Raw genomic sequence first — 57,671 nt, 5'->3', positions numbered from 1 at the left:
TACCTTGCTCATAATAAGAGGACATTGCTAATTTAGACCACACTCTAATAGGAACCCTCGCAAACATAGCGGCTATGATTGGGCTGGTATGATCGTTATAGCAATGAAATACATGACATTTTATTCCCCAAAGGAGCTTAAAATTACAATAAATACTCGCGGGATCAAAATTACCTTTAGATCTTGGTTGATAAATAATTTCACAACCAGTTTGTAGGATAGGATCAATCAATTCAGAGTTCTCAGGGTATTTTGATAACACTAACCAATTATTCCAGCCATGTTCAGCGCATTTTTTAATTAACATCAAAAAACTAAGCTCTTTCGACGTTGCAACATTCGGACACCCACCCCAATAGTGGACAATATTTATTTTTTTTTGCAAGTGCGACCACCTTTAAATTAATTATTTGATGCTATGGATCTTTAAGCAAAACATAGTTCTTATTATGTTAGCACTGATATTTTATTACATATACTTGCACATCATTTAAAAATCATATTCTTACAAGTACGAATGAAACCCATGGCAATATAATTCAATATATTCTTGCAGATTGTAACGAGCTGAATAACTAGGCAAGATAATTATAAATTTAGATCTAAATTTAACTTTCGCAAAGTAAGGATTAGATCAGCACATAATTTAATTTTAGGTACTTGACATGTTCACTGCTTTCTTAGAGCACTAAAAGGCTATTACTGTAGATAAAATATAATGTCAGGGGTCCTATAATTTTTTATTAGCACATTGGTTTATGACTAATGATGTGATCTAAAACACTTCATAATCTTGCCGTTACTAGAAAACTGCAAGATCTGTTGCTACGCTATTTATTCATATAAAATTAATGTAGGTCAACAGCATGGACGTTAACAACGCACTCATTGGGTATTCTGGTTTTGTCGGTTCCATACTCTTGAAGCAGAGTGATTTTAAAAGCTTATATCGCTCTACAAACATCTCTGAGATAAAAAACAAGACTTTCGATACTGTTGTTTGTGCTGCTGCCCCCGCCGTAAAATGGCTTGCAAATAAAGAACCAGAACAAGATAAACAGTCTATCAACTCTTTAATTGCTCACTTATCTACTATTAAATGTAAAACATTCATTTTAATCAGTACTGTTGATGTATTTAAAGATTCCTCGGAGGTTGTAGAGTCAACACCGGTAAATATCGCTGGATTACATCCGTATGGATTACATCGATATCAACTCGAAGAGTTTGTTAAAAAAAATTTTCCTCATCATCTCATTGTGAGGCTTCCAGGCTTGGTTGGACCAGGATTAAAGAAAAATGTTATTTATGATTTTTTAAATAACAATAACCTCGAAGCTATCGATAGTCGTGGAGTGTTTCAATTCTATCCAATGGTCAACTTATGGTCAGATATTCAAGTTGCAATAAGCAATAACTGCTCATTAATTCATTTAACATCAGAGCCTATTTCTGTACAAGAAATTGCTGAACAGTGCTTCAACTTCCACTTCAAAAATCAATTGGCGAACGAACCTGCCATATATGATTTTAGAACGGAGTTTGCTTATTTATATAGCCGTACTGGCGAATATCAGTACGCTAAAAAAGAAGCATTCTTAGCTATTCGTAGTTATGCACAATCCGAAAATAAAAAGGAATGTAGCTAATGCTCTCTATTTCAAATATAGCTTGGGATGTCTCTCTTGATCAGGACGTCTCTGAAATACTTGTTCATCATGGAATGTCTCATATTGATATTGCACCTCCAAAATATTTCCCCTCCCCCAGCCAAGCAACCAACGATGATATTTTGAAGGTTAGAAATTATTGGCTTGAAAAAGGAATTGAACCACTTGGAATGCAATCATTGCTATTTGGAACAAAGGATTTAAATGTTTTTGGTTCAATAGATATACGGGATAAACTTTTAGCTCATCTTTCTGATATCTGTCATATAGGTAATATATTAGGAGCAAAAAAACTCGTTTTTGGCTCACCTAAAAATCGGGATAGAGCGCATTTAAATGATAAAGAAACGCTTGAAACTGCAGTTGATTTTTTTAATCGTTTAGGAGATATCGCTAAAAGTGAGAATGTTGTTGTTTGTTTAGAGCCAAATCCCGTCTGTTATCAAGCTAACTTTATGACTAACAGCCCAGAAACTGCTGAGGTCGTAGAGGCCGTTAATCATGAACATATTCGAATGCAACTTGATATCGGTGCTATGCATATTAATCAGGAATCAGCGAATGAAATTATTGAGCGATTTGCCCATTTGATAGGTCATATTCATATTAGTGAACCACAATTAGCCCCTCTGAATATTAAGAATTTATTTCATAGACAAGCGGCAGAAAGTATCCATCATTATTTACCTGAAATGCCGATGACTATTGAAATGCTCACCACTAACCGCTCGATGACATTGACTGAAATTGAGCAATCCATTCATGTCATCAAAGAAGTATATCAAGATGATTAGCATGAAATGGTTAATCCTAATCTTAGGCATCTTATCGAACGCTTCAGCCAGCGTATTAATCAAAGTAGCGATGTCATCAAAAGAGGCTCCTATACAGTTAAGTAATCCATTATCAATTATTGGTAATCTACCTTTGGTTTCTGGAATAGCTCTCTATGGAATGGCTTTTATTCTTTATGCATTAGCACTAACTTACTTACCCTTAAATATAGCTCACCCTATATTAACGAGCGGTTCAATTGCTCTGGTCAGTAGTGCCTCTGTTTTATTGTTTGGAGAAAACCTCTCAATAATTAATGTAGCTGGGATATTTTTTATTATTATTGGTGTTTGGGCATTAACGGTGAATTAATATATGGATATAAATGTAGATATAAATGTAGATATCACCATTATTGGTGGTGGTTTTTTTGGATTATACCTTGCTGAGTATTTCTCTCGTCTGAATAAAAAAGTGCTTGTTATTGAAAAAGAGAACGATGCGATGCAAAGAGCCTCATATAACAATCAAGCTCGAGTGCATAACGGCTATCATTATCCACGAAGTGTGCTGACAGCTTTACGGTCACGTATTTCATTTCCACGTTTTGTAGATGAATTTAAACCCTGTATTGATAACGATTTCGATAAATATTATATGATTTCAAATCGATTAGGTAAAATCACACCAAATCAGTTCCAAAAATTTTGCGATCGCATCGGTGCAACACATGAATCTGCACCACCTGAAATTCAACGTTTAATTCAACCTAATATGATTGATGGCATATTCAAAGTTAAGGAATTTGCTTTTGATTCTGTTTTATTAAAAAAAACAATGCTTGATCGTATTCAAAATAGTGGTGTCGATATACTATTTAACCACAACGTGAAGACTATCAAGCAGCATCAATCAACTTCACGACTTGAATTAAAAATTGATTCTGACACTGAAACTATCAACATATCAAGCAAACAGGTTTACAACTGCACCTATTCATTACTTAATTCAGTACTCAATGGTTCAAACATTGAGCTTATCCCTCTTCGACATGAAATGACTGAAATGTGTGTCGTTGATGTGCCCGATGAGTTAAAAAAAGTCGGGATCACCGTTATGTGTGGTCCCTTTTTTTCAGTTATGCCATTCCCTTCCAAACAAGCTCATTCTTTTAGCCATGTACGCTATACCCCGCATTATGAATGGGATGATAATAATCAATCTCCCTACGTAGATGCTCATAAGCTTTATAGTGAAAGCTTTAAACGCAGTGCATGGAAGAAAATGAAATTAGATGCGCAACGATATATCCCTATTTTGGCAGACGTAAAATACAAAGAGTCTCTCTGGGAAGTCAAAACAATATTACCAAGAAGTGAAACGGATGATTCTAGACCTATCTTATTTAAAGCTAACTATGGCTTACCAGGCTTACACTGTGTAATGGGTGGAAAAATCGATAATATTTACGATGTCATACAAACCATTAATAATTTAGGGTTGGATGTATAATGAAAAGTGAAATATTTGTATCTGTCGTTTTGATTGTAAAAAACCAGACAGATAAACTAATAAACTATTTAGATAAACTTTCCCCCTATTTGAATGAGCAATATAATGACTATGAAGTTGTCATTATCGACGAAAAATCTACTGATGATATTGAACATAAATTAAGAAAATCACTCGAGACTCATCAATCTATACGCCATATTCGCCTATCACAAGAAGTGAGCACTGATGTGGCGTTAGCGGCTGGAATAGAGAATGCGATCGGTGATTTTGTTGTGAATCTGAATATCCTAACAGACCATCCTGAACTGGTGAATGCTCTGCTAGAAAGCGGACTTGCCGGGAATGATGTTGTGGTTGGTGTTTCTCAAAAAATAAACTCTTTCATATATCGGCATTTAAGAAAACTTTCGACATGGTTACTAAAGTCTATTGGTTATAGCCTACCAAGTAATTCAACGGGTACTTTTTGCTTTAGTCGCCGGGCTGTAAATGCCATTACAGAATCAGGTCGATTTTACTGTAAGTTACATTTAAAAATAGCGAATACTGGTTATACATTATCTCCTTTTCTTTGTGATGACTTCATCAGTAATACACATAAAAAAAGTCTCACTCACGGTATAAAAGAAACGCTCCATCACATGGTCTTTAATTCAACAAAACCGCTTCGCTGGATGAGTGCTCTTGGTATATTTGGCAGCCTTATGGCAATGTTATTCTCGTTCTATAGTCTGATCGTTCATTTTATTAATGATCAAGTTGCACCCGGTTGGACAACAACAATTTTATTCATGTCCTTCTTGTTTGCGATGATGTTTACCATGCTTTCATTCTTTGGTGAATATTTAGCCAGATTGTTAAATGATCGAAGTGAACATAAAGAATACAATATCGTTTATGAGCGAAATAGCTCTGTGATGTTAGATGAAGATCGCAGTAATGTGTTATTTACTTCTTTGGGTGAAAGTGTAAACAACAGCCAAACAGGTAGAAATCGATGAAATTAAAAATAACTATAATATTACTTGGCTTTTATTGTATTTTTATCAATGCACTAACGGGGTCAATTCTTGTACCAACGTTTCACTTGGATGGTGCTTTTCAGACTGCCAGTGGTTTATTTCGCCTAGACTCAGGACAACTACCGGGGAAAGATTTTTTCCCCTATTTAGGTATCGGCCCCATTTTAATAATTTTCCCTGTTTTTAAACTGGCAGGAAGTGATCTCATTGCAAGTTCATTTTCAACACTATTTGTCACAAGAGTTTTAGCCTGGGTTTCTGTGTCACTAGTTGTGCATTTAATTTTAAGAAGTAAATCGTTTATATCATCACTCTGCATAGGAATAATTCTGTTGATAATCCTTATAGGAATTGACAAGAGTGGATTTTTCATCAATAAACCATTTTCTTTTTTAATCGACCCAGGCACCTCATTAAGACCAGTGAGGGCTTCTGCACCCTATTTGCTTGGAATACTCAGCTATTTTATAGTAACCACTTCCATCCCCTATTCTTTAAAAAAGTATTTGGCTGGAGTATCAGCGGGTATATTTCTGCTTTGGTCAAATGACTATGCATTACCAACAGTTGCAACGTTTTCTCTATTTTTTTGTATTTACTTTTATAAAAATTCTGCAACTAACTGGCTCAAAGATGCGCTAGTATTTTCCTTAATTTTAATATCAACATGGCTAGTGCTTTTGTTGTTGATAACCGCGGGACATCCATTAGAGTTATTAAAATATAATTTCAGAGATGTTGCGACTGATCAATGGTGGTATTTCAGCCCTTATTACGATCGTATATTCCATTTATCAGACCTTGGAAAATTGATAAATGCAGATCTACTCATACTACTAGTATTTTCCATTTATGCTTACAAGACAAAATACATTGAATCAATAATTTTATGTATAATTGGTTTTGCCCTATTCTTTGGCGGAGTCCTTGCATCTATAGGCGGCCACTTTACCAAAATTTATTTTAACGCTTATCATGCTTGGGCAATAATAATAGCTATTATTTTCACAATAAACTTAATTGTTAAATTAATTAGTAAAAATATCCAATCAAATCAAATTTTATTCCTAAGAAACTTAGTCAGCCCTAGCATTATAATTTGCCTACTTATGGTAGCTTCGGCTGGCTCCTATAAGTATTATCGTAATTTAAATAGTGTTCAAAACAATAAGTATTTTTATTATATTGATGAGTTTGGAGGGTACTTAAATGTTAAGTGGAAAGACTATATAGAGTTCATTAAGCTTAATAAACACAAACCTATCATTGAGGAATATTGGGGCTTAGCCAGTGCATTAAATAGAACATTCTCACCCTGGCCCGTTGATTCGGTTATTCATGCTTTAGGTGACGTGAGAAAAAAAGCCCAAGATAGCTTGGTTAAGGCAGATTATATAATCACTTCAAAAAATGGTAATTTTTCCATTTGGCAACCTTGGAGCGTAAGCCAAAATTTTTGGTTTTATAAAACGTTATTTTCAGAATGGGAACCCATTTTTCACTCACCTGCAACCACCATTTGGAAAAAGCTCCCACATAAGCGAACAGAGCAAAATGTGGAATGTGAAATTACTAAAAATAGAGATGCATTTACCATAAAAACAGATAAAACCGGTTTAATTAATGTGAAGCTGAATTATTCAATAACCGCTAAAGGCCGTTACTTATCTATGGTAAAAAACAATTTATCCTATGCTTCTGATGCTGCCGGCTATGTTTCTATAAATCCAAAATCAGATAATGCCTTTTTTCCAGTCCTTAGCAAAGGAGATGAGAATGAAATTTATGATGCGAAAATTGTTGGTAGCGATAATGGTGAAATAATTATCGAGTCATGTGAAGCGTCTCGATTTATCATTGACCTTGACGATGAGGATGAAATTTACCCTTCAGTCTTTAAATAATAAGCACTCATTTCCAAAATAAATAATGTGTATTATCAATACAAAATTAAGCGACAGAAAACAGGTGGAAATATATGGTGAATAAACCTAAGTACTACGAAATCCCAAAGTATGAGCAATTATTTACATCTGAAAAGCAGCATGACTATTGTGTTGCTATCTTTGTCATAAATGAAGGCGAAAAGCTCCATAAGCAGTTACAACGTATGAAAAATTCAAACTTGAATGTAGATGTTATTATTTCTGATGGTGGCAGTACCGATGGTTCGACAGATAATCAAACCTTGAAAGACTTAGGCGTTAATACATTACTGGTCAAAAAAGAAAATGGAAAGCTAGGAAGTCAAATGCGCATTGCTTTTGCATGGGCAATTGAGAAAGGTTATCAAGGTATTATTACTATTGACGGAAATAATAAAGACAGTGTAGAAAGTATTAATAATTTTGTTGGAAAACTTAAACTTGGTTATGATCATATACAAGGCTCTCGATTTATACCGGGTGGTAAAGCTATCAATACGCCAAGATCACGCTTATTAGGCCTAAAACTATTACATGTCCCAATGATGAGATTAGCTTCTGGGTTTAAGTACACAGATACAACTAATGGATTTAGGGCATACAGTAAAAAATTACTCTTAGCGAATAGTATGGCTGTATTTAGAGATGTATTTACTAGCTACGAATTTCATTATTATTTGGCAATTGAAGCTGTAAAACAGGGATATAAATGTATAGAAATCCCTGTAACAAGAACATACCCGAAAGGGAAAGTACCTACAAAAATATCGCCTATCAAAGGTAATTTAAATATAATTAAAACGCTAATATTTACTAGTATGGGCGGTTATAATGTTAAATAGAGCAAACCTAGAACATAAGACATTTCAATTAATGATAATACCTTGTTTGCTCCTCCTTTTTTCTTTTCTCTCTTATCAAGAAAATTTATTTAGAGTGATATCTGACCCTTCTTTTAATCGGTTTCAATATGCTTCTGAAATTTTGGTTATTGATGGTCTTAATTACACGAAAAATACGGGGAAAGATTTATCATTAGGTCATTATGAGCGACTAAAAAAAACTATTTATCCTGATTCATATTTACTTGCAAAAAAATCATTTAATGGAAAATTGAATGAAAAAGAAACTAAGTTTGATCCCTATACTTCACAGATAGGATTACAATTATATTTTTATTCATTTTTATCAAATAATATCAATATGAGTATACAAAATTTAAAACAAATCACTTCATTACTAATGAGTTTTGTTGTTTTACTTTTTTATTTTCCTATTAAAAAAGAATTTGGATTTTTATCTGCAATTGGCTTTTCCGTCATTTTCATTTTTAGCCCATGGGTTGTTACCTTTTCAAACAACCTGTACTGGGCGATGTTTACTTGGTTTATCCCTATATTAATTACATTTTATCTATCTCATTCGGCATTTAAATCCAGTAAAAGGTTGTTGATAATGTCCTGCCTGTTGATAATTTCATTTTTAATTAAATTTTTATGTGGATATGAATATATAACAACAATTGCAATAACATCATGCCTCCCCATATTTTATTGGGGTTTTAAGACAAAGGTTACAAATGTAAAAATAATATATGTACTATCCTCAGTTATATTTTCCTTTTTGGCTGCCTTTATCATTTCACTTGTTTTGTATTCCTCAGTATACGGTAGTAGCAACTTAGAAAAAATAGTTACCAAAAGGGTTTTATATTCAGATATTCAAAAACAAATAAATGATTATTGCAAAGACAATAAGACACAAGATTGTAAGGATGAATTCATTAAAGACTATGCGCCATCCTTAAATGCAAACCCAATCAAAGTCGTTGCTACCTACTTTAAGTTTAGGTCATTTCTCCCTTGGTCCGGCCCACAAGATGGGGAGGTAATAAGCGCTGACAAAATAAAAATCAAAAAATGGATCAAGCAACCTTATTTGTATGAAAATATTATTAATTTAGAAAAACAGAGTTATAAGTACATGCTAGAAACCGTTTTAAATATGATTTTATTCTTAATTTTTAATATATTGATTTGTAGAAAGGCAATGAAATCACAAGATAAAAAAGATATTATTTTAATTGCAACTGCTTTTTTAGCCCCCATATCTTGGTATGCTTTAGCCAAAGGGCACTCATATCTCCATACACATATAAATTACATATTGTGGTATATATTGTACGTGCCGTTAGGAATGGCTTATTTACTAAAGAACGATAGCCCATGTGTTAATCGCACAGTAAACCAAGCTTAAGGCATGCTTTGGAATTTATTTTGAAGCTAAGTCATATCCTCGTTAAGCACAATCGGTGTCCTGACTTTATAATTGTTTATAACTGGGCTTAACCAGAATACCAAGTATAAAAAGTCTATTTAAGAATCTTATATTTTGCAACAAGCTCCCTCCTGAAATCCCAATGTCAAAATGGCATACAGATAAAAAGAAACTATACTCAGAGTAACGTCTTGTACTTGTAAGTATCTTTTTCACATGGAGCTAAAAAATGAACAGATTAATAACACATATAAAATATTTACTCCTAATCTTACTAATTTCGACGTCTAACTACGTTTCAGCATATACAATGCCAGTAGGTATTCCAGAGGCAAGTATAGACTTTACACAAGATGCACCTGATAGACCTGTCGATTGGTCTTCTGAAGTCGCAGGTTACTATTACATAAATACACAAACTGGTAGTACCGCACAAACATATGGCACTCCTACCGCACCACGTAAATACTGGCCGGCTAATATTAAACCAGGCTCTTATATTGAAATAGCGGGTGCATTTTCTAATGGCTTCTCAAGCGGTGGTAGAATGTTTACTATCAATGGTACAGATGATACATGGGTTGCGAATACATCGGGCCCCGTTTGGATTACAGGCGCTAAAAATGCCGAAGGTTATATTGAAAAAATTGGTTTTCAGATAACAGGTTCAAATGTTTATATCTCTGATCTAAACTTCAAAAATGGCGGGGCATTACAAATAAGTTCCGCTACAGTCGGCTATCCAGCTAAAAACATAGTCGTAAGGAATGTTGATATCGTGGGTGGTATGGCTATTGAGGGTAACTCACCTACATCAGGTAGTGATAACATAATAGTTTATAATAGTACCTTCCATGACGCAGGTGATATAAATGCGGTAGGTGATGAAGATGCTCATCTTATGACCGTAGGCGCAGGCTGTTCAAATATATGGCTGTTAAATAATACTGCCCACACTGCTTCTGGAGCGGGGCTTCAAGTACTTGGTGGCCCAACTAGAGGAAATACTCATAATGTTTATGCGGCTGGCAATGAAATTTACAATGTTAGACAGGCAGGCATGTGGGTTAAATACGGTTCAAATGTAGTTTTTTCAAGTAATTATATTCACGATATAATTAGTACACCGTGGTCAGTGTCTAAAGGTATGGGCGCACAGTATGAGCCAGATGAGTTATGGATGATTAACAACCATGTTCATGGAGCGGAATACGGAGTACGTGTACCATCAACTAACGGCACAGCGTGGAGACAAAAAGTATATGTTATTGGTAATGTAATCCATGATATAAGACCAGTGCAATCCGATACGTTCCCAGGACCGATTGAAAGCACTTCATCTTGGCAAAGTGCCGCAATTCATGTAAATGGAGCGCATGACCATTACATATATAACAATCTAGTCTTTGACGCACCTAACGGTATTGATTCATCAAGTGCGGGCATTACGAGAATCAGAAATAACATTGTTTTAGATGTTACAAAAGCACATGTTAATGAGCCAACGGGTTACCATATCTTAGCTGAAATACAAGACCTTAATGAAGAAGTTTTTATTGACAACAACTACATAGGGTCTGGTATGTATGCGCAAGTTCGGCATGGCATTTACCAAACATCCGCTGCTTTAAATGCGGTATCTGGAGCAAGTGACAATATAGAGGGAACTAATATTATTACAGTGGCTAATATTGATGCGATAATGAATGCACAAACTATTGATAGTCAAGGGTTCACTGCACTAGAGGATGCCGGTATCAATGTTGATAATATTCTAGTAACAGCTTTTAGGTCTAATTTTACTGATACAGTTGGAATAGATAGAGATATTTTTGGTGTCCAACGTAAGCTAGGCTCAATGGATATAGGACCATTTGTAATTAATGGGCTTCCTCCAACAGCAGCAGAATTGGCAGCAGCAGAGTTGGCAGCGGCTGAAGCGGCAGCAGCAGAGTTGGCAGCGGCTGAAGCGGCAGCAGCAGAGTTGGCAGCGGCTGAAGCGGCAGCAGCAGAGTTGGCAGCGGCTGAAGCGGCAGCAGCAGAGTTGGCAGCGGCTGAAGCGGCAGCGGCTGAAGCGGCAGCGGCTGAAGCGGCAGCAGCAGAGTTGGCAGCGGCTGAAGCGGCAGCAGCAGAGTTGGCAGCGGCTGAAGCGGCAGCGGCTGAAGCGGCAGCGGCTGAAGCGGCAGCGGCTGAAGCGGCAGCGGCTGAAGCGGCAGCAGCTGAATTGGCAGCGGCTGAAGCGGCAGCAGCTGAATTGGCAGCGGCAGCAGCTGAATTGGCAGCGGCAGAAGCGGCAGCAGCTGAATTGGCAGCGGCAGAAGCGGCAGCAGCTGAATTGGCAGCGGCAGAAGCGGCAGCAGCAGAATTGGCAGCAGCAGAAGCGGCAGCAGCTGAATTGGCAGCAGCTGAATTGGCAGCAGCTGAATTGGCAGCGGCAGAAGCGGCAGCAGCTGAATTGGCAGCGGCAGAAGCGGCAGCAGCTGAATTGGCGGCAGCTGAATTGGCAGCGGCAGAAGCCGCAGCAGCAGAATTGGCAGCGGCAGAATTGGCAGCAGCTGAATTGGCAGCAGCTGAATTGGCAGCAGCTGAATTGGCAGCAGCTGAATTGGCAGCAGCTGAATTGGCAGCGGCAGAAGCCGCAGCAGCAGAATTGGCAGCGGCTGAAGCGGCAGCAGCAGAGTTGGCAGCAGCAGAAGCGGCAGCAGCAGAATTGGCAGCGGCTGAAGCGGCAGCAGCTGAATTGGCAGCGGCTGAAGCGGCAGCAGCTGAATTGGCGGCAGCTGAATTGGCGGCAGCTGAATTGGCAGCGGCAGAAGCGGCAGCAGCTGAATTGGCAGTGGCTGAAGCAGCAGAAGCCGCAGCAGCAGAAGCCGCAGCGGCTGAAGCTGCTGCAATCATTCCTGAAAAACCGGCAAATATAACATTGACTCTCACGTCAGATTCATATTTCCCTACAAAACCGGGGAATGTGAACGTGATTCAAACACCGTAAGTCCTACTAAAAACAATAAACTACCTACCCTTGGAGTGGTCAAGTAATTTTGGCCACTCCTTCGTATTCAGCGCTTGTCGACGCTCAGATTGATTTGATGTTAACATTCTTGGCGTGCTAACTGGGGTGATTTAGACAACGAATGCGATTGAATCATTAAATGGTGTCATTAAAAATCTGTTAAAACGAGACAAGTATTTTCGAGTGATGATGCTATATTTAAAGTTATCTATTTAGCAATTCAAGCGGTTTCTAAAAAGTGGACGATGCCAATAAGGGATTAGAAACCTGCTTTAAATCGTTTTATAATCGAATTTGAGGAGCAATTAGCTCACCATCTCTAACGGGCATTTACACAGTCTTTTACAGCCTCAAAACTTTCGCTCTACATTTACCATTCTGCCCTTATTTTTTTAATGATTGATGAGCACTTTGCAGTTATTTCACTTGCTTTTAAAGCTATTGAATTGATATTTTCTCTGGTTTTAGGTGATATACCCTGTTATTCAGTTTTATATTAAATAGTCCAACACTCATTGTGCAGTTTTGATTCTTATAACCATGCACGAAACTAGTTCTGCTCATTCCCATTTAAGTTCTGTTGAAAATGCTTTCCTTGGCATTAATGACCTCATTATGTTTTGATAACACCTATAACAAAGTATTCAATTAAATCATACCATTACAATTCTCATCAATTTACATTTAATAACATTTTCTGTTTGCAGTTCAACTGCAGACCTCATATATATTCTGTTATCCGTTATTGAATATTTGATCTAGATAACCTAATGATTTTTTTGCATACCAAGGGCGCATGTGTTCCGAATCTTTATAGTAATATTTAAAATGTTCATTACGCACCATACAAATGTCACTGCACAAGTACTCAATAGGATCTATGATCAGTAGATTGTCCATTTTAGTTATGCTTTGCATTGCTCCATAATGAGTTGCATAGGCTTTTCTAGCCTCTTCAATAGCAATATAACCTTTTAGGTTATGCCTTACCGATAAAGTAGGGTTAAATTCATCTCCTTTAGGCTCACCTAAAATTACAAATACTTTTTTAGACTTATTCTTTACAAAATATAAGAACTCATTGAATTCAGATATTCTTAGATCAAGCTGTTCTTTTTTTTCAGCCTCTGCCTTAGGTAAATTTACATCCAAAACAAATAAAGAGGTAACGATCCTTTCAAAATCAACTTCAGCTATGACATCTTTATAATTTTTTATATTTGAGCAATCCAAATTTACCTTAGAAGTATAAGAAGGGGTTAAAAAGCACCCTCCTTCTGTTAAATAATATATGTTATATTCAGTATTTATCCCTGAAACATAGGGAAATGTCTGCTCAATATGGCTAGCCCCAATAAATAATATATTCTTATCTGAGCTGCCCTTAATAAATCGAATATTGTGACTTCCTATTTGTAAATTTGGTTCAGGATAGTTCCAGTCAGATATAGCACTAAGAGCATTACTATTTAATAACTGCTTTTCTTCTATGGATCTAAAGTTGAGGCCGTTAGTTAAGAAAATAACACTTCCAATAACACCAATACCCCATACCATATATAAAGGTTTACAATTAACATAATTTATCAATGAGTTGAAGTTATTCTTAAAGTTAATTTTTTCAATGTATTTATTGCTAATAAACCCAAGAAAAACTGAAAGTAATATGCCCACATAGATAAATACATCATTCAGAGAATAAAAATAAATCGCGACAACTATCGGCCAATGCCATAAATAAATTGAATATGACCATGTTCCCAATTTTTGGAAAACAATATTGCAAGTGATAAAGCTATCACTACGCTGAGCCTGAATCATCAAAAATGAACCTAAAACGGGGAAAACAGCTAAATATCCAGGCCATGCAACTTCTTTATTGATAAAGATATAAGAAGCAATAATGAGTGATAACCCGAACCATTCAAGCAGTACCTTTTGTTTCTTTTGGATGTTGGAAAAGCTAAAAGGATAAAGGTAACAAACACCACCAACCATCATCTCCCAAGCTCTTGTTGTTAGAAAATAATATGAAGAGGAAGGCCATTTATAAGTTGCTATTACGCAAAAAATAAAGCCTAAAATCGTGCCACCCAGTATCATTGACTTTATCACGGCTACAGGTAAAAACTTTCGGGCAGTAACAAGCACCAATGGATATATTATGTAAAATTGCCATTCAACAGATAACGACCAAGTATGAAGTAACCACTTTTCATGTGACGCAACATCAAAATATCCATCCTCTGACCAATATACAATATTAGACAAAAAGCCAATACTACTACCAACATGTTTTCCTAATACTCTGAAATCAAGTGGCTCTAGGTAGATCAATCCCCAAATAAGTAAGACCAAGCAAAGAAAGGCTAAAGCTGGGATAATTCTATTCGCCCTAGCAATATAAAATTTTAATACTGAAAAGCTTTCTTGCTCTATCCCTCTAAATATTATCCCCGTCATTAAAAAGCCAGAAATAACAAAGAACACATCAACGCCTGCAAAACCACCCGGCAACCAAGACTCATTAAAATGAAACAATACAACAGCGATGACCGCAATACCCCTTAGGCCATTAATATCTTTTTTAAATTTCAAAAAAACACCCACCATCTAGTAGATCATAATGAAAAATTATACAAAAAACAGCGTATAACAATACGGTTACAAATAAAAATGATGACACAAAGCATTAAAATATTAATGGGAATAACAGTCAATATTTTAAAGTAATGTTAACCATCAATAAGAGGGCTATTTTTTCCTGAGCGTTTTTTGCTACGCTCAATATAAACTCGAAGTAAGAGCCCTATCCCCACCCACATTGCAACTGCACCTTCTCTCGGATAAAAAGTTTGACTTCCTGATGATGCGATCAAAAAAGCCAACAACAAGGCTAAGGAGACCCCACCCGTGACGACATATATTTTTTCAGAATTATCACGAAAAAGGCTTAATGAATACTTTAATAATAGAAGATATAATAAAAATACTGGAGCAGCTCCCACAAATCCATTATCTTGAAGCCATTGTAAATAAGCATTATGAGGGTGAGGAAAGTTTTCGGCCTCCCCATAATCTCGCTTTATTTTCAAAGTAATCCCTAAATTCTGCATAGCCTCTCGCCCAGAACCAAAGAATGGAGCGTCTTTAATTGACTTCCAAACAAGTGGCCACATCAAATTACGCCCAGAAGTAATCTCATAAAGATTTACTTCCTCATTTTCAAATTCTATGTCTTGTGTTCCGGCAGACTGCTCAGATGAAAAACCAAAGCCAAGACGCTCAATCGCAGAAGGGACAAACATTGTTATGGCTAAAAACATTAATGGCGCCAATAAAATATATTTTCGCCATTTAAATAAGCAATAAAAAATCCCGAGAATAGCCCAAGTAACATAACCAGTTCGCCCTCCAGTTAAAGCCATAGCCAGGAATACAATAAAACAACTAGGCAAAATCAGTAACCAATAATGCTTAGTGCTAACTAACTCTTTTAGACAAAAAATAACCCAAAAAGCCCCACTCATCATCATTGATATATTTACACGATGATAGCCTACGCTATTTGAGATGATTTTAGCCGCTTTATGCTGCAGGGCATCTCCCCCTATTGTGAGCGATCCCAATTTCATCGCTTTTATCACTTGCAGTGCCAATAATATTAACATTAAAGCTAAAGTGCCGATGGCAAAATCATATTGCTTACGATTGCGGCAACCATCAAAAATAATCATTCCTGGTAGCACCCATTTAAAACAGTTGATCAGATATTCATTGATGTCATTTATAGCCCCAGGAGGAGGGGCGCCAATGGTTGCAAACAATTCAATTACACCACTATGGTCATATAAGTATCTAATCAAACTAATGAAAATAAAAAATGCATATAAAAAAAACAAGGTGTTAACAATTTGAGGCATCTCCCAAGTTAGCTTTTCTTTTTTTCTATTGGAATACCAAGATAAAACTGTATTTATAAATAAAAAATTCCAGTGATTTAGCCCAGGGACTCCACCTATCGATTTAGGCATATCAGGATGCTCAAAGATCGCCATTAACAATACCAACCAGCAAGCTGCGCGAAACCAATCTTTCCAGGCGTAAGCACTTAAATAAGCAACCAATAAAGTAAGAAGTGTTATACGAATCATAAAAAATCAACTAATTTGAAATATTAATGCGTTGATCAACAAAAACAGATTTACCGCGTTCTGTTAACCGAATATCATCGACTTGTGTTACAGAAACCGCTATACGATGATCTAATTTCCTACTAATATTACTAATAATTCGCTGTTTTTTTTCAGCTGTAAAACCCTCTGCCGTTTTTATTTTTATTACTGCAACACCAGCCGTGTCTTGATAGAATTGATACTGCAATACATCATCAAAAGTATCATCATGCATATTAATTGCCGACCATGGAATTAAACTGTGATCAAAAGCCACTAAATGCTCCTGAATATTATGCCCCCTAATATTTTTAATTATCAAATGGTGCCGTTGACATGCCTCACAAAGATCACCGACATACTCCGCATAATCCCCCGTTTTATAACGGATAAATGGCATCACAGTATTAATAAAACCGGTACCGACTATTTCACCTATTTGTCCTCTTTCTGTGATTACCCTTCCCCTTTCATCGAGTAACTCTAAAAAACCATAAGTAGGCCATACATGATAATCAGTTGAGTGCTCACATTCTCCGGCAGCAACAAGCTTTTCGCTATGACCATAAGAAGAGTAATATCTGCAGTTAAACACTGACTCAACAAAAGCGCGCTGCTCCGGATATACATTTTCAGACTCTGCTAAAATAGCTTTAATATTATCAACCTTAATATTTTCTTTTTTGATAAATCGAGCCAGCTGATATATTGAGGATGGGTAAACATGTAAAAAGCAATTTTTTAATGTTTTAATGTGAGTGATATATGACCTCATATCATCATTACTCATATGGAAATTACTATAATAGTACTCTTTAAAGATTGGATCGTAGCTTTGGTGCACCCCTTTTTTTAAACCCGTCACCCGCCCTCTTAAAACAGCTTTGGTATTTCCAAGTTTAAACCCGGCTTTACGCCAGCCATCGACTAAATAAGCATATTCAATTTGCGAACGGCTTGCATTAATATAAAAGGCAAGAGGCACTCCACTTGTACCTCCTGTTGTAACATAGTCAACTCCCGGACTATCTTTATCAACCAGTAAAAGGTCATGTCTATTTTCATTAATAAATGCTTTATCTACTAACGGTAATTTTCTAAAGTCATCCAGTGTATTTATAGAATTAATATCTATTTTAGCTTGATCGTATAATTTCCTATATGCAGGACAATTTTCATAGCCGCTTTTCAACTGTTTTTTCAGTTGCTGTAACTGATATGCATCAACTTGTTTTTTAGTCCAATGATCTGCGTTAAGAATCTCTTTCCTCATTTCTCTGAATTTACGACCAATTAAATATTCTAAAGGAATATATGAAAGCACCATTCCTGATATGTTTTTTAGTACAGCTGGCATCGCTTCCCATACATTTTTCTTTGAAAATGATTTTTTCATATTAACGGTCCTCCACCATAAATACTGCCTCCCATTGTCTTCTTACACATTCAAGATCAAAGCGATGAGTCGAAGCAATTGCATTTTGAGAGTACTCATCAAGTTTTTGAGGGTTCGAGAGCAAGCTGGTTATTTGGTGAGCAAAATCATCAATAGAGTGATTTTCAATTAACGCTCCATTATACCCATGAATCAACACATCAGATAAATCACCGACATTCGGTACAATTGCAGGTAACCCTGATTTCAACCCCTCCAGCATTGAAAGGGACAATCCTTCTGAACGTGATGTTAATATGTATATTTTTGCTTGATGCAGCCAGCTGACAATATCATTTTGGTGACCAACAAAATCAACTTGCTCACTAATTGTAAGCTCTTCTGCCTGTTTTTTTAGGCTTTCCAATAAAGGCCCGTCTCCAATAATTAAAGCATTGCAAAGAAAATTCTGCTGTTGTAAATAGGCTAATATTTTTAACAACAACTCCACTTGCTTTACTTTAGATAATCTCGCCGTAAGCACCAAATCATATTTTTTATCACCGGCTTGTACAGATGGATAAAAAATATTTTTATTTATAGCTCCGGAAATAACATGAACAATATGATTATTAACACCATTTTCAACGAAAAATAGTTTGGCACCATTCCCCATGGTTATAATTTGCGTTGCATTTGCTGCTATTTTACAAATATACGCAGTTAAAAAATCATCTTTACCGTTTAAAAATTTAAAAAAATTATTCTCGGTTTTCCCCACTACGAGAGTTTCTGTAATGCCTCCTACACTGAAATAGATTGAGCGACACCTGAGTATATTCGCGAATAAAATAGATAACGTCCCATTAAATAAAATATGAAACCCACCGATATAATCAGGATTTTTTTTTACCACACAAACAGCAAAGGCAATTAAACGCGCGAGTGTTGAACCAATAAGTTTAGTTGAAATTTTAGAAGGGGCAACAACACTCAATCCCTGCAAATCATAATCAAGTTCATTACAAACAATATAAACATGTTTAACACTTTTACATGTCACTAAAGGTCGCAAATGAGCATCAATCCAGTTTTTTGAATAGAAGGTTCCAGTTAACACAATGATATTGCCTGATTTTTTTTTCTTTTTCTTAGGGAGCAAAGAAAACAATCTGATTAAAAAATATAAAGAAAAAATAACAGTACGACCCAAAAATATTTTTACTCTATACATAATTATGCTGCCTTATAGGTAGTTGATTTTAAAATCAGGAAAAATTAAAGCAGACCATTTTATCGATACACTTGCCTTACCACTCTTATCTGGCGGGTTAATTTGTAAATCTGAATATTTTTTTTTGTTGATATACAAACTAATTTTTTCTGGTTCCTCTACATACCAAGTTAAGCCATTAAGGTCTTCTCCAGTATATTCTGTAGAAAGGTTAATGTTAGTTTCATCCTCAACCGATTCCACAGTGAAGCTTAGCGCTTCTAAAGTCCGAAAATATCCTAACAACCGCCGAGTCGTCGCAGTTAAAATATCCCCTCTCTTTTGATAACTAGCTAATAACTCAAAAGAATGACGAGTTTCATTATTAAAGGGCCGATCAACACTAAACACCTTTCCCAAATGGCTGTATAAGATACTACTACCCTGTTTAGCAACTAGCGTATCAAGTACATTTTTAGTGAGTACATTATGGATACCTCGCGCTTTATCATTACTTGAAACGCCACCCCAGGATGGATTACAACGCAAAAACTCTATCACGGGCGTACCATCGACTAACTGTGTTTTCCGTAACACCTTATTATCCTTATGCATCGCATATTTTTGATTACCCAAACGTGCTAACCAACCTTTAATAACTTCCAATAAAATGGTTTTACTCGATGCTTTAATCTGTTTTATATTAAATATACTAGCGTAACTACGATTGCTATTTTGCGCCACACAACTGGTTACTCGGCCCTTCCAAATAAATGGCAAACCACCTGATTTAACAGTTAAATCACTATGATAAGCAGGCTTCCCAATCTCCGCACCTTGTCCTTGCATAATATCATTATCTAAATTTGTGGGTGCTTGGGCATGATCAACCCATACTTCAATTTTTCGTTCACTTTGGCGAATTTCATCCCAGTATTGTTCAATTTTCCCTCTTGAATTAACAAAATCACCAAACGAATGTAAACAATCAATATGTCCTGACTGAATCAGTTTTTGCACTTTTTCACGGCCATCATCATCGGTATTAGTATAAGAAAAATTATGAGCTGGCATATCAAAATAAATTGTATTACCTACTTCTAAGCCGACCCCTTTCCCAAGCAGCGTTTCTTCTGTTGTATTCAAATAACGCGCGGTTTCAAAATAAATTTTTTTATTTGGTGTTTCATCTAAGTCACTACAAATAGCCAGCATTGCACTATAAGGGTACGGGTACTTTCGTAAACTAACATCCATATTTAGTTAACCTTAATAAATATATTTTAAAATAATTCATTATTGAAATTTACAACGAAGCAGAAGTTTTTGCTGCATTTTATTGGGAACTAAATAAACGAAATAGATAATGATGGTGACTATACCCGCAAAGAAAAAAGTTACTGATGCTGTAATAATATCTTTAGCCTCAAAAGCTTGACGAGACCAATAAAGTAAGGCCAAAAATGGAATAACATATATAACTGGCCTGATAAAGCTGCTTTGCACATAACTGAACCATGACAATTCTAATTCCCGACATGTATAAATTGGCACAATAAGGCCATAAACAATATTCATCGGCACAACAAATAATAGGGCAGCAGTGGTTAATTCCCAATCATTGACACCGGAAAAAAGAAGACCTACCGCGAAAAAAGCAAATACAGAGATGAAAGCAAAAAGAGAAATTCTTCCATGTTGGTTCATGCCCATCAAGATTCGAATAGAGGTATCTTGTCCCATTGGCAGTACCTGACCAAGAGCTAAAATCATTACTAACGAGGATAGTGCATATTCACTACCCATCCAGTAGTATAAAACGACATCACCATAAATAAATAAAAACCCTAAACTAGGTAACGTAAACGCAAAACTGAGTTTTGTTGTACTGATAAAAAGAGACTGGATAGCCTTAATATCGCCAGATCCCTGCATAGAACTAGTAGTAGGTGTGAGCATTAACGTAAACTTAGTCATAAAGGTTTTGACTTGCTTAGTTAATGCCATTGGTCTTGCAAAAACAGCTAATGCAGCAGGCCCGATAGCACTCACTAGCATAATGCTAATTGTTTGTAATAAGAGAATGGGTGGAACATTCGAAAGCATGCTTTTAATGCCAAACACCAGCATCTCTTTGCAACTTATAAAATTAGCCATACGTAAATCAAACTTAAATTCTTTACATAACTTATTAACAAAAACAAAGCGTAAAGTTTCAAATAAAATGGTTGAAAGCAAATAACCAATTGCCATCCCAGCAACATTTAGATCTGTAAAATACAGCGCAATAACCATCAAAATTAATGAAAAAAAGCTGTCTCCTGCATGTAAGGCATTGTGAATATCCCAACGGTGGTAACCTGTTAATAACCCGCTTGCTGAGCCTGCTATCATTTGTACCGATACACTCAACCCTAAAAACAACACCACCCACTGTGCAGTTGCGATATTTTCTTGTAGCACATCACTAAAATAAATTGGTAATAGCAAGTAGAAAGAGATGGTACATAGAGCAGTAACAGTAGAAAAAATTAATTGCACAAAAACAGCTGAGTTTGCCACTTTGTTAAGTGAAAAAAAGTCACCAGATGAACGATGCTTTGCAATATAGCGATTGAAACATGCCCCCATTCCCAAGCCAACTAAACTTAAATAACTAACAAAAGACCAACCAAAATCCCAAATTCCAAGTAAATCTTGCCCAACTTTATCATCCACTAAACGTGGCATAATAAAACCAGAAAAAACAAGGACAAGCTGACTAACCCAACTCACCATTAAATTCCAAGCAAAGCGATCTTGCCCTGTTAAATCTTCTTTGGTCTTCCCAAGTGAATCTGTCGTCATTATTTTCTATTCCGTGTAGCCGAGTGAATTATGGTACTCACCGACCACATCATAAAAACACTTAAGCTCCGTTTTACTCAACTGTTCTTTCCAGCGGTCATCAAGCTCGATCACTTCGGCGTCGTCCAAACGCATACCATTCCCGACCACATGGTGATCAACTGTTTTAAAATCCAAGCGTTTTTTTGTTGAATCAACACCAATAAATTCAAAAATACTGTCTAATGTTTGCTCGGTATTATTACAAATATCTTCGTAGTGAACCTGCATCCACTTTTCTTTGGGCATAGTGGCTAATACAGCTTCCGTCTCCTGATTGCAGCGCACCCATTCATGAGCCCCCTCTTTAATGGCACGCCCCTGCTCTTGAGTTATACCTACGTCGCTACCGCCACCGCGCAACCTAGCATCTTTGGCATCTGCATATTCAGAGGGATTTTTATAGGCTAACGACACACCACGACCATCTCTCACTAGCCAGATGACCTTAATGTCGAGATCTTTATTTTTAAGTAAATATTTAAGACGAATACCGACTTTAGAAGAGTCAACAACTATCTCAACACCCGCTTTCTCTGCAATTGCACTAATATAATCTGCATTACGTTTTTGTAATATCGGCAATTGCTTGCGCCATATGGGTGAAAGCGACAATAAACAATCTCGAATCAATTCCATAAAGGGCGTGCGCACTAAGGGCTTAAGCAGCTTTAATATATAGGGAGTTGCACCACTGCGGATATCCATACCTGCCGCAGAGATACAAAAATCCTGCCCTCTTTGGGCCATTTTCTCACTCACTCCCTGCCAGAAAGCACACTCACTGACTAATGTTTTACATGAACATAAATAACTCGCTTTATCACCTAAATGAACCGCTTTTAATTCTCCGACACTGCATAAATCAGGATGCGCGCCAAGTAGCATAGCTGTCATGGTTGAGCCCGAATGGCTGGCGGCGGCTAAATAAATTAACTGTTGTTTTTTACGACTCATAATTTAAAGGCTTAATTTTATTGACTAGAGGGGTTTGCTAGGAAGAAAAAGTTCTTTGGCTAACATACCTAAAAACAAAGTGTTGGTGACCAGATAGCGTTTCCATAAGCGCCCAGGCTCTTGTACTACGCGATAAAGCCATTCCATGCCATATTTTTGCCAGATTAGTGGGGCACGCTGTACTTTTCCTGCCAGCACATCGAATGAACCGCCGACACCATGCACAACCGGTACGCGCATAGCTGTATTCCAACGGGCCATAAATTGCTCTTTTTTGGGGGAAGTAATAGCAACAAATAAAACATCAGCATCAGAATCAGTGATTTTTTGTGCCACAGCAGCTTCTTCACTGTCACTAAAATAACCGTGTTGGGTGCCCGCAATAACGACACCAGGATATTGTTTACGAATTTCCGCCTCGGTTCTAGCCAATATTTCAGGAGTAGCACCAAGACAAAATACACGGTAGCCTTCTTTATTACCGCGGCTCAAGATGCCATGCATCAAATCAATTCCAGTAACACGTTCAGGTAAGGTTTTTCTTAAAATTTTACTTGCCATGACAACAGAACTGCCGTCAGCAAGGATCATATTCGAACTACGGACATCTTCGCCAAGTGTAGGGTTGCGCTTCATATTGACAATTTTAGCCGCATTTAACATGCCGATATGTAAGGATTGTTTGTTTTTTATCGCACTGTCAATATTATCAAGAGCTTGCGATGAGGTAAGAGCATGAACTGTAATACCGAATAGACAGACATCCCTTTGTGTTACTTCCAATGTAGAAAGCGAGGAGAGATCCCCAATATTTTGCGACGCTGACATAAACCACTCCACATAATTGAAAATGTCGTTAAATAAGAAAATAAACAATAGGAACATAATTAGAATATATCAAATTGTAATTTCTGCCACTGAGCTTTATCACTTATAAATACCCCTTCACATTAGTATCAAATAGTTGTCATAAAAATAGCTGCAGCTATACTTGCCAGGTGCTCAAGCAACAAATAAAAAAATATCACTCTTTAATATTCACAATCATTTAAATTATTCATTTAAGAAACTAATAAAGCTGATGCATTTTAATCTCCCATACTGTTTGTCAGCTTTTTTAGAATATATATTTTTCATCTGATTTTTTTGAATTACTGAATGCCCAAAAGAATAAATACCGACATCCATTGAGTGGTTGTAGAACGGCTTTTTGGTAGTTTAAAGAATAAATGGTTATTAAATATTGTTCATTTAATGCCTTAAACAATAAAAATGGATGCTGAAGAATATATCCATTATTACAACCATGGGCTACTTCATATAAAACGCGGTGATTTAAGGCCGGTTAATGATGATAATTTACAACCGCAGGTGTCCTGTTGGACAGAACCAGAATATATTTTAGGGATAATGAAATGTGGACACAAAACAGAAGAAACTTAACACTCTTTTTTCTCTTTAGTTTTTCTATTATTATAACGGCTAATTCATCTGTTGTTTTTGATCTTATTGATGAATGGTTAAGTACGGGCCCTTATAATCATGGTTTATTAGGTTTTGCGCTTGCTTTATATGTTTTTTGGATAAAAAAAGAAGAGCTTGCTTTCCCACACAGCCGTTTTCTGAATCTGCTGCCCTTATTTGCGGCTAGCCTGTTACTGCTGGTAGCAAACCTTGCTAGTATTGGGCAGTTGCAGATACTCGGCTTGTTTCTTGTCATAGTGGCTTTATTACTTTCTCTTTACGGTATTAAAATCATTAACACTTTATTCCTTCCCTTATTGATGATCTTTTTGATCCTGCCTGTCTGGAATGTATTACAAATACCTTTGCGGGACATCTCAACTTGGGTAAGTTTTAACAGCGTAGATTTACTTGGTTTTGAAATAATTAGAGATGGATATTATCTGCTTACACCGGAAGGCACTTTTATAGTTGAAGAGGCATGTTCTGGGCTGGGTTTTTTTCTGGCTTCAGCTTTGTATGCTGTTTTTGTTGCACAAATTAATCACCTTTCACGTAAATCAGCGGCCTTATTTTTCATTTTAGCGGTGCTTGTTGCTATCATCGCCAATTGGATTCGTATCACAGTGATAATTATTGTCGGTAGCCAAACTGCAATGCAGCACTTTATCGTGCAAGACCATTTAACCTTTGGCTGGTTAGTTTTTGCGGCTTGTTTTATTCCGCTTATATTTATCGGTAATATCTATTTTGGAGAGCAAATAGCCGCTAAAACCAACGAAAAAAACGCCCAAAAGAAAGAGCAACGTTTAAATATTAGCTATCTATCATCAGTAGTTGCAATTGTGATCTGTTTTTCTGCAGGCACATTCATTCTTTCTTCCCGTTATGATCCAGAATATAAATTTATGTTACCAAGCATTCCCAATTATACGAAAGTAGGCGCGAGCAGAACGACCAGTCATAATTGGAAAGTAGTGTCAAAAGGCGCAACAAACGAGGAATATGCCCATTTTTTACAGGAAAAAGAATTAATCCAAGTTTATTTAGCTAATTACGTTAGGCAATATCAAGGCGCTGAAATGATTTTTATTGAAAACAGCCTCTTTGATAAAAACCGCTGGTTTAAAGACGAACAACAGACAATTAAATTAGCCCCCACATCGACGCTAAAGCAGATAAATTTATTAACCCTCCACAGGAATAGTATCAACTCTCGCTTAATCGCATATTGGTATTTAATAGATGGGCATTATATCACCGATAAAAAAATGGCTAAATGGTATGAAGTTCAAGCGACACTAAAAGGCCAGCCCGGTGCCACGCTAATCGCTATCGAATTTTCTTACAATCATGGGAATAAGGAACAGGCCGTAAAAACATTAACAGACTTTGTGACTGCATTTAGCACACAACCTATTCATATTAAAAAATCAATATAAGAAGCCCTATGCAATCTTTATCTTGGTATGTAAAACGTATTAAAACTATGTCAACACAAGAAATAACTTGGCGTGTCAGATCATTATCTGCAGCACTGTTAGAGCATACCCGTGTAAAAATGAATATTATTGCATCCCCGGCATTTCAAGCCGGCTATCAAGAGCAAGCGCCCTTTTCTCCGCCATTCCGAGTTTTTGTTGGTGATATTAAACAATTTAATACTCAATGGCGCCCGGCATTGCTAACTAAAGCAGATCACATTTTACAACACAAGCTCAGTTATTTTAATTTACATGATCTGGATTTAGAAACGCCTATTAACTGGCATAAAGATCATGCGACAGGACAACAAACTAGCCGCGCTGCTATCATGACGGTCAATTATCGTGATATTAAAAAAAATGGCGACTGCAAGTTAGTTTGGGAACCTAACCGTCATCATCAGTTTGTTGTTTTGGCGCGCGCTTATCAGGTGACGGGTGACTTAAAATATGCACAGGGTGTCATCTCTCAAATAACCAGCTGGCTAGATGCCAACCCATACGGTTATGGCATGAACTGGAAAAACCCGCTTGAACTGGGGATAAGAATCATTAATTGGGTATGGGCAATTGACTTAATTCTAGACTCAGGATTATTTACCGGTGAATTTAAAGCTCGCTTATTGCATAGTGTCTATCTGCATTGTCGAGATGTTAGTGGTAAATTCTCACAGGGCTCATCTGCGAATAATCATTTAGTCGGAGAAGCCGCAGGTGTTTATATTGCTGCCAGCTATTTTTCAATCTTAAAAGATGCACCAACGTGGCAGAAAAAAAGTAAAGCCGTTTTAGAAAATGAAATACAAGCACAAACCTTTTCCGATGGCGGCTCCAAAGAGCACGGTTTTAGCTATCAATTTTTTGTTTTCCAGCTTTATCTGTTTTCATCACAAATTGCGCACTGGCAAAATAATAATTTTTCTTCTGGATACCAGCATACCTTAAATAAACTCGCTGAATTTATCGCCATCATTGCACAAGGAGGGCAGGACTACCCGATGCTGGGTGATCAAGATGATGGCTATGCACTGGATCTTGGTAATTATGTTCATGATATTAACGCACTTTGCGATTTGGCTTCTCATCTTTACGATAATGAAATATTCCGCATCAACGCCCAAGAAGCAAGTGAAGCAGCATTTTGGTTATTCAATCAACGGGGCAGAGATAAAAATCTTGCCTTCTCTTTACAACCGACGCCTTTAGCATCGCATAAATTTGTCGAATCTGGTTATTATTTGCTACAAGCCGGTAGTCTAAAGACTAATGATCAGGTGAGTGTTTTATTTGATTGTGCTGAACTCGGCTATACATCCATTGCCGCTCATGGTCATGCTGACGCATTAAGTCTTGTGATGCGCCTCAATGGTCAAGATTTATTAGCCGATAGTGGCACCTATGATTATTACAGTTTTCCTCATTGGCGAGATCACTTTAGAAAGACACAAGCACACAATACAATCGAGGTAGATGGGTTAGATCAATCAGTTATGACTGGACCATTTATGTGGGAAAAACATGCGCAAGCACAATGTACAGTTTGGGAGCCAAATAATACAGGAGGAATCGTCACAGGCACGCATAATGGCTATTTACGACTCACTTCTCCCGTCACTCATCAGCGAAGTTTAAATTTAAATACGCAACAAAAAAAACTGCAAATAACAGATCAAATACAATCACAAGGCGACCATAATATTGCGCTCTATTTCCATCTATCGGAATATTGTGCTGATATAAAGGTTGACGGTCAATTTTGTAGTCTCATCTTAGGCACTTCTAAGGTGATAATAACTTTACCTGATAACTTAATGTTAGAAGCAATACAGGGAGAGTGGCACCAAGATCCCAATCATGTATCACTTGGCTGGATTAGCCGTGGTTATCACCAAAGAACGCCGATCACCACTTTAATCGCCAGAGGAAAGACAACGACTAGCCAACAATTTACAACATCTATCCAGTGGCTCTAATTAGAGATTAAAGTGGTTTTAGATAGCGTCCAGTAGGCCAAATTTTTTTAATACTAAAAGGGATGTTTTTCATTTTTGTGCGCCAGATAAAAAGATTGGCACCAAGTTTTTTTTCAGCAAGCCAACGCCTTTTATGATCGGTATAAATACCCAAAAAATCATAACAGCTTAGCCCTTCTTGCTGACAATTAGTGAATGAATAATAACGTAATACCTGTCCAACTCCAGGTATAAAATCAGGATTAAAACCCTCTTGAATGGCTAAGAATTGGTTGTTATAAACATAACCAAGCTGCATTGCCTGTATTTCACCGTTACTTTCAAGTCGAAGCAACCTCAACCAGCCTTTTTTTAAAGCCAGAGGAACAAAAAGTCGGTAAAAATCCGCTAATTCAGGGCGCCTTTGAAAGGTACCTAATCCGGCATTTAACCAATGTTTATTATGTAAGCTAAATAGTTGCTCAAGAAGTTCATTGATATCATCATCACCTTTGCAAGTAAGCATTTGCCAAGATCCAAACTTATCCAGGCGACGACTAGGTCTGCGAATATCAGCACGTAAACTTTTGGATAATTCAGGTAATATATCAGTAGAGTATTTTCTTAAAGGGATCTGAGCAAACTCTACGGTACGTTGATTGCAGTTAAGCCCCTTTACACTAGCTAATGATTGTAGCAGCGTTTGCCCTCCCTCAGCCCAAGCTTTTACATTAGTGAACCAGATAAAATCCCAACACGGTTTAACCTCAGGGCTAAGCAGATGCTCCCAGAGCCTGCTTTTAAGCACAATACCGTCTTCTTTTTTAACAATGAAGTTTGAGTATTCCGAGCCGGAACCTTTATCACCAATAAATCGTAACGCCTGGTAAGTAACTAATTGAGCTAAGCGGTACTCTTGTATATAAAAAGGGGCAATAGCTAGAATGCCCTGGCTATCCTGAATGACTATAATAAAAGGTGTTATCAACTCACCTTGTGCTATTCGCCAACAATCCATCCATTCCCAAGTCAGAAACAGGTTATCAGCATCAGACTGTACAAGTAGGTTTTGCCAATCTTCTTTTAACGTTGCAAAATTATCCCAGTTTTTAATTACCCTAATTTCAAATGATTCAGTATTGCTTACTAACATATTAACCCTTATATAAGTCGAATATTTAGATTGGGCATTTAAAGAGTTAAATACCTTTAAAATCAATCTAATAATAATGCTTCATAATTAACGGATGGAGCGGGCTACAAAATTTATTGTGGGCAAATAGCCACGCAACTCGAGATGATATATATTAGTTAGCAAACACGAGTTAACCTCATACAATATCGATAATCTGTCCTCTGGCATGAGCTGTTTTTTCTGTATTACAGCCTTTAACAGTGCAGGATATAAAAGCGCAACAGTAAAACTTATTTTGCAGGTACCCTAATAATAAAAATGATAGTTCAAAAACTAACATTATTAGAGGGTATAGAGCCTGCGAGTCGATTATTTTTGTGCCTTTCAGGCTTTTCTTGATATTTTTCATATTTCAAATATGCATTTCAGCATCCACTCTGACGGAATCAACACAATATCCTTTTGCTAAAAAATATCGCCCAATAAAAGTGCTTTATTAGAAGGGAAATGCTTAAAGGATCTCTACTCTCATCTTTCAAGTAGCACTTTCACTAGTAGTGAAGATAATATGGTGGTGCATTTAGATCATCAAGTTCAGAGTCCAACCTTATACAATATATTTGTATACAACGATCAAACTCTCTCCCAACGGGGAAATTAAATGCCCTTTTTCTATTACGACTTTTTGTCGAAAATCCGTGACACACCTCCCCTAAGTATTTTCCAGTAGTCCCAATACATCTGGTATTTAGAATCCCAGCGGGTATGGGACATTTTCTTAATAGCCAATATTTGCTTAGTCTTTAATATCAATCTTTAGGGACTTAAACAGTCGAGTATTATCAATACCATAACCGCATGATCATTTTCTTTAAAATGCTTAATAGCATAAAAAGAGGCTTCAGGCATAACCTAATGACCGCGCTCACAGGTGGGAGGTTTAATTTTTAATAATATAAGATTTAAACTTCTAATTTTTTTTTTTGAACTAACATAATTTATGTAGTTTTAATTTAGGTTAAACAATTTATTACATTTTTAAAATTATTTTTTCCATCTTTAGATTTTACAGCTCATACGGAAATATGGTTATGTCTATTAAAATATTAACTGTCTTTGGTACTCGACCTGAAGCAATCAAAATGGCTCCACTTGTCGATGCGCTAAAAAAACAGCCGGGTATTGACGCTAAAGTTTGCGTTACAGCACAACATAGAGAGATGCTTGACCAGGTACTTAACCTGTTTGCAATCACCCCCGACTATGATCTTAATATAATGAAGCCAGGGCAGTCTTTATCCGATGTAACCACTAATATTTTATTAGGGCTTGAACCTATTCTAAAAGAATTTAAGCCCCACCTTATCTTAGTGCACGGTGATACCTCAACGACATTATCGACCAGTTTAGCCGCATTTTATCAGCAGATTCCAATTGGCCATGTTGAAGCAGGTTTACGTACTGGCGATCTGAACTCTCCTTGGCCAGAAGAAGGGAATCGCCGACTTACCAGCGCTATTACTAAACTTCATTTTGCCCCAACCGAAAGTGCGAAAGAAAATTTACTTAGAGAGTGGATCTCCGCTGATAGCATTGAAGTAACCGGCAATACCGTTATTGATGCTTTGATGCAGGTGATCTATAAATTAAAAAACAACACACAACTTTCAAATACATTAGCCAAGCAGTTCCCCCAATTAGATGCCAATAAAAAGCTCATCTTAGTAACAGGTCATCGCAGAGAAAATTTTGGTAGTGGATTTGAGCGAATTTGTGAGGCGCTGGCAGAAATTGCAAGAAGACATTCAAATGTCCAGATAATCTACCCTGTGCATCTAAACCCCAATGTCCGTGAACCGGTTAATCGGATTTTACGCAATCTTGACAATATCCATTTAATAGAGCCGCAAGATTACCTTCCTTTTGTTTATTTAATGGATAAAGCGCACATTATTTTAACTGATTCTGGTGGCATTCAAGAAGAAGCACCAAGTTTAGGCAAACCCGTACTGGTGATGCGAGATGTCACCGAGCGACCTGAAGCGCTTTCCGCAGGAACGGTTCAACTGGTTGGTACGGACAAAAATAATATTATCAATGCCGTTGAAAAATTACTTCAAGATGAAATAACTTATAACCGTATGAGTCGTGCACATAACCCCTATGGAGATGGGCAGTCTTGTCAGAAAATAATCAATAGAATCATGCATTATTTTGTTACACAAAAGGTGGAAGCAGTCACTGCGGCTTCAGAGCCTATTACAGTTTAGTTTAACAAAAACACTTAATAGATAAATACAAGGCTACAGGGAGTTATCATGGATTTTGAAAAAGTATCCGTCATCGGGCTTGGCTATATCGGCCTGCCTACAGCGGCAATTATTGCTTCGCGAGGCATGACTGTGATTGGTGTTGAAGTGAACCAAAATGCAGTAGATCTCATTAACGCGGGGAAAATTCATATCGTCGAGCCAGATCTCGATATTGTCGTTCGCAGTGTTGTTTCCACTGGAAATTTACGCGCAGTGACTATTGCAGAGCCTGCTAATGTATTTATGATTGCCGTGCCAACGCCTTTTATCCATCGCGATGATGATAGCCACCAACCTGACCTCAGTTATATTGAGTCTGCTGCTAACACTATCGCGCCAGTACTTGAAAAAGGTAATTTAGTCATTCTTGAATCGACATCCCCGGTGGGAACCACTGAAAAACTGGCAACTTGGTTAGCGAAAGCACGCCCTGATCTCTCATTTCCTCAAGATAAAGGGAATGCTGCAGATATCAATATCGCACATTGCCCTGAACGTGTATTGCCCGGTTATGTTCTACAAGAATTAGTGTCTAATGATCGCGTCATCGGCGGCATGAGCAAAACCTGTAGCGAGAAAGCCGTTGCTCTTTACCGCACATTTGTGCGCGGTGAATGTATCATCACCAATGCACGCACAGCAGAAATGGCAAAACTGACTGAAAATTCATTCCGTGACGTCAATATTGCATTTGCAAATGAATTATCTATTATTTGTGATAAATTAAAAATAAATGTATGGGAATTAATCAAACTGGCCAATCGCCACCCCCGCGTTGATATTTTAAATCCAGGACCGGGCGTCGGTGGTCACTGTATCGCCGTGGATCCTTGGTTTATTGTCGACAGCTGCCCCGAAGAAGCAAATCTGATTAGACAAGCACGCTTAACCAATGATCACAAACCACATTATGTGATCGAGCAAATAACGCATGCGGCAGATGAGTTTAAGCGTCCAGTTATTGCATGCTTAGGACTCGCTTTTAAAGCTGATATTGACGATCTGCGAGAAAGTCCGGCATTGCAGATAGTTAAGCAACTAGCCGATAAAAAGGTAGGTCAAATAATGGCAGTAGAGCCCAATATTAAATTCTTGCCAGAGCATTTACTTAAAGAAAACATACAACTTACAAGCTTAGAACATGCCCTCGAAGTTGCCAATATCATCGTCATACTAGTCGATCATCAAGAATTTAAATTAACAGATAAAACTCTTTTAGCAACCAAAGTGGTCATTGATACACGCGGAATATTATAGCCTTATATCAATCTATTTGGGAACAGTAGCTTGCCAGTTTTAATTTACTGACTGTATTGAGACAAGGAAAATAAAGTGTTTATGATGAGTGGTTACCCAACGCTAACTATATTTGATTATTTTACCGCAAGCGTTGAAATTGCATTAGCCTTGACCGCGCTGGTGAAGATAAAAAATTTAAAAATAAAGCTGAGTTTTTTCCTCTTCGCGATGTTAACTGCAATCTGGCATATAACCTTCGCTGACAACCCATTTGACCGGTTTCCATCAAGTTACCAATTTCAACTTATTGAAACACTCCGCTATATAGGTTGGTCTTTAATTCTTATTAATCTGTTAATGTACTCGCAAAAAAAAAGGCTCCCCGTAAATTGGCTTGCTTCAATATATATTACTATTGTGGTGATTTTAGCTCTCTTAATACAGAGTTTAAACAATCCATTAACATCATTTATGCAGATGACACTCTGGCTCTATATAAAAATAATTCTTTGTTTAGCCGGCATAGTCATCGCGGAACAACTGCTCAGGCATGACAATTCTAGTCGCGTTAGCAAGCTAGTAGCACTTGTTGCAATAACGCAACTTGCCTATGATATGCTCGTTTTTTTAAATTTATTACTTTTTATAAATGAAAACAACAACTTGTGGTATGCCAGAGGCATAATTAACAGCGCAACCTCATTAATATTAGCACTTGCAATTATCATCTATCCCTTTCAACAACAGCAAGATAGTCAGTTTCAATTATCTCGGTCAATTATTATATTCAATACCAGCTTTATATTAGCTGGGATATTCCTTGTCTTTATGGCGCTTCTTGGCTTAGCCGTTAATATTTTCAATGTTGAATGGGCGGAGGTTTCAAGAATACTGTTGTATGTTATGTCAATATTTGCCATAGCAGCACTGTCATGTCTTGAAAAATTCCGTTCACACACCACCGTTTGGATTAGCAAGAATTTCTTTATTAATAAATATGATTATCAAAAACAATGGATCGAACTAGATTCCCAACTTTCACAGAAAAGAGACGATAACAATGGTTATGAAATAGCACTAGCAACGATGACTTCGCTGTTTAACTGCAGTGGTGGAGGGATTTGGCTTAAAGGGCAACAGTTTTATTCTCCCGTTGCATTAAAAAACTTCGAACTCCCATCATCACGCGCAATTGAAGCAAATAATAGCCATTTTATACAACTGATGACTAAAGATGAATGGGTCTTTCAAACACCTAAAAATACAGGCGATCATGATAAAAAAAATAATAAGTACTTACCTAAATGGTTCATAAATACGAATGATGCATGGACAATTATTCCACTCAATACTCATCAAGGATTAATTGGTTTTGCGGTACTTTGTAAAAAGTCAGCTAACACCACCTTAACTTGGGAAGACTTAGACATATTAAAACTGACAGGTCGTCAAATAGGCAGCTATATTAATAGCCATCAGGCATCAGAAAAGTTAATTCAAAATCAACAGTTCGACCTATTTAATAAAATCACAGCTTTTGCAATCCACGATATAAAAAACCTCATAGCACAACAAGGCTTAATGCTTAATAATGCAGAAAAGTTCAGGCATCAACCTGAATTTATTGATGATGTCATATTAACGATTGGTAACTCAGTTGAAAAAATGAATCAATTATTAGTCAAATTACAAGGAGATTCACAGAGTAAAATTGAATCTATCAATATCATAAAACTGCTAGAAAATGCGATAGAAATGAATTCATCCAGTCTCCCAACACCAATATTGTCAGTCGTAAAAGGAAATAATGCGTTAGTGATGGCTGACAAAGATAAATTGCAAATGGCACTTTATCATTTAATTAAAAATGCACAGGATGCAACCGATGATAGTGGAACCATTGCAATAAAATTAACCACCGAGAATGATGATTTATGGTTAGAAGTAACGGATACAGGCTGCGGTATGGATGAGTCTTTTATTAAGGAGCAATTATTTAAACCCTTCTCCAGCACCAAAAAAAATCAGGGAATGGGAATCGGCGCATATCAGATAAGGGAGCTCATTCATTCTTTACAAGGAGAGATCTTTGTTGAGAGTACAGTAAAAAAAGGCACTCAATTTTCAATTTATTTACCTTTGAATGGCACTAAAAAAGAAATGAACTACGCTTAAAATCATTAACTTAGAGATAAACATTTGTTAATAGACTTTAGAGGATAAAATGATAAAAACTTTACTACTTACTTTCGCCATTTACATGCTGGCAAGTTGCTCTTCAACAGAACTCCTTCAGCAGATGGATTCTAAGGAGATCATAACGGCACCTGAATACAAAATAGGTGTAGGCGATCAGTTATCTATTAATGTTTGGAAAAATCCAGAATTATCATTAAGCGTTACCGTCCGCCCCGATGGAAAAATATCAGTTCCACTCGTTGGCGATGCTCAAGCGGTCGGTCTTTCTGCAGAGGCGCTAGCGGCAGAGCTTAACAATAACCTCAAAAAGTTTATCCGAAGTCCAGAAGTCACCGTTATTGTAAGCTCTGCGATGAGTGCCGAGTTCCTATCTCGAGTACGTATCACAGGCGCTGTGCAAACACCTCTATCTATTCCCTATAGAGAAGGAATGACAGTACTCGATTTAGTCCTACAGGCTGGTGGGTTAAACCCTTTTTCTAATGGTGATAACGCAATTTTATACCGAAAAACTGATAGCGGAATTAAACGTTATTCAATAAAACTTAAGCGCATAATAAAACAAGGCGATATATCGACTAATTACGAGTTAAGGCCATCAGATATCCTAATTGTCCCAGAGAGTATATTTTAATCATGGAAATTAATGAAATATTTAAATACATAGCAGCGGCATGGCAAGAAGTATGCCTAAGAAAATTCAAGGCAGCATTACTTGTTACTGTGATTAGTTTTTCTATTTTAGCAATAGGAATATATAAGCCATCAGTATTTCGCAGTGAGACGACTATTTTTGCTGATACTCAAAATATAATCAAACCACTGCTAAGTCAGCAAACATCAATTACCAACGTAAAACAAAGCAAAACTGCACAAGTTCGTGATGTCATATTCTCTCCTCGGCAATTAAATAAAGTGATTGATGCTGTATATGGAAAAAACGCCTTTCCAACACCGCAGCTTTTAGCAGACAAGTGGGCCTCTTTACGGCACAGCATCAACGTTGAAGGCATGTCAGACAACTATCTGAAAATATCTTATCAGGATGCTACCCCCGATATAACATTTCGCCTACTTAATGAAGTCGTATCGTTATTTGTGGAAGATAGTGCAAATACCAAAAAAAATGAAAGCCGTAGTGCATATAATTTTATTGAAAAACAAGTTGAAAGTTATAAAGACCAGTTGCTGTTAGCTGAAAAAAAATTGAAAATATTTAAGTCCAGCCATTTAGATGGAACAGAATCAGAGGTAGAGTCTCGGATATCAGAGTTACGTAATAACATTGAAGATATGAAGATTTATCAAATGGAGATTTTAACACAAATCTCCTCACTCAAAAATCAATTGAAATCCCAAGATAAGTTTTCATCTAATGATTATGAGGCAGCTATCTATCACCGTCGACTTAAAGAGTTACGACAATATCTTGATCACTTGTTACTAAGTTACAAGGACGATTATCCTGAAGTCCTTGAAGTCAGATATCAGATTAGTGATATGGAAAAAAACGTCACAAATTTGACCTTTAAAGAAAAGGACAAGTCTCAAGTAGGTGCTGAATTTAACCCCTTATACCAGGAAATTAGTAGTAAATTGTCGACGGCACAAGTTTCATACAATACCGAAGTAAATAGACTTAATGCCTTTAATGTACTGCTCGAAAAAGCCTCTGAGCGACGTAAACGTATAGCCAACAACCAGGCAGAGCTTTCCGAATTAAACAGAGATTACGGTGTAATCAAAGGGCTATATGAAGACATGCTTGCCAATAAAGAGAAAGCTCGATTATCAATGGTACTTGATATTGAGGGACAAGGGGTTAATTACAAAGTGCAGGAACCAGCAAGCTATCCAACACTACCATCGGGTCCACGCTTTTTACATTTTTTTATTGCGGGTCCTGTTCTAGGTTTCTTACTACTAGTTTCGCTGTTTTTAGTTAAAATACTGCTAGAGAATAAAATCCGTTTTGCATCTCAACTTGCACAATTTACCAATGTGCCACTGCTTGTCAGTATTGATCATAAGCTTAATAGCTCTGAAAGAAACAAAAAAAGGTCAGAAAATATAGCCTTTCTTTTTGCTTTGCTATTTGTTGTAACTGTTTATGTCGGCATTGCCATTAGTCATCGCTATGACTACCCAATATCAGAGCTATTTACGCCACTGTATTCTCTATTAATGGAGCGGATAAGATGACAGTTATGCCTTTAGAAAAACAGATCACTGAGAGAAATCATAACGCACTGAATATCTCCGATGATAGTCGAAAACAAATTCGAGAAATGAATGATGACTGGTTATTAACGTCCGATGAACTTGACGCATTAAAAATAATTTATCCCGGTTGCGGGGATGAAAAATCACTCAATAATTATCGTGAATTACGCACTAAAATATTAAAAAAGGCTAATAACAAAAATTTTGTCTGCATGCTTTCTAGCACTAACCAAGGCTCGGGTACAACGCATGTTGCTGTGAATTTAGCCGCTAGTATTGCCTTGGATCATAGAAAAACGGCATTAATTATTGATTGCAATAATTACACTCCTAGTTTAGATAACTACCTTAAAGAAAAACCAAAATTTGGTTTGTCTAATTTTCTTGAGGAAGATACCCAGGAAATAGAGGATATTATCTATCCATCAGGCATCCGGCGGATAAGAATTATTCCAGCTGGATCTAAAACTGAACACGCAGCAGAAAACTTTTCATCAGAGAAGATGGAAAAATTCATAGAGATGGCCAAAAAACGCTATCCAGATCGTTTTATTATTCTCGATACGCCCCCTATTGGATATTATGCTGAAAGCCAGATTTTAGCGTCAATTTGCGATATGGCTATTTTAGTAGTGCGCTATGGGCAGACAAGTGAATCACAAATTCAGACAGGCATTGAGCTAATTAGTAACGATAAACTTGCAGGCATTATTCTTAACAATAAATGAGATACTTATGAAGATTAACAAAATATCTACTCAATCATGTCCAAGTATCTTTTTTTTTGCTCTCTTATTTCAAACTCATGCTGCAGCATCAACAACCGATAAGCAAAGCTCATTTGTAGAACTTGGAGCTGGCTATATAGTAAGTGACAATATTTATAAATCAACAGATAACAAGCAAACAGCTCGCTCAGCAACAGCTGATATGGCACTAGGTTACAAAAAAAAATTTACAACGACTGATATTGCACTTACTTATGACGCCGAATATACAAAAGAAAATAAAGAGGAATTACAAGAAAATAATTATTGGACGGGTAATGCATTAATTTCACAGCAAGTTTTCAGTAAAAACCTACTTCTGAATCTTGCCCATAAACGCCGGCGTTATCTTATCGATCCAAGCCAAGCTAATGATGAGAATAATCAGAATGAAAATGATTTTCTGAAAGCGGGCTTGCAGTGGTCTCTTCCTTACTCAGATCGAACTACCTTTATTGTTGGTGCAGATCACACAGAAACTTGGTTTGCGGGGGATGGGGCAAAGAGTGATAGCAATAGCAATGAAGCACTGATTAGCTGGCAATACGCTCTAAGTGAGAAGTCTCAAGTTCAGGTAAGCTATTCTGGCAGCAAAAAAAAGTTTGATGATTTAAATGAGGAATACAGACAACAAAAACTAGACACAAAATTAACACGGAGTTATCTATTAGGAACCTACTCGCTGAATATAGGAAAAACATGGGTTGACAGTCTAAGTGCGAAAAATAATGGCGAACAGTATGGATTCACTATTAATGCACAAATGAGGAAGCATTTATTTACTTTTAACGCATCTAAAACACTGACCGATTCATCTCGAGAGTTCGAAACAGATCAACCAATAGCCTTTGTGGAAAATAGTTTTTTTTGGTACACATCTTTATCATTAGAACATCAATATATAATACTAAATGATAAATTAGTTAGTAACCTACGTTTTGACTTCGAGCGTAGCGATCAATTGACAGCCATAGATGAGATTGATATTAAAGATAAATATGGTGCTTTTGGCGGACTGACATGGTCATTAACAGAATATTTAAGATCTGATTTATCGGTCAGTTATCGCAGAACAGACTTAACAAGCAGTGCAATAAAAAAAGTAACTGAAGCAGGTGCTTTAGGCAAACTAACATGGTCATTAACAGAAAACTTAAGCTCCAGTTTACTGGTCAGTTATCTCAGGACAGATCTAACAAGTAGTGCAATAAAAAAAGTGACTGAAGCAGAAGTTTCTGCAAAATATAATGTAACTCACTCACTGTATATCCAGCTTAGCGCCGCTTTTGAAAAACAAGAAAATATCCAGAAAACCTCTGGTTATGAAGAACAACACTATACAAGCAGAATTGCTTATAAATACTGAAGCAATTAATTTTTAAGGAACTATTTTGTCAAAAAACGAAACTAAAACATTATTAATTGTTGAAGATGATATAGGGCTGCAAACGCAGCTTAAATGGCATTTTTCTGATTACAGTGTTGTTGTTGCAGCAAGCTTAGATAATGCAATTGCTGCTATTCGTTTACATGAACCACAAGTAATGGTGCAAGATTTAGGTTTGCCCCCTGATCCTGACGGTGTAACCCAAGGTTTTTCTTTGGTACAACAAGCCCTGTCCATAAATCCACATATGAAGTTAATTGTGATGACCGGCAATGATTGCAATGAACATGCCTTAAAAGCGGTCAGCCTTGGTGCCTATGATTTTTACAGTAAACCGGTAAATCCTGATACTTTGGCACTTATCGTACAACGTGCATTTCATATGCACCAACTTGAAACCAAAAATAGAATTTTTAATTTATCTAAAAGCAGTCATCTTGAAGGACTAATTACTGCAGATGAACGCATGTTAACTATTTGTAAGCTAATCGAAAAAGTTGCCCCCACCAGCGCAGCTTGCTTACTCTTAGGTGAAAGTGGTACCGGCAAAGAGGTATTAGCAAAATCACTGCATGCATTAAGTACCCGCAATGAACATCCCTTTGTTGCCATTAACTGCGCTGCTCTTCCTGAAAATTTATTTGAAAGTGAACTGTTTGGCTATGAAAAAGGTGCCTATACAGGGGCAATAAAAAGTACACTCGGTAAATTAGAACTAGCAAATGGTGGAACAGTATTTCTCGATGAAATAGGTGAAATGCCACTACTATTACAAGCCAAGTTACTGCGCTTTCTACAAGAAAAAGTAATTGAACGTATTGGCGGTCGCAAATTAATCCACCTGGACACTCGGATTGTTTGCGCCACTAATAGAAATTTAGAAGAAATGATGGCTAGCGGTGAATTCCGCGAAGATCTCTATTATCGGATCGCAGAGATACAAATAGATATCCCTCCATTAAGAGAGCGAGGCTCCGATAAAGTCCTATTAGCCCGCTATCTGCTTCAAAAGTACACTCAAAAAGAAAACCTAAAAGTCACAGGTTTTACTAAAGATGCAATTAATGCAATAGAAGCGTATTCATGGCCCGGTAATATCCGAGAACTTAACAATAAAATAACTCGTGCAGCCATTATGTGTGAGCAAAAAAATATAACAGCAGAAGATATCGGATTAAAATCATCTGACAGTAGCCCGCTTAGCTTAAAAGTGATTAGAGAAAGTGCTGAAATAAACGCACTAAAAACAACACTTAATGCAACTGATAATAACATTTCTGCGGCCGCAAAATCACTTGGCATAACCAGACCGACACTCTATGACTTAATGAAAAAGCATCATTTAAATACCCCTCTGTAATACTGGCTATATATTAAAGCCAATTTGAATAGGTAAGATAAATATGAAATTAAAATTTTTTAATCTTCAAATAGACAAAGCATTAACGATATCAATGCTTGTAACAACTATCTTTCTTTCTGCCTGCGGAGAATCTAAAGAGGTACAGAAGAGCACCAACAAAGATGCCTACCTTGCACAGGGTCAATCATACCTTGATGCATACCAATTTAAAGCTGCATTTAGTGCTGCCAATGATGCGATTAAAATAGATCCAACCAGTATTGATGGTTATTTGATCATAACAAAGATCAACCAGGAATCAGGGCAACCGCTAGAAAGCGTTAAACTGCTTGAATCTTTTACAGGTATTAAAGATGTTGAATATTATTTTGCACTGCTAGATGCTTATCAACAATCTGGAAAAGTAATCTCGGCTCAAAGCCTAATCGAGCATCAGACAGAAATTTTACAAAATAAACCTCAACATTTGCAGTTTGTAAAAGCGCAACAGTTGCTTTTAAGTAATAATTTACAACAGGCAAAGATAGCCTTTACAGAATCATTAAAAAATCCAGATTATAAAATTAAGAGTATGCTTGCACTTGCAAAAATTGAAGCTGTCTCAGACAATCACAGCGCGGCCCTCACTACGCTTGATGAAATTATAAAATCAGAGCCAAAGAACACCGAAGCGCTCTTCCTTAAAAGTATGATTTACATTAAAACCGGGGATCTTACTAATGCAGAGAAGTCATTATCGGAAGCTTTGTCCGTCCTTCCAACTAGTGATATTTTCACCTATCAACGTATCCAGATTATTCAAAGCTTGGCCAATGTGCTAACACAACAAGGCCGCGGTTCAGAAGCGCTTATATATACACGTATTCTCTCCGAAGAGTTTCCTCTGGCAGAGTCAGTTTCAATGCAGTATACACGTGCGCTTGAACTATTTGAAAATCAACAATTTTCAACTGCTAAAAAGGTATTATTAGAAATATTAGATAATAATCCCGGGCACAAAAAATCAGCCACTTTATTAGCCTTGATTTTCTACAATGAAGGGAATTCTGAAAGTGCAGGAAAATACTTAACAGATATTATCGATCCAGAAATATCCCCGATTAAACTCACTGAGTTGTATATGGCAACTCAATTGCAGCAAAACAAATCAGAGGAAGTCTTAAACTTACTCAAAAACATACCTGAAAAAAACAGAAATGTTGATACCTGGGTACTTTATGCAAATGCGGCAATACAACAAAAAGAGTTTACAAAAGCAAAAATGGCACTTGATAAAGCTAAATTATTAGCACCACAATCAATTCGTCTCGCGTTAACAGAAAATTTTTATTATAACAGTTTACCTGAGCCCCAAGCAGAAAAAGCATTAGCCTCCATTTATGTTGTTTTGTCTTCTCATCCCGAAAATAATACATTGCAAATGTTATATCTTCGTCAACTGCTTACTTTTAAAAAATTCACTGAAGCGGATAAGTATGTTGCCAATTTAAAAAGCATGTATAGCGAAAATACCGATACACAATTAATTGTCGCAAACTACTATATTTATCAAAACAAATCAGGTGAAGCTAGAAAAATAATAGAAAAGATTTTGGCATTGGAAAATAACCATCTCCAAGCACTTTATAGCCTGGTCCAGATCAACAAAATAGAAAAAAAATGGCTATCAACACTAGATAATTACAAACAAATCATAAGCTATTATCCGACGGAAATTACGTCTTACACCGGTATTGTTCGCAGCTTAATAGATCAGCAAAAAGATCCGTTAAAGGCTGCCAACTATCTACCTAAAAATTATGAAGCCAGCCTATTAGCATTAACGCTGGCAACGTTAACCCTGCAGCAAAATAAACTTGACTTGGCAACGGGTTATGCAAAAGAAGCGGGAAATGAACTGCCGCAAAAATATCAAGCAAGCCTTAATCAATTAACCGTACAACTTAATTTATTAAAGGCGAGTAAAGCTTTCGCAGAAAATGATTATCCAAAAGCCAAAGAAATACTAATCGCAGCACTTAAGCAAGAACCCGAAAATATCACGCTGTTAAGCCTACTAACTGATATTGAAATCCGCTCAGAACAATATATTGAAGCGCGAAAAATAACAGATAAGATTGCTAAAATCTTACCAAAGAGCTCTTTAGCAACAAGGTTGTATGCAGGAATATTTGTAGCCCAAGAAAAGCCACAACAAGCAATTAATTTGTTAACGGCTTACTGGCAAAAAACAAAAGATGAACAGGTTGCAGACCAACTGTATCTATTATTGGGAAATAATAATTCAGAAAAAGCGGCGGCTTTTCTTAATGAATGGCAGCAAGCCTTTCCCAAAAGCCTAACAGCAATACGCTACCAAGCAATTTATTTGCAAAATAATGGCAAGAAAGAGCAAGCTCTGCAGGTCTATCAAGCACAACTGAAACAAACACCGAATGATGTTGTCAGCTTAAACAATTCCGCCTGGTTATATTTTGAACAAGGCAATCCTATTGCCATCACCTTAGCTGAGAAAGCCTATAAATTAATGCCTGAAAATGCTGCCATTTTAGATACTTACGGCTGGATTTTATATAAGAATGGAGAACGGCAGCAGGGCAAAAAGTTAATTGAAGAAGCCATGCGATTATCTCCCAATGAGCCAGAAATCAAATCTCACTTGCTGGAAATAAATAATCAATAAATTAAAAATTATTACAACTGGCCTTTATGGTCAGTTGTCGTATTTTCACCTTTTTTTATATAACGCCCAAACAACTGCAGCAAAGAAAGATCATTTATAACAATTTATCTACCCCAACGCCCCTAGTAACAGACAATGCCACCACTTAATTTAAGTGATAAAAATCAACAACTAAAATCTAAAACCACAGATCTTTTAAGTGATTAATTGAAAGCATTAATAATGATATGTCGGTAAAATTTACAACTTTTTTTGTGAAAAACAATGGATTTTTTTATAAAAAAATAAACAACAAAAAACAACAAAAAAAATCTTAAAAAATACAAAAAAAAACATTAAAAAAAACATTAAAAAAAACAACAGCTTGAGATTTACTGAAATAATAAAATCTTTAATCACAAATATAAACCTAAAGAGCACACTTAAACACTGCCAATCTGGCTCATTAAAAACAACGATTCATGGATAAACTATCAAAGGACACTGTTGAATAATTTTACACATTGAATACCAGAGATCTTTCCCAAACAACAAAAAAACATAACCGTCTGATATTAAAGTTTTTTTAAGCTTGGCACGCTGTATGCATTATCTAGCATATGGAATCATCCATATATATTAAGGAGTATTAAAATGAAAAAAGCTATCTCGTTATTAACCACTTCGTTGGTTCTTTTACTCGCAACCAGCACAGCCTCTGCAATACCGATTAATGGTATAATTAGTCTTGCCGGAAACGCCGCTACCACTTATAATTCATCAACAACCGAAATAAAGGCAGTTGATTTCGATAGTTCATACGTAGGTATCGCTAATGGTGACTTTGCTGCAAACGGGGTTACAGTTCTCGATATGTCAGTTTCTGCTTTTGGTTCTAATGTAATCATAAATGATATTGCTGATCCAATTACTTTACCAATATCCCCTTTATGGTTAGTAGAAGGGTTTACATTTAATCTTGAAAATATCATTAGTAATACAGTTGCTTCAGGTGGAGCAATCATTAACGGTAACGGTACTATGTCACACGCTGGTTATGACGATACTTTGTTTACTTGGGTATTTACCACTCAAGTAGGTAGTGATAAGACAACATTCTCTGCTAGATCTGTTCCTGCGCCGGCTGGTGCAGCGTTGTTAGGTTTGGGCTTACTCGGTTTTGGTTTCGCCCGTCGTAACAAAAAAGCATCATAAAACCTATTGAGTTAAATCATAGGTTACCCATAAGCCCAAGAATAATAATCTTGGGCTTTTTTTATATATAAAAAACCTTCAATCTAAAGCTGGTCTACACTTATCCCGTTATATGAAATACGCCATCATTATCTATTTACCTGCTTAAATCGGAATAAATCAATGAAAAATAACCAGATCCAGTTGCTGCTCAGCTTAGATTATGAGATTTTTTTCGGTAAAAATTGTGGTAGCGTTGAAAAGTGTATTTTTGATCCGACCCAACAATTATTAACGCTACTCAATAAATATGACTATAAGGTTAGTTTATTTGTTGATGCGGGGTTTCTGGTTAAACTAAAAAAGTATGCCGTTGATTTCCCTGTTTTAGAGCAGCAATACGCTGCCATTAAAAAGCAATTACAAGCACTCTCATCACAAGGGCATGATATACAACTGCATATTCACCCGCACTGGGAGGATAGCTACTATGATGGCAATGCCTGGGTTATTAATACTGGCCGTTATCGCCTGCATGATTTTAGCCCGCAGGAAATTGATGACATAGTAACAAGTTATAAACAAGAGCTCGAATCATGCAGTGAACAAAGTATATTCGCTTTTCGAGCTGGCGGCTGGTGTTTACAGCCCTTTGATAAAATCAAACAGGCACTGCAGAATAATAACATTTGGTTAGACAGCACCGTTTTTGCACAGGGACACTCCGATGATCCAACACGCTGGTTTGAGTTTAATCAGATACCTGCTAAAGCATATTGGCACTTTGATAATGATCCTCTAACGGCACAGCAAGACGGGTACTTTACGGAGATCCCTATCAGCGCAACTAAAACCTCACCTCTGTTTTTTTGGAAGCTTGCGCTGCGCAAAAAACTTTCCAGTCATCTATTTACCCCCTTTGGCGATGGGCAGGCGATGCTGGCCAGTCGAAGTTATTATATTGAACGTTTAACGAGAACAACCTACGGGCCAGTTATGCTGGATAGTTCAAAAGCGGGGCAGCTGGAAAAAGCATTTAAAGAGCATCTAAAACTCGCAGATAAAAACAGCATTTTTAATGTAATGGGGCATCCAAAAAGTTTATCTCCCTACTCACTTATAAAATTAGAAGATTTTATAAGAAAACATAAAGAGTTAATTTCTATCACCTATCAAGACCTTAAGCATCTTAAAAATGCATAAATATAAGTGATTTTTTAGTCACTTTAGATTTATCCGACAATAGAGCATCATGATATGGATGATCAAGAAAATAACATTATGAACTTAACCTAATGCAAAATATTGGTTTCTCGTAAATTCTTCCTGCTGCTAAAGACTATTTTTCCAACAAGCAACGCTATTATCAACTTATCTATCTGGGCCGATCGCAGAATGATGATTATAGAAAATTACTTAGCACCATGGAAATCGATGCCAGCATAAGCGGTAAAGGGGCATTCAGGCACAATTTCCCCACAGAACGTCTCCCCCATAGTGCAAAAAACAAGCAACCAAACTAAAAAACATTTAAAACGAAGAAGGCAGCAGAACTAAGCATTTTAGATTATTTTGCTTATTACAACAGTAAGCGCCTATATTCAGTTAATGTGAGTTTATTACCGATTCAATATGAGAATAAAGCTGCCAAGAAAGTGTTCGGTTTTTATCGGTCATTACATGGATCAATAGAAGTACCACCAGCAATGATTACCGATAATAAAAACTAAGTTCGATTAATTTATAGCTTGTTGGAAAGTTTGGGATCTCATTGCGCACAGAATCTAAAGGTTAAGTATCAAATATGGGTAGAAAGGTCCAGATATGGACAGAAGATAATTATTAAAAAGGAATTTACTGATCGGTAGAAACAAAAAATCCCTGCATAAGCAAGGAATTAAAGTATGGTGCCCGAGGCCGGACTTGAACCGGCACTTCTTTCGAAAACGGATTTTGAATCCCAAAAACATGGTTACATCCACTAGTTTAGAACACTTATCTTACTGTTTCAATTAAACTTGGTGTTTTTTGGTTGTCTTGGGTTTAGGCAGGTTTACGCCAAATTTACGCCAAAAAATAAAACTATTTAATCGTCTCAACGATCAATGATAGATTTGGATTTTATACACACTTTAACGTCAGTATTATATTAGAGTTGGCATCCTCACTAGATTGCTCGCTTCACGGAATAAGTGGGCTTGAAGAGTTTATAAAAATCGCACACGACTCTCGAAAAGAATTAAAGCTCATCTAATAGCGTACATTATAATAGCTTAAATTTTCACAGTCTAAGACGTGTCGGAGTACAAAGGCTTAGAAATTGTTACCATTTATCTGTTGAGATTAGTTCATTTATTTACGCTCGCTTCTCCAAATAACGAACAAAATAAAAGTTCTTACCGGTAAAATCGATTTGAATGATCATGCTCTTCTTGAAGGATTTAGCTAAGGCGCTTTCACCCCCAAAACTGTATATGGACTCATCGTATTTTACAATATTACTGTGACAGTGTTTGTATCAGTTGTTCTGCAAAACGTACAGCAGCCACGGGTAATGTACGGCCTTTTTTCTGAATAAGGTACATACTGCCGACTGCCATATCGGCCTTTGATATCGGCCGCGCAGTGAGTCTCAACTCTTCCACAATTTGCGGCAATCCAATTTCTATCTGAAAGGTGATGCAACTCTCGTTGATCGCATAATTACGCAGAAACTCAAAGCTGTCCGATTCCACTGCGGCATACATATCTAGCATGGATCTATTGGCTTTAAAATCCAAAATATGACGCACGCCGTACTCGCTTGTGGGAAGAGCTAATGGATAAGCCATACATTCACTTAATTTAAGTTCACTTATTCCAGCTGATGGATGACCACTTGGCATAATGGCGTATAGCTGTTGTTCTTTACATATAAGAATCTGCAGCTCATTCATGTAGACTGGTTCAAATACCATGGCTAAATCTACACTATTGTCTAATAGTGTAGATTCTGCAGCCTTTCTATCCCTTAAATAAAGACTAAAAGTCACCGCAGGATGTTGGTGCCGAAAACGTGCGATTTGTTTAGGAAAAAAGACGTAAGCAGTGCCTGACTACATGCGATATTTACATGCCCTCGCCTTACACCGCTAAGATCTGATATTTGACTTTTAACACGTTCAAGATCAGCAAGTTGTCTTTGGACATGATGTAAGAATAACTCTCCTGCAGCAGAAAGTCGTAGACCACTGGCTTGACGCTCAAATATTTTTTCACCTAGTTCATCTTCCATGCTAAGAATACGTCGGTTAAGTGCTGTTGAAGTGATCGAAAGTTGGTCTGCAGGCTTACGAATTGAACCTCCCTTAGCGACTACCTGAAAATAATTAAAATCCATAAGTTGCTTCATTTATATTCTTCCATTAGTAAAAGTTTGGATAATTGCTCCATTGAACACTTATCCATGTGATGCAAAATATGCACCACGTAACTGCAAAACCAACAGCATACAGCATCGCAATTAATTGGTTAACTAGTCATATTGTTTATTACCGGATAGTAATTATGTTAACTAACCTTCCTTTTACTATCGATGCTTTGCACGAGGTCTGTCGTCAAGGAGTCAGTCCTGATGAAGTGATCCAAGAATCACTAGCGCGTCTTACGAATATCGCAGACGAAGGTATTTATTTCTATGTTGCCAGCAGTTCGCAGTTGTCGAAAGCTATCACAGACCTTGGTCCCTTTGATCTTGAGCTAAAACCGTTATGGGGAATTCCGTTTGCTGTCAAAGATAATATTGATGCAGCGAATATGCCAACGACTGCCGCCTGTTATGAGTTTCATTATATTACGAAGCAAGATGCTTATGTGGTTTCTCTATTGAAACTGGCAGGGGCAATAGTCATTGGTAAAACCAATCTTGATCAATTTGCAACTGGCTTAGTGGGCTTAAGAACACCTTATCCCGCACCTAAAAATGCGATTGATTCAAAACTGGTACCCGATAGATCTAGTTTGCGTTCAGCATTGGCAGTGGCACATGGGGAGGTCTACTTTTCGCTTGGAACTGATACTGCCGGTTCGGGGCGTATAACTTCAGCACTCAATAATATTGTGGGTCTCAAACCGACGCTTGGTAGTATCTCTAGCCGAGGAGTGATTCCCACCTGTCGTTCACTCGATACAGTATCGATATTAGCGCTAACGGTTGAAGATGCTTCACTAGTGTATGCCTGTTGTCGAAGCTACGATAAAAAAGATCCCTTTTCTAAACCCTATCACGGTGATGCTAAGCAGAATATGCCCACTGATTTTACCGTTGCGGTACCCGATTCAACCAGCCTGATTCTGGATGAACCCGCTCAAAAGAAAGCTTATGAGCAAGCCCTTAACTGCTGGCGACAAAAAAGAGCAAAGCTGGTTGAAATTGACTTTAACCCATTCTATGAGGTGCCTAAGTTATTATATGAAGGCCTCTGGGTTGCAGAAAGACTAGCGGCATTAGAGCATTTTATTGCAAAGCATCAGAGTGCGCTATATTCGATAACTCATGTGATCATTGAATCTGCGCACAAGTTCTCCGCTAGTGATGCATTTAATGCCCGCTATCACTTGCAGGCACTTCCCTGGAAAACAACCTCAATATTAACAAAGATCGACGTAATCGGTGTTCCGCCGATGCCAGGACTAGTTTACAAAAGTGACATTGGGTCCAACGCTATAGGCCCAAATAGTCGTCTCGGAACTTACACTAACTTGCTCGATGATGATCATAAAAAATATCATTAGGTAATCTAAAACTTTTTTAATCTTTCTAGCTTATAGGATCCATACAGATGAAATCAAATAAGAATGCAGATATGCAAGAACCAAAAAACAAAGTGTCCCCCATCTTTCATCTGATTGAAGCGGGCCCGAAACCAGTAGCACCATTTAGCCATGCAGTTGAAGTGGGTGAAACTATCTTTGTCACAGGGCAAATGCCTGATACGCCAACAAATCCAGGTGTACTTCCTGAAGGGGTTGAGGCACAAACGGACAATGTAATGAATAATCTCAACATCATATTAAAGGCGCTTGATTTAGGATTGGAGAATATTGTGTCAGTGCGCGTATTTTTGAAGGAGTTTAAACGAGACTATCAAGCCTTTAATGATACTTATCGAAGCTATTTTCCAGAGCATCGCCTGCCAGCACGAACCTGTATTGGTACGACAGGCTTGGCTTATGATGCTCTTGTAGAAATTGATTTGATTGCGTGTCGTTAATGGGTTTGAATTTTTACTGTAAGAAAACATAGAGGAATTAATTATGATATTAAACAAAATCTTAAAAATCACTGGGGGAGCATTCATATTGTCATGTTCGACTCTATTTAGTTTTTCATCTCAGGCTGCTTCATTAGAGGAAATCCAAGCTAAAGGTGTGATGGTTGTGGCGACAGAAGATAGCTATAAGCCATTTGAATACGTAGAAAACGGGACACCCAAAGGGCTTAATCATGCGTTGCTAGCTCTGTTGCGTGCAAAAGCGCCATTCGAAATTAAGCAGCAGATTATTCCCTGGACAGGCCTTTTAGCAGGGCTGTCCACCGGTAAATATGATGTCGCTTTAACGGCAGCAGTAGTGACACCAACGCGTTTACAAAGTTTAGACTTTACCATGCCGATTGCAGAAGCCACTCAATACTATGTGATTCGTGCAGATGAAGAGCGCATCAAGGTGGTCAGTGATTTAGATGAGCTGACTGTGGGCGTTCAGACTGGCGGCGCCTCTTACGCCGCCTTAAGTGAACTGGAAAATAAACTCGCAATAAGTGGCGGTAAGTTGGGGAACACTATTCAGTATACATCCTTGCCAGATGCATACCAAGACTTGGTATTGGGGCGTTTAGACTATGTAATTAACGGTGTCGTCAACCTAACGAGCCTTACTCAGGAAAAACCGGATCTGTTCAAGATCGGGCAAGCTGTTGGTGTGCCTGCTTATGCGGCGTGGGCCGTGGACAAAGGCAATAAAGATTTGCTCAATTATTTAAATTCTTTTATGGCTGAAATCAGGAAAAATGGGCAACTGTACCAATTGCAAAAAAAGTGGCTAGGACGTTCTTTTGAGGGAATGCCGACATCGACGATTAATTAATTCTAATTCTGTCGTCAGTAATTCATTGATAAAAAGGGTTCCACTATGGATTGGTCTGCATGGTTGACTTTAATTGGGGGAGCAGGGGTAACTGTTTCCCTATCTCTAGCCGCTATACTATTAAGCCTACCGCTAGGACTGCTTTTTGGTGTTTTCCGCTGGCAGAAGATCGCAGTACTTAATGGTTTATTGGCTGTATATGTCACGTTAATCAGGTCAACCCCTTTTGTGACTTTGGCCCTGTTTGTTTTCTTTGGTCTACCTGAAATTGGCATTGATATGAATCCTATCCCAGCAGCAATCTTAGTACTCACGCTGAATTTGACTGCATTCAGCAGTGAAATATGGCGAGCCGCTTTGGATAATTTCTCTTCAGAGCAGCTTGAAGCTGCAGAAGCTTATGGTATGAGTCGTATTAAAACCTTTTGGCTGATTATTTTCCCCCAATTATGGCGGGCCAACCTTGGCCCCTTAACCAGCGAGATCACTATTCTTATAAAGGGAACACCAGCCGTTGCGGTTATCGGTGTTGTGGAAATTACTCGTGCAGCAAGTCGTATTGGTGCACAAACCTATGACCCTTTACCCCCCTTCCTTATGGCAATGATTCTTTATACCTTGTTTGTTGTCATAATCGTAAAAAGTCAGCGTTTACTTGAGAAAAAAATGACGAAAAAGTACAAAGGAGGTAAATAATGGACCAGTGGCAGATTATTTGGGAAGCTCGAGAGCTGATTTCTTCTGGACTAATGAATACCTTGTATCTGGTTCTGATTAGCATGGCTCTGAGCATCCCTCTGGGAGCTTTAGCCGCAATCGTAGTCATTGAATCTCCCGGATGGCGTAAAATTTTCCAAGAATTTTTTGACCTACTACGTTGCGTGCCATTTTTATTGCTAGCCTATGTGATGTACTACGGTTTACCTTCTTTGGGAGTGCGCCTGAGCCCTTGGGAATCAGGGATTGTTACACTGGTTCTGTATAATATGGCTTACTTCGTAGAAATATTCGTCACGGCTTATAAAGCTATCAGTCGTGCCGACGTAGAAGCAGCGGATGCCTATGGTTTTTCGTCATTGCAAAAATACAGGCACGTTATTTTTCCTCAAATTGTGCTGATATCAGCTCCATTGGTTGGCAATCAGATCATTACAGCAATGCGCGACAGTGCCCTGCTTATGATTATTACTGTTCAGGAACTCACTTTCGCTGCGAATTTTATTAGTGTTAATCACTTTATCCCCTTTCTACCTTTTGTTGTCGCTGTTGCGCTTTATACGCTGATAACTTTAGTGGTTGAGAGGGGGGTTGCAAGTATATCTAATGTAAGGAAACGTTGTTATGGATGATCAATCTATTGTCATTTCGGTAAAAAACCTCAATAAAGACTTCGACGGCGTAGAAGTGCTCAGGGATATCAATATTGATATCCTCTCGGGTACGACAACCTGCATTCTTGGTCCTAGTGGTTCGGGAAAATCAACATTTTTACGCTGTTTAAACTGGTTGGAACATCCCAGCAGTGGAGAAATAAGGATTGACGGTGTAGTCATTGGCCAAAGTAGCAAAAAAGCTAATGGGAAGAGGGCAAGTAGTCGAGCGCTAAATAAAGTGAGAACTAATATCTGTATGGTGTTTCAGCATTTTGCTCTTTGGCCTCATTTAACGGTATTAGAAAATGTAACGATAGCACCGATCAATGTGTTGGGACGCTCTAAGATTGAGGCAGAGCAGATGGGAAAAACACTATTAAAACGTGTGGGCTTAGAAGATAAGCTCCACGTCTACCCCCATACACTTTCTGGGGGGCAAAAACAACGAGTAGCGATTAGCCGAGCCTTGGCGATGGAGCCAAAAGTACTGCTATTTGATGAGCCAACCAGCGCCTTGGATCCTGAAATGGTGAACGAGGTATTGAGTGTAATGCGAGAGCTGGCTAAAGACGGTATGACGATGGTTGTGGTAACACATGAGATGAATTTTGCCAGTGATGTGGCTGATAGCATAGTATTTATGGATAGAGGGTTGATCCGAGAGGTTTCTCCTCCTGAGGTCTTCTTTAATAATCCACAGACTGAGCGTGCGCGTCAGTTCATTGCGCCTGGCTGCCATACTCCATAAAATATTTCTCGGAATTTCTGTAAATAGAAGTGTGCTCTATATTATGAGGAGCGTTCGATTTACAGATGTTATCCCGCACGTATCCATTTGGTTGGTCATTGTTTTTCCTCAAAGGGGTTTCTCCTCCTGAAATAATCAAATACTTAACTCAAAAAAATAAGGTAAAATGGCCGCTACTATTCACGCTTTAAGGCTCGAAGCATCAATAAAGAACAAATCATGACTATAAAAAACGCTTATATCTTAAATCCGCCAGTAAACTTCTTCACACCCACTCAACAACTGCACTCGTGAAAATAGAATGTGCACTAGACCCTATGGATGAATTAGCACAAGGCTATATGCAAGTCTATTTAGAGCGTGTTAATTCAAAGCCTGACTGACCTCTGAGCAAATTAGCACTTATATGTCTCCCGTAGATAATTTATTTTGGCCTGGAATATCACTACATAAGTTAGCGAGCGAACAGCTTTCAGACTTCGACCTCCAAGTCACAAATCCATTGACCTAGCAAACACGAAGTGCCTTATCTAAAGTTTTTCAGTTATCTAAAGAAGCACAGTCTGCACTGAGAGTAAATGATGTTGAATCTATCAATATAATAACAAGACAGTTAGAAAAAATATTGGTTGAAACAGATCCGACACTTATGCCCTTCACTCCTTATAGTAGAACATCCCAAACAGCGTAGAATATTCGAATATATTCCTCAATTTTTTCTTATTTAAAAAAAGAGGATAGATTTATAATCGTTTGTTTTAATTCTTCGCTAGTAAACTCATAGAATAAGATCTCTTTTTCAATAGCACGTTGCGTCGATGGACTTCTAGCTAATGCAATAGTAAACAACGATTCCACTTGTTTTTTTGCCTCAATTCTCTGTGTCGAACTCCACGCTATCAAAGCTGATGCTGCTTCATATTGCCCCATATTCGCCAAGGTATTCAATGCTACATTTTGTACGCTACTTGAGGAACTATCTGAGATATAAGTGGTTATATGAGGGACAAGAGACTCTTTATTTATACTGTGCATTGCTTGATTAATCACTGCACTTTTATTTTTTAAAGGGCTATCAACATAGCTAATTAAGTAGTCAACTTGTTCTATTTCTGCATCTTCGGCAATCGCTACTGCCAGCTCATTTAGAAAAGGATTTTCATCATTAACTTGGGTAAAGGTTTGTTGAATTAAAGAATTATAATTATTATTATTATTACGGGCTAATCTCGAAATAGAACTTCTGACCGAATAAATAGCATTAGATCCTGACCAATCATCTTGCCTAACAACATTAAAAAAAAGTTCACTTGCTCGAGGAGAATCAACGGCAGCCAATAAGCTTAAAGCATATTCAATTAATCGATCATCACTTTTATTCCCCTTGTTAGTACTCTCTAATTTTTCCATAATAAACAGATAAACTTGCTCATTGTTGGTTTTTCGTAAGTAATCCAACAATTCTCTCTCCGCCGTGACATCTACCACCTGATTATTTATAGCATTGTATAAATTATCATCAATAATCTGCAATGCTTGCTTTTGTGAAATCAATATTGACTCGGCTTCTTTTGGTGCACTTTTAAATGCTGAATCTTCAACCTCTTCTTCTACAGGTGATAAAGGTATACTTTGCTCTTGGCTCTTTGCAATGTCCAAATCAGCAGACGCCGCTTTTACCTTCATCGCAAGTTGCTCAGCTGGCAAAGTGCTTGACGCATTGGACCAGGTACCTATCACTGCACCTATTAATACGATAAATACAGCTATTGCAAAATATTTCATTCTTTTAATCCCCAGCCTAATGTTGGATATAAGCCTTCAAAAAGCCAATCAATATCTGTCACTTGTGACGTTTCTTCCGTATGTAATATATTACTAGTTTTATTAACTCCTTCTTTGGTAACGACCAGTCCTTTATTTTCCAGCAGCAAACTTAGCTTTTGGCTATACACTGGCACTATACCGTCACCAATAAATGATGCTCTAGTTTGACCATTCTCAATATATGTTAACGTATCTGGGTGTGGATGATCACCTACACCACTGTGATAGTCATATAAATCATAGTCAAACAAAAACTTTACATCTTCCCCTAGAAGCCCAAATTCAGTACCTTCATACACTAAAGCTCCTGTGGTTAAATTCATCATGCCTGATAGGTTTTCATTTAAATTTTTTATTGATGATGAATCTGGAGATAAGAAGTCAATACCAGGTGCTTGCAAATCCATTTGATAGTCTTTCGAATAGTTATACAAAAAGAAGGTCCTTGTACCATAAAGCATTTCAACCATTTCCCAATTATCTTCACACTTGCTCCCATCTTGACGATATGTGTTTTTTGGCACACAATTTTCTGCCATATAAGCGTAAAATCGCCCTAACGGTGAGCCTTGATGAGGTGTTCCTGTGGTTGCAAAACCTTTCACAAGTGATTTATTAACATCTTGCTGATTTTGTAAATAAGCACGCGCGGCTAAACCACCTCGACTATGGCCGAAGATAAAAATCTCAGTATCTTGCCCTAAGTGCTCAACTATACGCTTAATTGCGCCTTTGACTTCGTAGCCCAAGCCCTCAAAAGTCGTATAATCGCCATTACAGCCAGAAATAGGAATACAGCGTTTATTATCCAGTCCTGCTGCAGAAAAATTCGATCCTCTATCAAAAGATCCAAACTCTAAATTGAAACAACTAATGCCATCTTGATTTGTTTCCACTGTGGATAACGGAATATTATCTACAGTTAATATTTGACACTTACCATTAAAAAAACTGTCATCATCAATCATATCCTTCCACGTACCAGGATCAGAGGCTAATCCATGCAGTAACAGCATTGCTTTATTCTTTTTGACCTCTTCAGTAATCACAGATAATTTAAAATTTGAATCTTCCCGGGCAAACAGCGCGATATAGTAAACGCCACCTTCAGTCACGCGCTCTATACATTTTTCTGCTTGTGTGTTACTTAAATTAGAACGGCATTGATAATCAAATTTAGTCGGAATTTTATTCTGCTGTACATATAAATCCACATCTCCAGATAAATATTCTAAACTAATATTAAGCATTATTTCGGCAGGTGAGTTAACGACAAAATATTGCCACTTGTTCTGAAAAATATCATCTGAAATTGTACCCGGTATGGTTAAATCACCTGGATTCTGAGCTGTATAAAATTCTGCTAAAAGAGGATTTTCATCTTCATCATTGAGAATACCATCACCATCGATGTCGTTATCACTATTGTCTCCCACGTTATCGTCATCTAAATCTACCCATTCCATTGAATCATAAGGGAATTTATCCTGTGTATTTAATGTGTTATCACCATCGATGTCAGTATCATCTGGATCGGCAATATCATCTTTATCCGTATCACTCGCGAAATTTCCTGCGGTATCCCTAACCACTCGTTGATTATTACCTTGTTTTCGAATTGTCATGTACTCAGTAAGATCATCAAGGATGACTTGAGGGTCCTTAATTAAGTTTGGTATGTCTGATCTTGATTCCGGCATTAAAGATAAACGAACTAAATCAGCGGCTAAAGTAGTCTGTTCAATATTACCTGAAGCAATAAAGTCCTCATGTAGATTCTGAGAACTTAAATTCAACTGCAATCTTAGCTGCGATGCACTACTTTTTTTATCTTCTTGGTTTCTACTTTTTAAATAGACAAGCGTCGTAATAGGAGTAATAACCTGCTCCCCTTCAGGGGAAGCTAAAATATAATCATTTTCGACAAAACCATTTAAACTCTCATCAAATGTTTTTCCTGCTTCAGCAAACACTAAAACACTATATTTTTTTGGATCTATATCCGATGATAAAGTGAATATCCCTTTACCATTTTCTTGAGTGGTTGTAGTCGGTTCATCGGCATCTTGTTTACCATCATTATTTAAATCTAACCAAGCACTGGCAAACTTTAAATAACCATCGATGACAGTAATTGAATATGACTTTGTAGTCGGTTGGAGCTGCTCTGTACTTTTTTCACTATCATCAGGTGAATCACCTCCACCACAAGCAAACAATGTACTTAAAGAAAATAATAAAAATATAAAACGTAGATAGTTTTTACTCGGCATCCTTACCTCAAAAAATTGATTACTTTAAATATCCCCAGCCTAGGGAGACGTACTGTGAAAAACTTCAGCTAACAATCTTTTATAGGTAGATTGATTTACATACAAATACTTAGCTGACTATTTTGTGATTTTGCCGTGACCTTACTCTAGTGTCACGCTAATTGAAAATCATCTTATGACATAAGCACCAATTTCTGTAGAAAGGCAGAAAACACCTTATATTTCTGGTGCAATAATAATTATGAGTGGCATAAATCACCTCGTCTGACCCTCAGTAAAGTTAGTGGCTAATTAAGGATGTTTATAAGCAAACGGGAAATGCCCTATTTAGCAATACTACGGATAAAATATCCGACACCAGCCCCCTACTTACAAAGGCTCCCGCCCCTTTAGGCGTAAACGTGGCGTAAAACGACTTAATAACATCGAAATATTAGACTAAAAGAGAGTAATTACGGAGGCTGATATTGATTTGAAACGATGTCATTTTTAGCGAAAAATAAATCGCTTTATAGTGGATACAGTGATTTTTATGCGTTTGATATATGCCGACGACTACTTCGTAAATAGCTTTTTAAATAACGCTATGATTAGTTCATTGCCAGTCACTTATTTTCAAACTCCGCATCAACCTGGAAGGACCATTAGGATCGATTTCATTGAGAAGGAACTTCGATTTTATTCTCTTTGGGGATGATTTTAGCGTGAGCTATTAACGCTCACTGGCGGGAAAAATCGAGCATGTAAATTTTCACCCGCTGAGGCGCTATGGGGCACAAACCGAGCTAGAAATTATTACTGATTTACTCTAAATTAGTGGTCAAAATAATTTAGCCATAACACTAGATTGCTCAATAAAATCAGAAGTTAACTTTGAGTCTTTGTAAATTATCCATACTAAAAAGGCGAAAGATATGATCGATTGGTATTACTCTAGAAATGACATCGCTGCTGATATTCTCGAAAGAGATAAAATAATTGCTCTAATAAAGACACGGTTGAATGCGACTGTACCTTTTCTGCATCAAGATCTCGTTAATGTATGTGAAAGGAGAAATATCACCCCTGTAATTTTATCATTATTCCCAGAGCAATCGCTAACAACTATTTTTACACATAAAATATGGATGATGTTTAAAAA

The 57,671-nt window shown here is 37.3% G+C and carries 43 protein-coding genes and 4 pseudogenes (2 of these 47 cut by a window edge); 32 read left to right on the top strand and 15 right to left on the bottom strand.

The features are described from left to right. On the bottom strand, positions 1 to 385 hold the beginning of the coding sequence (locus PING_RS02385) for a glycosyltransferase family 4 protein (RefSeq protein WP_011768871.1). The gene continues 770 nt to the left of window position 1, outside the view; 385 of the gene's 1,155 nt are visible here — the first part of the coding sequence; its start codon is at positions 383 to 385; the stop codon falls past the left edge of the window. Positions 386 to 866: 481 nt separating this feature from the next. Here PING_RS02385 and PING_RS02380 point away from each other — a divergent pair, with 481 nt between their 5' ends. From PING_RS02380 to PING_RS21740, 9 genes and pseudogenes are all read left to right on the top strand, one after another. After that, complete coding sequence (locus tag PING_RS02380) at positions 867 to 1,649, top strand: hypothetical protein (protein WP_011768870.1); 783 nt, start codon at positions 867 to 869, stop codon at positions 1,647 to 1,649. After that, complete coding sequence (locus PING_RS02375) at positions 1,649 to 2,464, top strand: sugar phosphate isomerase/epimerase family protein (protein ID WP_011768869.1); 816 nt, start codon at positions 1,649 to 1,651, stop codon at positions 2,462 to 2,464. Before PING_RS02380 ends, PING_RS02375 begins: the two co-directional genes overlap by 1 nt. 1 nt (position 2,465) lies before the next feature. Then, positions 2,466 to 2,816: a DMT family transporter gene (locus PING_RS02370; protein ID WP_011768868.1), complete on the top strand. Its 351-nt coding sequence runs from the start codon at positions 2,466 to 2,468 to the stop codon at positions 2,814 to 2,816. 3 nt (positions 2,817 to 2,819) lie between these two features. After that, complete coding sequence (locus tag PING_RS02365) at positions 2,820 to 3,956, top strand: FAD-dependent oxidoreductase (protein WP_011768867.1); 1,137 nt, start codon at positions 2,820 to 2,822, stop codon at positions 3,954 to 3,956. Beyond that, a complete protein-coding gene (locus PING_RS02360) occupies positions 3,956 to 4,960 on the top strand; it encodes a glycosyltransferase (protein WP_011768866.1) in 1,005 nt (334 codons plus the stop codon). The genes PING_RS02365 and PING_RS02360 overlap by 1 nt, the downstream gene beginning before the upstream one ends. Next, positions 4,957 to 6,885, top strand: coding sequence for a hypothetical protein (locus tag PING_RS02355; RefSeq protein ID WP_011768865.1), 1,929 nt, complete (start codon positions 4,957 to 4,959; stop codon positions 6,883 to 6,885). Before PING_RS02360 ends, PING_RS02355 begins: the two co-directional genes overlap by 4 nt. 74 nt (positions 6,886 to 6,959) lie before the next feature. Beyond that, a complete protein-coding gene (locus PING_RS02350) occupies positions 6,960 to 7,748 on the top strand; it encodes a glycosyltransferase family 2 protein (RefSeq protein ID WP_011768864.1) in 789 nt (262 codons plus the stop codon). Further along, positions 7,738 to 9,162, top strand: a complete 1,425-nt coding sequence (locus PING_RS02345; protein ID WP_011768863.1) for a hypothetical protein — start codon at positions 7,738 to 7,740, stop codon at positions 9,160 to 9,162. Before PING_RS02350 ends, PING_RS02345 begins: the two co-directional genes overlap by 11 nt. A 250-nt stretch (positions 9,163 to 9,412) precedes the next feature. Continuing rightward, positions 9,413 to 10,447 (top strand): annotated as a pseudogene (locus PING_RS21740) (right-handed parallel beta-helix repeat-containing protein); the annotation flags it as partial. A gap of 591 nt (positions 10,448 to 11,038) precedes the next feature. On the opposite strand, the gene PING_RS21735 reads toward PING_RS21740, so the two are convergent. Further along, positions 11,039 to 12,100, bottom strand: a complete 1,062-nt coding sequence (locus PING_RS21735) for a pentapeptide repeat-containing protein (protein WP_408635115.1) — start codon at positions 12,098 to 12,100, stop codon at positions 11,039 to 11,041. Positions 12,101 to 12,310: 210 nt separating this feature from the next. Between PING_RS21735 and PING_RS21230 the strand changes: the two are divergent. After that, positions 12,311 to 12,459, top strand: a pseudogene (locus PING_RS21230) (transposase); the annotation flags it as partial. Between the two features lie 472 nt (positions 12,460 to 12,931). On the opposite strand, the gene PING_RS02335 reads toward PING_RS21230, so the two are convergent. The 8 genes from PING_RS02335 to PING_RS02300 form a co-directional block, all read right to left on the bottom strand. Then, on the bottom strand, positions 12,932 to 14,794 hold the full coding sequence (locus PING_RS02335) for an acyltransferase family protein (protein WP_041766817.1): 1,863 nt from the start codon (positions 14,792 to 14,794) through the stop codon (positions 12,932 to 12,934). A 137-nt stretch (positions 14,795 to 14,931) separates the two neighbouring features. Continuing rightward, entirely contained in the window at positions 14,932 to 16,350 is a 1,419-nt protein-coding gene (locus PING_RS02330) for an O-antigen ligase family protein (protein ID WP_011768860.1), read from the bottom strand. A 10-nt stretch (positions 16,351 to 16,360) separates the two neighbouring features. Beyond that, complete coding sequence (locus PING_RS02325) at positions 16,361 to 17,767, bottom strand: phenylacetate--CoA ligase family protein (protein WP_011768859.1); 1,407 nt, start codon at positions 17,765 to 17,767, stop codon at positions 16,361 to 16,363. 1 nt (position 17,768) lies between these two features. Next, on the bottom strand, positions 17,769 to 18,980 hold the full coding sequence (locus PING_RS02320; protein WP_011768858.1) for a glycosyltransferase family 4 protein: 1,212 nt from the start codon (positions 18,978 to 18,980) through the stop codon (positions 17,769 to 17,771). 12 nt (positions 18,981 to 18,992) lie between these two features. Continuing rightward, positions 18,993 to 20,216 carry a hypothetical protein gene (locus tag PING_RS02315; RefSeq protein ID WP_011768857.1) on the bottom strand — a complete coding sequence of 408 codons (1,224 nt, stop codon included), beginning with the start codon at positions 20,214 to 20,216 and terminating at the stop codon, positions 18,993 to 18,995. 39 nt (positions 20,217 to 20,255) lie between these two features. Continuing rightward, positions 20,256 to 21,806, bottom strand: a complete 1,551-nt coding sequence (locus tag PING_RS02310) for an MATE family efflux transporter (RefSeq protein WP_011768856.1) — start codon at positions 21,804 to 21,806, stop codon at positions 20,256 to 20,258. A 6-nt stretch (positions 21,807 to 21,812) separates the two neighbouring features. Next, positions 21,813 to 22,802: a sulfotransferase gene (locus tag PING_RS02305; protein WP_011768855.1), complete on the bottom strand. Its 990-nt coding sequence runs from the start codon at positions 22,800 to 22,802 to the stop codon at positions 21,813 to 21,815. Between the two features lie 24 nt (positions 22,803 to 22,826). Further along, positions 22,827 to 23,630 (bottom strand): WecB/TagA/CpsF family glycosyltransferase, encoded by an 804-nt coding sequence (locus PING_RS02300; protein WP_011768854.1) that lies wholly within the window; start codon positions 23,628 to 23,630, stop codon positions 22,827 to 22,829. Positions 23,631 to 23,996: 366 nt separating this feature from the next. Here PING_RS02300 and PING_RS21730 point away from each other — a divergent pair. The 3 genes and pseudogenes from PING_RS21730 to PING_RS02290 form a co-directional block, all read left to right on the top strand. Beyond that, positions 23,997 to 24,245: pseudogene (locus PING_RS21730) on the top strand (hypothetical protein); the annotation flags it as partial. Further along, a complete protein-coding gene (locus tag PING_RS02295) occupies positions 24,218 to 25,708 on the top strand; it encodes an exosortase C-terminal domain/associated protein EpsI (RefSeq protein WP_011768853.1) in 1,491 nt (496 codons plus the stop codon). The pseudogene PING_RS21730 and the gene PING_RS02295, both read left to right, overlap by 28 nt. Before the next feature lie 8 nt (positions 25,709 to 25,716). Further along, positions 25,717 to 27,723 carry an alginate lyase family protein gene (locus tag PING_RS02290; RefSeq protein WP_011768852.1) on the top strand — a complete coding sequence of 669 codons (2,007 nt, stop codon included), beginning with the start codon at positions 25,717 to 25,719 and terminating at the stop codon, positions 27,721 to 27,723. A 7-nt stretch (positions 27,724 to 27,730) separates the two neighbouring features. Here PING_RS02290 and PING_RS02285 read toward each other — a convergent pair whose 3' ends face one another. Next, a complete protein-coding gene (locus PING_RS02285) occupies positions 27,731 to 28,855 on the bottom strand; it encodes a GNAT family N-acetyltransferase (RefSeq protein ID WP_011768851.1) in 1,125 nt (374 codons plus the stop codon). Positions 28,856 to 29,928: 1,073 nt separating this feature from the next. Between PING_RS02285 and wecB the strand changes: the two genes are divergently transcribed. The 12 genes and pseudogenes from wecB to PING_RS21725 all read left to right on the top strand — a co-directional run. After that, positions 29,929 to 31,107 (top strand): non-hydrolyzing UDP-N-acetylglucosamine 2-epimerase, encoded by a 1,179-nt coding sequence (wecB, locus tag PING_RS02280; protein WP_198134735.1) that lies wholly within the window; start codon positions 29,929 to 29,931, stop codon positions 31,105 to 31,107. 48 nt (positions 31,108 to 31,155) lie between these two features. Continuing rightward, the gene (gene wecC / locus PING_RS02275; RefSeq protein ID WP_011768849.1) at positions 31,156 to 32,406 is read left to right on the top strand and encodes a UDP-N-acetyl-D-mannosamine dehydrogenase; all 1,251 of its coding nucleotides are present in this window, start codon (positions 31,156 to 31,158) and stop codon (positions 32,404 to 32,406) included. A gap of 81 nt (positions 32,407 to 32,487) precedes the next feature. Continuing rightward, on the top strand, positions 32,488 to 34,563 hold the full coding sequence (gene prsK / locus PING_RS02270) for an XrtA/PEP-CTERM system histidine kinase PrsK (protein ID WP_157035417.1): 2,076 nt from the start codon (positions 32,488 to 32,490) through the stop codon (positions 34,561 to 34,563). 49 nt (positions 34,564 to 34,612) lie between these two features. After that, positions 34,613 to 35,221 carry an XrtA/PEP-CTERM system exopolysaccharide export protein gene (locus PING_RS02265; RefSeq protein ID WP_011768847.1) on the top strand — a complete coding sequence of 203 codons (609 nt, stop codon included), beginning with the start codon at positions 34,613 to 34,615 and terminating at the stop codon, positions 35,219 to 35,221. 2 nt (positions 35,222 to 35,223) lie between these two features. Then, entirely contained in the window at positions 35,224 to 36,789 is a 1,566-nt protein-coding gene (locus PING_RS02260) for an XrtA system polysaccharide chain length determinant (protein ID WP_011768846.1), read from the top strand. After that, a complete protein-coding gene (locus PING_RS02255) occupies positions 36,786 to 37,538 on the top strand; it encodes an AAA family ATPase (protein WP_011768845.1) in 753 nt (250 codons plus the stop codon). The genes PING_RS02260 and PING_RS02255 overlap by 4 nt, the downstream gene beginning before the upstream one ends. 7 nt (positions 37,539 to 37,545) lie before the next feature. Then, entirely contained in the window at positions 37,546 to 38,943 is a 1,398-nt protein-coding gene (locus PING_RS02250; RefSeq protein WP_011768844.1) for a porin family protein, read from the top strand. 25 nt (positions 38,944 to 38,968) lie between these two features. Next, positions 38,969 to 40,324 (top strand): PEP-CTERM-box response regulator transcription factor, encoded by a 1,356-nt coding sequence (prsR, locus tag PING_RS02245; RefSeq protein ID WP_011768843.1) that lies wholly within the window; start codon positions 38,969 to 38,971, stop codon positions 40,322 to 40,324. A gap of 43 nt (positions 40,325 to 40,367) precedes the next feature. Then, a complete protein-coding gene (locus tag PING_RS02240; protein ID WP_011768842.1) occupies positions 40,368 to 43,010 on the top strand; it encodes a tetratricopeptide repeat protein in 2,643 nt (880 codons plus the stop codon). 633 nt (positions 43,011 to 43,643) lie between these two features. Further along, positions 43,644 to 44,204 carry a PEP-CTERM sorting domain-containing protein gene (locus PING_RS02235; RefSeq protein ID WP_011768841.1) on the top strand — a complete coding sequence of 187 codons (561 nt, stop codon included), beginning with the start codon at positions 43,644 to 43,646 and terminating at the stop codon, positions 44,202 to 44,204. A 162-nt stretch (positions 44,205 to 44,366) separates the two neighbouring features. Then, positions 44,367 to 45,386: a polysaccharide deacetylase family protein gene (locus PING_RS02230; protein ID WP_011768840.1), complete on the top strand. Its 1,020-nt coding sequence runs from the start codon at positions 44,367 to 44,369 to the stop codon at positions 45,384 to 45,386. 335 nt (positions 45,387 to 45,721) lie between these two features. Beyond that, positions 45,722 to 45,913: pseudogene (locus PING_RS21725) on the top strand (hypothetical protein); the annotation flags it as partial. 768 nt (positions 45,914 to 46,681) lie between these two features. On the opposite strand, the gene PING_RS20845 reads toward PING_RS21725, so the two are convergent. Further along, on the bottom strand, positions 46,682 to 47,215 hold the full coding sequence (locus tag PING_RS20845) for a LysR substrate-binding domain-containing protein (RefSeq protein ID WP_011768839.1): 534 nt from the start codon (positions 47,213 to 47,215) through the stop codon (positions 46,682 to 46,684). Further along, the gene (locus PING_RS20840; protein WP_011768838.1) at positions 47,212 to 47,574 is read right to left on the bottom strand and encodes a LysR family transcriptional regulator; all 363 of its coding nucleotides are present in this window, start codon (positions 47,572 to 47,574) and stop codon (positions 47,212 to 47,214) included. The genes PING_RS20845 and PING_RS20840 overlap by 4 nt, the downstream gene beginning before the upstream one ends. Positions 47,575 to 47,729: 155 nt before the next feature. Between PING_RS20840 and PING_RS02220 the strand changes: the two genes are divergently transcribed. The 6 genes from PING_RS02220 to PING_RS02195 are packed head-to-tail and all read left to right on the top strand — an operon-like array spanning position 47,730 to position 52,430. Next, positions 47,730 to 48,956, top strand: coding sequence for an amidase family protein (locus PING_RS02220; protein ID WP_049752937.1), 1,227 nt, complete (start codon positions 47,730 to 47,732; stop codon positions 48,954 to 48,956). A gap of 47 nt (positions 48,957 to 49,003) precedes the next feature. After that, positions 49,004 to 49,435 (top strand): RidA family protein, encoded by a 432-nt coding sequence (locus PING_RS02215; RefSeq protein WP_011768836.1) that lies wholly within the window; start codon positions 49,004 to 49,006, stop codon positions 49,433 to 49,435. Positions 49,436 to 49,478: 43 nt separating this feature from the next. Further along, positions 49,479 to 50,309: a transporter substrate-binding domain-containing protein gene (locus PING_RS02210; RefSeq protein ID WP_011768835.1), complete on the top strand. Its 831-nt coding sequence runs from the start codon at positions 49,479 to 49,481 to the stop codon at positions 50,307 to 50,309. 45 nt (positions 50,310 to 50,354) lie between these two features. Beyond that, complete coding sequence (locus tag PING_RS02205) at positions 50,355 to 51,005, top strand: amino acid ABC transporter permease (RefSeq protein WP_011768834.1); 651 nt, start codon at positions 50,355 to 50,357, stop codon at positions 51,003 to 51,005. Then, entirely contained in the window at positions 51,005 to 51,658 is a 654-nt protein-coding gene (locus PING_RS02200; RefSeq protein WP_011768833.1) for an amino acid ABC transporter permease, read from the top strand. Before PING_RS02205 ends, PING_RS02200 begins: the two co-directional genes overlap by 1 nt. Further along, a complete protein-coding gene (locus PING_RS02195) occupies positions 51,651 to 52,430 on the top strand; it encodes an amino acid ABC transporter ATP-binding protein (RefSeq protein ID WP_011768832.1) in 780 nt (259 codons plus the stop codon). Before PING_RS02200 ends, PING_RS02195 begins: the two co-directional genes overlap by 8 nt. A 720-nt stretch (positions 52,431 to 53,150) precedes the next feature. On the opposite strand, the gene PING_RS02190 is transcribed toward PING_RS02195, so the two are convergent. Together PING_RS02190 and PING_RS19310 are read right to left on the bottom strand one after the other, a co-directional pair. Next, on the bottom strand, positions 53,151 to 54,215 hold the full coding sequence (locus PING_RS02190; RefSeq protein WP_011768831.1) for a hypothetical protein: 1,065 nt from the start codon (positions 54,213 to 54,215) through the stop codon (positions 53,151 to 53,153). Continuing rightward, the gene (locus PING_RS19310; RefSeq protein ID WP_011768830.1) at positions 54,212 to 56,530 is read right to left on the bottom strand and encodes a PGAP1-like alpha/beta domain-containing protein; all 2,319 of its coding nucleotides are present in this window, start codon (positions 56,528 to 56,530) and stop codon (positions 54,212 to 54,214) included. The genes PING_RS02190 and PING_RS19310 overlap by 4 nt, the downstream gene beginning before the upstream one ends. A gap of 914 nt (positions 56,531 to 57,444) precedes the next feature. On the opposite strand from PING_RS19310, the gene PING_RS02180 reads away from it, so the two are divergent. Beyond that, positions 57,445 to 57,671, top strand: the 5' end (the start) of a protein-coding gene (locus PING_RS02180; RefSeq protein WP_011768829.1) for a hypothetical protein. It continues 556 nt past the right edge of the window; only the first 227 of its 783 coding nucleotides appear in the window; it begins with the start codon at positions 57,445 to 57,447; its stop codon lies off the right edge, out of view.

The organism is Psychromonas ingrahamii 37, from assembly GCF_000015285.1.
In the GTDB taxonomy this organism is placed as follows: domain Bacteria; phylum Pseudomonadota; class Gammaproteobacteria; order Enterobacterales; family Psychromonadaceae; genus Psychromonas; species Psychromonas ingrahamii.
Note: the sequence above shows the minus strand (reverse complement) of the source record. Positions and strands in the feature narration are given on the sequence as shown.

Excerpts from the sequence above, each read along its gene's own strand:
- PING_RS02380 (WP_011768870.1), top strand. The coding sequence starts at position 867 with ATGGACGTTAACAACGCACTCATTGGGTATTCTGGTTTTGTCGGTTCC.
- PING_RS02375 (WP_011768869.1), top strand. The coding sequence starts at position 1,649 with ATGCTCTCTATTTCAAATATAGCTTGGGATGTCTCTCTTGATCAGGAC.
- PING_RS02370 (WP_011768868.1), top strand. The coding sequence starts at position 2,466 with ATGAAATGGTTAATCCTAATCTTAGGCATCTTATCGAACGCTTCAGCC.
- PING_RS02365 (WP_011768867.1), top strand. The coding sequence starts at position 2,820 with ATGGATATAAATGTAGATATAAATGTAGATATCACCATTATTGGTGGT.
- PING_RS02360 (WP_011768866.1), top strand. The coding sequence starts at position 3,956 with ATGAAAAGTGAAATATTTGTATCTGTCGTTTTGATTGTAAAAAACCAG.
- PING_RS02355 (WP_011768865.1), top strand. The coding sequence starts at position 4,957 with ATGAAATTAAAAATAACTATAATATTACTTGGCTTTTATTGTATTTTT.
- PING_RS02350 (WP_011768864.1), top strand. The coding sequence starts at position 6,960 with ATGGTGAATAAACCTAAGTACTACGAAATCCCAAAGTATGAGCAATTA.
- PING_RS02345 (WP_011768863.1), top strand. The coding sequence starts at position 7,738 with ATGTTAAATAGAGCAAACCTAGAACATAAGACATTTCAATTAATGATA.
- PING_RS02330 (WP_011768860.1), bottom strand. The coding sequence starts at position 16,350 with ATGATTCGTATAACACTTCTTACTTTATTGGTTGCTTATTTAAGTGCT.
- PING_RS02325 (WP_011768859.1), bottom strand. The coding sequence starts at position 17,767 with ATGAAAAAATCATTTTCAAAGAAAAATGTATGGGAAGCGATGCCAGCT.
- PING_RS02320 (WP_011768858.1), bottom strand. The coding sequence starts at position 18,980 with ATGTATAGAGTAAAAATATTTTTGGGTCGTACTGTTATTTTTTCTTTA.
- PING_RS02315 (WP_011768857.1), bottom strand. The coding sequence starts at position 20,216 with ATGGATGTTAGTTTACGAAAGTACCCGTACCCTTATAGTGCAATGCTG.
- PING_RS02310 (WP_011768856.1), bottom strand. The coding sequence starts at position 21,806 with ATGACGACAGATTCACTTGGGAAGACCAAAGAAGATTTAACAGGGCAA.
- PING_RS02305 (WP_011768855.1), bottom strand. The coding sequence starts at position 22,802 with ATGAGTCGTAAAAAACAACAGTTAATTTATTTAGCCGCCGCCAGCCAT.
- PING_RS02300 (WP_011768854.1), bottom strand. The coding sequence starts at position 23,630 with ATGTCAGCGTCGCAAAATATTGGGGATCTCTCCTCGCTTTCTACATTG.
- PING_RS02295 (WP_011768853.1), top strand. The coding sequence starts at position 24,218 with ATGTGGACACAAAACAGAAGAAACTTAACACTCTTTTTTCTCTTTAGT.
- PING_RS02290 (WP_011768852.1), top strand. The coding sequence starts at position 25,717 with ATGCAATCTTTATCTTGGTATGTAAAACGTATTAAAACTATGTCAACA.
- PING_RS02285 (WP_011768851.1), bottom strand. The coding sequence starts at position 28,855 with ATGTTAGTAAGCAATACTGAATCATTTGAAATTAGGGTAATTAAAAAC.
- wecB (WP_198134735.1), top strand. The coding sequence starts at position 29,929 with ATGTCTATTAAAATATTAACTGTCTTTGGTACTCGACCTGAAGCAATC.
- wecC (WP_011768849.1), top strand. The coding sequence starts at position 31,156 with ATGGATTTTGAAAAAGTATCCGTCATCGGGCTTGGCTATATCGGCCTG.
- prsK (WP_157035417.1), top strand. The coding sequence starts at position 32,488 with ATGATGAGTGGTTACCCAACGCTAACTATATTTGATTATTTTACCGCA.
- PING_RS02265 (WP_011768847.1), top strand. The coding sequence starts at position 34,613 with ATGATAAAAACTTTACTACTTACTTTCGCCATTTACATGCTGGCAAGT.
- PING_RS02260 (WP_011768846.1), top strand. The coding sequence starts at position 35,224 with ATGGAAATTAATGAAATATTTAAATACATAGCAGCGGCATGGCAAGAA.
- PING_RS02255 (WP_011768845.1), top strand. The coding sequence starts at position 36,786 with ATGACAGTTATGCCTTTAGAAAAACAGATCACTGAGAGAAATCATAAC.
- PING_RS02250 (WP_011768844.1), top strand. The coding sequence starts at position 37,546 with ATGAAGATTAACAAAATATCTACTCAATCATGTCCAAGTATCTTTTTT.
- PING_RS02240 (WP_011768842.1), top strand. The coding sequence starts at position 40,368 with ATGAAATTAAAATTTTTTAATCTTCAAATAGACAAAGCATTAACGATA.
- PING_RS02235 (WP_011768841.1), top strand. The coding sequence starts at position 43,644 with ATGAAAAAAGCTATCTCGTTATTAACCACTTCGTTGGTTCTTTTACTC.
- PING_RS02230 (WP_011768840.1), top strand. The coding sequence starts at position 44,367 with ATGAAAAATAACCAGATCCAGTTGCTGCTCAGCTTAGATTATGAGATT.
- PING_RS20840 (WP_011768838.1), bottom strand. The coding sequence starts at position 47,574 with ATGAAGCAACTTATGGATTTTAATTATTTTCAGGTAGTCGCTAAGGGA.
- PING_RS02220 (WP_049752937.1), top strand. The coding sequence starts at position 47,730 with ATGTTAACTAACCTTCCTTTTACTATCGATGCTTTGCACGAGGTCTGT.
- PING_RS02215 (WP_011768836.1), top strand. The coding sequence starts at position 49,004 with ATGAAATCAAATAAGAATGCAGATATGCAAGAACCAAAAAACAAAGTG.
- PING_RS02210 (WP_011768835.1), top strand. The coding sequence starts at position 49,479 with ATGATATTAAACAAAATCTTAAAAATCACTGGGGGAGCATTCATATTG.
- PING_RS02205 (WP_011768834.1), top strand. The coding sequence starts at position 50,355 with ATGGATTGGTCTGCATGGTTGACTTTAATTGGGGGAGCAGGGGTAACT.
- PING_RS02200 (WP_011768833.1), top strand. The coding sequence starts at position 51,005 with ATGGACCAGTGGCAGATTATTTGGGAAGCTCGAGAGCTGATTTCTTCT.
- PING_RS02195 (WP_011768832.1), top strand. The coding sequence starts at position 51,651 with ATGGATGATCAATCTATTGTCATTTCGGTAAAAAACCTCAATAAAGAC.
- PING_RS02190 (WP_011768831.1), bottom strand. The coding sequence starts at position 54,215 with ATGAAATATTTTGCAATAGCTGTATTTATCGTATTAATAGGTGCAGTG.
- PING_RS19310 (WP_011768830.1), bottom strand. The coding sequence starts at position 56,530 with ATGCCGAGTAAAAACTATCTACGTTTTATATTTTTATTATTTTCTTTA.